The organism is Streptomyces sp. 142MFCol3.1 (genome assembly GCF_000424945.1).
GTDB classification, from domain to species: Bacteria; Actinomycetota; Actinomycetes; order Streptomycetales; family Streptomycetaceae; genus Streptomyces; species Streptomyces siamensis.
Genome location: NZ_AUKV01000049.1, coordinates 1 through 45,699 on the forward strand (window position 1 = coordinate 1; position 45,699 = coordinate 45,699).

General features: G+C 68.7%; 42 protein-coding genes and 6 pseudogenes. 26 read left to right on the forward strand and 22 right to left on the reverse strand.

The window, feature by feature from the left end:
- Positions 1 to 459: 459 nt before the first annotated feature.
- Complete coding sequence (locus H305_RS55905) at positions 460 to 1,134, forward strand: LPXTG cell wall anchor domain-containing protein (protein ID WP_158690661.1); 675 nt, start codon at positions 460 to 462, stop codon at positions 1,132 to 1,134.
- Between the two features lie 804 nt (positions 1,135 to 1,938).
- The gene (locus H305_RS56535; protein ID WP_107440200.1) at positions 1,939 to 2,181 is read left to right on the forward strand and encodes a glutaminyl-peptide cyclotransferase; all 243 of its coding nucleotides are present in this window, start codon (positions 1,939 to 1,941) and stop codon (positions 2,179 to 2,181) included.
- On the opposite strand, the pseudogene H305_RS51630 reads toward H305_RS56535, so the two are convergent.
- The 3 genes and pseudogenes from H305_RS51630 to H305_RS55430 form a co-directional block, all read right to left on the reverse strand.
- Positions 2,159 to 2,374: pseudogene (locus H305_RS51630) on the reverse strand (transposase family protein); the annotation flags it as partial. The gene H305_RS56535 and the pseudogene H305_RS51630 sit on opposite strands and share 23 nt — an antisense overlap.
- Positions 2,375 to 2,541: 167 nt before the next feature.
- Positions 2,542 to 4,827 (reverse strand): tetratricopeptide repeat protein, encoded by a 2,286-nt coding sequence (locus tag H305_RS56220; RefSeq protein ID WP_324608137.1) that lies wholly within the window; start codon positions 4,825 to 4,827, stop codon positions 2,542 to 2,544.
- 104 nt (positions 4,828 to 4,931) lie between these two features.
- Positions 4,932 to 5,097, reverse strand: a pseudogene (locus tag H305_RS55430) (IS701 family transposase); the annotation flags it as partial.
- A gap of 242 nt (positions 5,098 to 5,339) precedes the next feature.
- On the opposite strand from H305_RS55430, the gene H305_RS0140240 reads away from it, so the two are divergent.
- Positions 5,340 to 5,591 carry a DUF7660 family protein gene (locus H305_RS0140240; RefSeq protein ID WP_028805452.1) on the forward strand — a complete coding sequence of 84 codons (252 nt, stop codon included), beginning with the start codon at positions 5,340 to 5,342 and terminating at the stop codon, positions 5,589 to 5,591.
- Between the two features lie 18 nt (positions 5,592 to 5,609).
- On the opposite strand, the gene H305_RS0140245 is transcribed toward H305_RS0140240, so the two are convergent.
- Positions 5,610 to 6,824 (reverse strand): IS110 family transposase, encoded by a 1,215-nt coding sequence (locus H305_RS0140245; RefSeq protein ID WP_051371498.1) that lies wholly within the window; start codon positions 6,822 to 6,824, stop codon positions 5,610 to 5,612.
- 319 nt (positions 6,825 to 7,143) lie between these two features.
- Here H305_RS0140245 and H305_RS0140250 point away from each other — a divergent pair, with 319 nt between their 5' ends.
- From H305_RS0140250 to H305_RS0140280, 7 genes are all read left to right on the forward strand, one after another.
- Entirely contained in the window at positions 7,144 to 8,178 is a 1,035-nt protein-coding gene (locus H305_RS0140250) for an IS110 family transposase (protein ID WP_028805454.1), read from the forward strand.
- A 176-nt stretch (positions 8,179 to 8,354) separates the two neighbouring features.
- Positions 8,355 to 9,104, forward strand: coding sequence for a maleylpyruvate isomerase family mycothiol-dependent enzyme (locus tag H305_RS0140255; protein ID WP_028805455.1), 750 nt, complete (start codon positions 8,355 to 8,357; stop codon positions 9,102 to 9,104).
- A 185-nt stretch (positions 9,105 to 9,289) separates the two neighbouring features.
- On the forward strand, positions 9,290 to 9,844 hold the full coding sequence (locus tag H305_RS48460) for a DUF6431 domain-containing protein (protein WP_267880815.1): 555 nt from the start codon (positions 9,290 to 9,292) through the stop codon (positions 9,842 to 9,844).
- Positions 9,845 to 9,950: 106 nt separating this feature from the next.
- The gene (locus tag H305_RS48465; protein ID WP_037766898.1) at positions 9,951 to 11,306 is read left to right on the forward strand and encodes a DDE-type integrase/transposase/recombinase; all 1,356 of its coding nucleotides are present in this window, start codon (positions 9,951 to 9,953) and stop codon (positions 11,304 to 11,306) included.
- The gene (locus H305_RS0140270) at positions 11,303 to 11,581 is read left to right on the forward strand and encodes a hypothetical protein (RefSeq protein ID WP_028805456.1); all 279 of its coding nucleotides are present in this window, start codon (positions 11,303 to 11,305) and stop codon (positions 11,579 to 11,581) included. The genes H305_RS48465 and H305_RS0140270 overlap by 4 nt, the downstream gene beginning before the upstream one ends.
- Positions 11,578 to 12,393 (forward strand): ExeA family protein, encoded by an 816-nt coding sequence (locus tag H305_RS0140275; RefSeq protein WP_028805457.1) that lies wholly within the window; start codon positions 11,578 to 11,580, stop codon positions 12,391 to 12,393. Before H305_RS0140270 ends, H305_RS0140275 begins: the two co-directional genes overlap by 4 nt.
- A 94-nt stretch (positions 12,394 to 12,487) precedes the next feature.
- Positions 12,488 to 12,988, forward strand: a complete 501-nt coding sequence (locus tag H305_RS0140280) for a hypothetical protein (RefSeq protein WP_028805458.1) — start codon at positions 12,488 to 12,490, stop codon at positions 12,986 to 12,988.
- 1,032 nt (positions 12,989 to 14,020) lie between these two features.
- On the opposite strand, the gene H305_RS0140290 is transcribed toward H305_RS0140280, so the two are convergent.
- The 4 genes from H305_RS0140290 to H305_RS49640 form a co-directional block, all read right to left on the reverse strand.
- Positions 14,021 to 14,581 (reverse strand): GNAT family N-acetyltransferase, encoded by a 561-nt coding sequence (locus H305_RS0140290; RefSeq protein WP_028805460.1) that lies wholly within the window; start codon positions 14,579 to 14,581, stop codon positions 14,021 to 14,023.
- Positions 14,582 to 15,014: 433 nt separating this feature from the next.
- On the reverse strand, positions 15,015 to 15,383 hold the full coding sequence (locus tag H305_RS0140300; RefSeq protein ID WP_028805461.1) for a hypothetical protein: 369 nt from the start codon (positions 15,381 to 15,383) through the stop codon (positions 15,015 to 15,017).
- A gap of 223 nt (positions 15,384 to 15,606) precedes the next feature.
- Complete coding sequence (locus H305_RS51640; protein WP_234021406.1) at positions 15,607 to 16,044, reverse strand: transposase; 438 nt, start codon at positions 16,042 to 16,044, stop codon at positions 15,607 to 15,609.
- Positions 16,041 to 16,487 carry a hypothetical protein gene (locus H305_RS49640; RefSeq protein WP_028805462.1) on the reverse strand — a complete coding sequence of 149 codons (447 nt, stop codon included), beginning with the start codon at positions 16,485 to 16,487 and terminating at the stop codon, positions 16,041 to 16,043. Before H305_RS49640 ends, H305_RS51640 begins: the two co-directional genes overlap by 4 nt.
- A 578-nt stretch (positions 16,488 to 17,065) precedes the next feature.
- Here H305_RS49640 and H305_RS0140315 point away from each other — a divergent pair.
- Positions 17,066 to 18,244, forward strand: coding sequence for a N(5)-(carboxyethyl)ornithine synthase (locus H305_RS0140315; RefSeq protein ID WP_028805463.1), 1,179 nt, complete (start codon positions 17,066 to 17,068; stop codon positions 18,242 to 18,244).
- A 618-nt stretch (positions 18,245 to 18,862) separates the two neighbouring features.
- Here H305_RS0140315 and H305_RS56225 read toward each other — a convergent pair.
- Positions 18,863 to 19,024, reverse strand: a complete 162-nt coding sequence (locus H305_RS56225; RefSeq protein WP_324608138.1) for a DUF5994 family protein — start codon at positions 19,022 to 19,024, stop codon at positions 18,863 to 18,865.
- A 281-nt stretch (positions 19,025 to 19,305) separates the two neighbouring features.
- Between H305_RS56225 and H305_RS48480 the strand changes: the two genes are divergently transcribed.
- The 4 genes and pseudogenes from H305_RS48480 (at position 19,306) to H305_RS55440 (ending at position 21,745) form a co-directional block, all read left to right on the forward strand.
- Entirely contained in the window at positions 19,306 to 19,857 is a 552-nt protein-coding gene (locus H305_RS48480) for a DUF5994 family protein (protein WP_051371500.1), read from the forward strand.
- Positions 19,858 to 20,214: 357 nt separating this feature from the next.
- Positions 20,215 to 20,538, forward strand: a pseudogene (locus H305_RS48485) (hypothetical protein); the annotation flags it as partial.
- Between the two features lie 168 nt (positions 20,539 to 20,706).
- Positions 20,707 to 21,510, forward strand: a complete 804-nt coding sequence (locus tag H305_RS48490; RefSeq protein WP_234021402.1) for a transposase — start codon at positions 20,707 to 20,709, stop codon at positions 21,508 to 21,510.
- Complete coding sequence (locus H305_RS55440) at positions 21,476 to 21,745, forward strand: transposase (RefSeq protein WP_234021403.1); 270 nt, start codon at positions 21,476 to 21,478, stop codon at positions 21,743 to 21,745. The genes H305_RS48490 and H305_RS55440 overlap by 35 nt, the downstream gene beginning before the upstream one ends.
- Positions 21,746 to 21,780: 35 nt before the next feature.
- On the opposite strand, the gene H305_RS0140340 is transcribed toward H305_RS55440, so the two are convergent.
- Positions 21,781 to 22,581, reverse strand: coding sequence for an IclR family transcriptional regulator domain-containing protein (locus H305_RS0140340; RefSeq protein WP_107440201.1), 801 nt, complete (start codon positions 22,579 to 22,581; stop codon positions 21,781 to 21,783).
- A 238-nt stretch (positions 22,582 to 22,819) separates the two neighbouring features.
- Here H305_RS0140340 and H305_RS0140345 point away from each other — a divergent pair, with 238 nt between their 5' ends.
- The 7 genes from H305_RS0140345 to H305_RS56540 all read left to right on the forward strand — a co-directional run bounded on the left by H305_RS0140345 (position 22,820) and on the right by H305_RS56540 (position 29,128).
- Positions 22,820 to 23,998, forward strand: a complete 1,179-nt coding sequence (locus tag H305_RS0140345; RefSeq protein ID WP_028805466.1) for a CaiB/BaiF CoA transferase family protein — start codon at positions 22,820 to 22,822, stop codon at positions 23,996 to 23,998.
- Positions 23,995 to 24,822 (forward strand): citryl-CoA lyase, encoded by an 828-nt coding sequence (locus H305_RS0140350; RefSeq protein WP_028805467.1) that lies wholly within the window; start codon positions 23,995 to 23,997, stop codon positions 24,820 to 24,822. Before H305_RS0140345 ends, H305_RS0140350 begins: the two co-directional genes overlap by 4 nt.
- Positions 24,815 to 25,327 carry a DoxX family protein gene (locus H305_RS0140355; protein ID WP_028805468.1) on the forward strand — a complete coding sequence of 171 codons (513 nt, stop codon included), beginning with the start codon at positions 24,815 to 24,817 and terminating at the stop codon, positions 25,325 to 25,327. Before H305_RS0140350 ends, H305_RS0140355 begins: the two co-directional genes overlap by 8 nt.
- A 71-nt stretch (positions 25,328 to 25,398) precedes the next feature.
- Positions 25,399 to 26,298 (forward strand): extradiol ring-cleavage dioxygenase, encoded by a 900-nt coding sequence (locus H305_RS48495; protein WP_051371502.1) that lies wholly within the window; start codon positions 25,399 to 25,401, stop codon positions 26,296 to 26,298.
- On the forward strand, positions 26,295 to 26,657 hold the full coding sequence (locus tag H305_RS0140365) for a hypothetical protein (RefSeq protein ID WP_028805469.1): 363 nt from the start codon (positions 26,295 to 26,297) through the stop codon (positions 26,655 to 26,657). The genes H305_RS48495 and H305_RS0140365 overlap by 4 nt, the downstream gene beginning before the upstream one ends.
- Positions 26,658 to 26,727: 70 nt before the next feature.
- Positions 26,728 to 28,194: an amidohydrolase family protein gene (locus tag H305_RS0140370; protein WP_051371504.1), complete on the forward strand. Its 1,467-nt coding sequence runs from the start codon at positions 26,728 to 26,730 to the stop codon at positions 28,192 to 28,194.
- 13 nt (positions 28,195 to 28,207) lie between these two features.
- On the forward strand, positions 28,208 to 29,128 hold the full coding sequence (locus H305_RS56540; RefSeq protein WP_420708209.1) for an FAD-dependent monooxygenase: 921 nt from the start codon (positions 28,208 to 28,210) through the stop codon (positions 29,126 to 29,128).
- Here the strand turns inward: H305_RS56540 and H305_RS56545 are convergent.
- The 7 genes and pseudogenes from H305_RS56545 to H305_RS0140400 all read right to left on the reverse strand — a co-directional run.
- Positions 29,053 to 29,343: pseudogene (locus H305_RS56545) on the reverse strand (ATP-binding protein); the annotation flags it as partial. The gene H305_RS56540 and the pseudogene H305_RS56545 sit on opposite strands and share 76 nt — an antisense overlap.
- 775 nt (positions 29,344 to 30,118) lie before the next feature.
- Positions 30,119 to 30,343 (reverse strand): annotated as a pseudogene (locus H305_RS53010) (IS5/IS1182 family transposase); the annotation flags it as partial.
- A 72-nt stretch (positions 30,344 to 30,415) separates the two neighbouring features.
- On the reverse strand, positions 30,416 to 30,721 hold the full coding sequence (merB, locus tag H305_RS0140385) for an organomercurial lyase (RefSeq protein WP_158690663.1): 306 nt from the start codon (positions 30,719 to 30,721) through the stop codon (positions 30,416 to 30,418).
- A gap of 180 nt (positions 30,722 to 30,901) precedes the next feature.
- Positions 30,902 to 31,183: a transposase gene (locus H305_RS55910; protein WP_078629485.1), complete on the reverse strand. Its 282-nt coding sequence runs from the start codon at positions 31,181 to 31,183 to the stop codon at positions 30,902 to 30,904.
- A gap of 132 nt (positions 31,184 to 31,315) precedes the next feature.
- Complete coding sequence (locus tag H305_RS0140390) at positions 31,316 to 32,749, reverse strand: MFS transporter (RefSeq protein ID WP_028805473.1); 1,434 nt, start codon at positions 32,747 to 32,749, stop codon at positions 31,316 to 31,318.
- A 306-nt stretch (positions 32,750 to 33,055) separates the two neighbouring features.
- A complete protein-coding gene (locus tag H305_RS0140395; RefSeq protein WP_028805474.1) occupies positions 33,056 to 34,507 on the reverse strand; it encodes an aldehyde dehydrogenase in 1,452 nt (483 codons plus the stop codon).
- A gap of 286 nt (positions 34,508 to 34,793) precedes the next feature.
- Positions 34,794 to 35,633: an oxidoreductase gene (locus tag H305_RS0140400; RefSeq protein ID WP_028805475.1), complete on the reverse strand. Its 840-nt coding sequence runs from the start codon at positions 35,631 to 35,633 to the stop codon at positions 34,794 to 34,796.
- A gap of 190 nt (positions 35,634 to 35,823) precedes the next feature.
- Between H305_RS0140400 and H305_RS0140405 the strand changes: the two genes are divergently transcribed.
- Entirely contained in the window at positions 35,824 to 36,369 is a 546-nt protein-coding gene (locus H305_RS0140405) for a TetR/AcrR family transcriptional regulator (protein ID WP_028805476.1), read from the forward strand.
- Between the two features lie 578 nt (positions 36,370 to 36,947).
- On the opposite strand, the gene H305_RS48500 is transcribed toward H305_RS0140405, so the two are convergent.
- Both H305_RS48500 and H305_RS0140415 read right to left on the reverse strand, forming a co-directional pair.
- On the reverse strand, positions 36,948 to 39,365 hold the full coding sequence (locus H305_RS48500) for a tyrosine-type recombinase/integrase (RefSeq protein WP_037766903.1): 2,418 nt from the start codon (positions 39,363 to 39,365) through the stop codon (positions 36,948 to 36,950).
- On the reverse strand, positions 39,362 to 40,624 hold the full coding sequence (locus H305_RS0140415; RefSeq protein ID WP_199791530.1) for a tyrosine-type recombinase/integrase: 1,263 nt from the start codon (positions 40,622 to 40,624) through the stop codon (positions 39,362 to 39,364). Before H305_RS0140415 ends, H305_RS48500 begins: the two co-directional genes overlap by 4 nt.
- Before the next feature lie 717 nt (positions 40,625 to 41,341).
- Between H305_RS0140415 and H305_RS0140425 the strand changes: the two genes are divergently transcribed.
- Both H305_RS0140425 and H305_RS0140430 read left to right on the forward strand, forming a co-directional pair.
- Positions 41,342 to 41,746: a MerR family DNA-binding protein gene (locus H305_RS0140425; RefSeq protein WP_028805478.1), complete on the forward strand. Its 405-nt coding sequence runs from the start codon at positions 41,342 to 41,344 to the stop codon at positions 41,744 to 41,746.
- A gap of 49 nt (positions 41,747 to 41,795) precedes the next feature.
- A complete protein-coding gene (locus tag H305_RS0140430; RefSeq protein WP_107440202.1) occupies positions 41,796 to 42,692 on the forward strand; it encodes a ClpX C4-type zinc finger protein in 897 nt (298 codons plus the stop codon).
- A 21-nt stretch (positions 42,693 to 42,713) separates the two neighbouring features.
- Here the strand turns inward: H305_RS0140430 and H305_RS53715 are convergent, their stop codons facing one another.
- Entirely contained in the window at positions 42,714 to 43,082 is a 369-nt protein-coding gene (locus H305_RS53715) for a hypothetical protein (RefSeq protein WP_063611396.1), read from the reverse strand.
- Positions 43,083 to 43,264: 182 nt separating this feature from the next.
- Positions 43,265 to 43,663, reverse strand: a complete 399-nt coding sequence (locus H305_RS0140440; protein ID WP_028805480.1) for a VOC family protein — start codon at positions 43,661 to 43,663, stop codon at positions 43,265 to 43,267.
- 93 nt (positions 43,664 to 43,756) lie between these two features.
- Here H305_RS0140440 and H305_RS48510 point away from each other — a divergent pair.
- A pseudogene (locus H305_RS48510) lies at positions 43,757 to 44,753 on the forward strand (helix-turn-helix transcriptional regulator).
- 480 nt (positions 44,754 to 45,233) lie between these two features.
- On the opposite strand, the gene H305_RS0140455 reads toward H305_RS48510, so the two are convergent.
- On the reverse strand, positions 45,234 to 45,699 hold a 466-nt coding region (locus tag H305_RS0140455), incomplete at its 5' end, for a hypothetical protein (RefSeq protein WP_234021404.1).

Consider the following 45,699-nt stretch of genomic DNA (forward strand, 5'->3'; position numbering starts at 1 on the left):
GGCACGACCGCCAACCCGCACCCGGACCGCCCGCACCCCGCCCGCCCGGACACGGCCGCCATCCCGTCCCCCGGCCCGCAGCCGGCCGGTCCGGACACGGCCGCCACCCCGTACCCGGGCCGTCCGGGTGATCTGCGTACCCCGTCCCGGCGAACACCCCGTGCAGCGGTTTCAGAAGACCACGCCAGGGGCCAGGGATCACAGCGCGGAATTCTTTGCGAAACCTGACAGAGCAACCACCACCGGTGCCGGCGGAGGCAGTTGCCAGGACACAGCAGTGTCCGCCACAGCCCCTCCACACGAACCACAGGTGGCGAGCACCAACCGAGGCACCGGCACGCCCGACAGCCCGCCCGAGGCCACAACCCCAGGCCCCGGCAGGCACCCAGGACACCGGCTCCTCAAAAATGCACCAACGATCACCACTCGCCAAGCGTTCTATGAAGGAGCCTTCCCCCCATGACCAGACGCTCTGTACGACAACTCGCCGTGGCGGTGGTCTCTGCCGGGCTCGTCGCCACAGCTCCACTGATCACCGCACAACCGGCCTTCGCGCAATACCCCCCCACCTCCACCCTGACCATCCAGGACGCCGACCTCATCCTGCAACCAGGCCAGGTGGTCCCCTTCACCGCCACCGGCTTCCTGCCCAACGAAACAACCCGCGCACGCCTCGTCCGGATCGCCGCAGGCACCCTCGGCAGATCCGCAGCCATCCCCCACACCCCCACCACCGCCGGCCACCCACCCGCCACCACCCCCCAGACCGGCACCGGCGGAGACTCCGTGGCCCTGGGCAGATGGACCGCCGACGTCAACGGCATCGTCGACGCCACCGCCACCGTCCCCCGCAACATCCGCGAAGGCCTCTACAAATTCCAGATCACCGGCGAAAGATCCCACCTCGTCCTGAGCGTCCAGGTCAGCATCGAAAGCAACACCACCCCCGGACACCCCGGACACCCCGGCGGCCAAGGCAACCCCAACCACCACGGATCACCCTCCCTCGCCGACACCGGCCAATCAGACCGCACACTCACCCTGATCGGCGCCACCGGCACACTCCTCCTCCTCCTCGGAGGCAGCGGACTGGCCCTCGCACGACGCCGACGCAACACCACCCACACCAACTGAACCAACCCGGCACAAGACCCCCGGCCCGGCCCCCAAGCCGCAAACCCCACACCACCACAGCGGCAGACCCACCCCCCACCCGACGCCGGACCACAACACACACGCCGGACCACAACACACACCACCCGCCCCACACCACCCGACGACCCCCCACCAACCCCCCACCCATACCACCGGCCAACCAGCCCCCCACCAGCCCCCACCAGCCCCCACCGGCTCCTCGACGACGCCACCGGCCAACCGGCTCCGACGACGCCGCCGGCCAACCAGCCCCCACCGGCTCCGACGACGCCGCCGGCCACGGGGCCCCACCAGCTCCGACAACGACGCCGTCACAGGGCCCCACCAGCTCCGACGCCGCCGCCGGCCACGGGGCCCCACCAGCTCCGACGACGCCGCCGTCACAGGGCCCCACCAGCTCCGACGACGCCGCCGGCCACGGGGCCCCACCAGCTCCGACGACGACGACGCCGTCACAGGGCCTGCCGCGTCGCCCCGCCGACCACCCAACCCACCTCCGCCCGGCGGGGCGACGCACCGCGACCCGCCCAGCGCGCAACAGGGCCGAACACACCCCGACGACCAGTCCCCGCCCCCAGCAACGCACAACGCCAAACACCAGGGCGCCGAAACCACCACCAGGCCCTGCCCGCCCCCACCACGCCAGACCCCGCACCGGTCAACCGCACACCACACCCCACCGTCCCAGGCACCCCATCCCACCCTGCTGCAACAGAGCGAACCCCCCGGCACACCACCCGGCAAACCACCCACCACACCACCAGGCATGACAGCGTGTCAGCCATGCGCGCAGCTCTCACGGCCCCCGTGACACTCCTCGCCCTGAGCACCACAGCCCTGCTCCCCGCATGCACGACGCAAAGCCAAAGCAAAGAACCCGGCGCACACGCCCCGAGCCCGAGCAACGTCAAACACCTGACCATCGACATCGTCCGAACACTGCCGCACGACCCCACAGCCCTCACCCAAGGCCTGGAAATGGCCCACGGCACACTGAGCTTCTTCAGTGGTGCCGCTCCGGAGTGAGGATGACTTTGGCGATTGACGTCATGCGGTTCGGGCTGCAACGGGCGTGACGGAATATCTGCCAGGTCTTCAGGCGGGCGACACCGCGCTCGACAGGAGCGGGGGTGCGGGCCAACGCCCGGTTGGCGGTCTGCTCGGTGGGCGTGAGGTCTTGGCGGGGCCGGCGTTTGATGCCGGTGGTCACCCAGGGACCTGTTAGCCCGCCGCCTCACCGGCGAGATCACCATCTCCTGACACGACCCGACATCACATGATGAAGTCCGCTTTCCGGGATGAAACAACGGGAGAAAGTGACCTCCGAGGTTCGTCCGTGGAGCCACGTCTGTAGCCACCGACACTTCGCTTTGTCTCGGGCGGCGGTCACCAGTCGGGGGGCAGGTAGTAGTCGGTTGTTGAGCCCGGGCCTTCAACTGTCTGGCGGATGCATAGTTCGGCGAGTGGATGGCTGTCCGGCAGCACGGAGAGGAGCCTCGTGAAGGCGGCCTGTGCGGTCGCGGTATCTCCGGAGAGAGCGGTCCACAGGGCAAGCTGGTAGGCGGCACAGTGGGTGAGTTCGTGGTTCTGCCCCACGACGCGAGCGCAGTCGTCGCGGGCGGCCGTGGCTGTGGTCAGGGCCTCTTCAGTGCGGTCAGCGAGACCGAGCAAGGCGGCGAGCTGGATGGTGCGCGTCAGGGTACGCGGGTGGTCGGCACCGTAGAGGGCCGCGCAGCCCTCGATGACTTCTCTCTGCAGGCGAAGTCCGGTCTCTCGGTCACCGTTTCGGCTCACCCAGTCGGCCAGGTTCCAGCGGGCGTCGTTGGTGAGGGCGTGATGGTCACCGAGTAGACGGGTGGCATCGTTGTTGAGTTCGCGCCAGGCGCGCTCGGCGGCCTGCGGCCCGTCGGCCTCCGCCCAGCAGGCCACTTCGAATCGCAGACCCAACACTTGACGGTGCTCCGGCCCCCAGAGGGTCTGCCCGGTATCGAGGAGCTCCCTGGCCATCGCGAGGGCATCGGCAGTCGAGCCGGTGTGTCCGGTCCAGCGAATCAGGTTTCGTCTGGCTCGGATCGTGGCCGGGTGGATCCTTCCGTGGAGCTCCAGGAAACCTTCGTATGCTTCGGTGGCGAGGGAAACCGCCCGGTTGAGGTTCCCGGACTGCCCCGTCCACCAGGCCAGTTGAAGGGTGAGTTCGAAGAGGTCGTCAGGAGCGGTGTCCGGCGGCGCGGACCGCAGCACCGTTTGGAGGACGTCGACGGCCTCGGGATGCCGGTCTGCGTTGCCGGATATCTCCGCCAGGCCGATCGCGCCCATGAGGGCACCTCTGTCGACCGCCTTGCGGAAGGCGGATGTCGCGGCGTCCCATTGGGTCCGTTGCTGGGCGGCCCAGCCCAGGTCGACGCAGGTCGCCGCGTCGGCGTGAACGATGAGCGTGTCCCAGATCGGCTGGGCGATCCCGCTGTTCCCGCGTTCGGAGTCGATCGCTTCGGGGAGGTAGTCGAAAACCCGGTAGCCGGTGCAGTCGTGGTTGGGGAGCAGGAGGCTGCTGGTGGCGAAGATCGGTTTCGTCGCCCAGGCCAGAGCGGATTCCCACGGCTCAGGACGGGCACGGGCGCCCCCGAGGTCGAGCAGGTGGTGTTCATGGAGGTCGCGCAGGACCGGAACCGGGACATAAGTGGTCCAGCCCGCGCAGAAGGCGTCGGCTGCGGCGGCCACCAGCGCCGCCCCACGGGAGTGATTCCCTTCGGGGGAATGGGCGTCCCTCCAGGTCGCGAGGAGCCGCGGTCCGGCTGCCAGAAACTCGGCGATTCCGTAGGTGCCGGATGAATCGATCGCTCGGGCGATGCGCTCGTCCTCCGTGCGTTTGGATGCCCGGCGCAGCTCTGCGGCGCTCCACCGGCGGTCGAGCCGTATCTCGTGGGCGAGGCCGAACACCGCCGCCTCGGGAACGGGGGATGCCCCGATCCCACGAAAGCGGGCCCGCTCGTGGGTGCGGATCGTGGCCACCACCAGCACCCCCGGCCTCCCGACGATCACGTTCCTGATCAGGTTGGTGAGGGCGCTTCCCGAGATCAGGTAGCGTTCTAGATCGTCCAGCCAGATCACCGACGGCTGCACGGACTCGGCCGTCTCGAAGGCGGCCGCCAGGCTTTCCCCACTCTCCGGATCTGGGATGAGCAGGCGGTGACTCGGGCATTTCTCACGCAGCGCCTCGAACGCCGCACGTGACTTTCCCGCGGTCGAGTCCCCGACCAGCAGGACGAAACGATGTGAGGCCAGGGCCGATTCGATCTCGCCGCTTTTGTCCCTCGGGATGAACGCGGGGAACGCATCACCGCCCGCACCATGGACGCGTACGACTGACAGATCATTGATATCGCGGACGCGGGGAACCCTGCCGCGCGGAGCCACGACCAGCCCGCGCTCACGCTCCGTCGGTGCCTCCACCAGTCGGCTGCCGCGCCAGGACGCCACGCCGGCCGTGGCCCCCACCACAGCGACCAAGACTGCGCCCACCCCGGCGGGAAGCTCCGATTCGGCGAACGCCGCCACCGACGTCGCCACAGCCGCGCCGACGATCAGCCACCAGCCCTTGACGTATTCTCTCCGCCACACCATGACATGAGACCAAACCGCGTCGTCTCCGCGATAGGGCCGATCCACACCCATGCGAACATCACTGAGCTTCTTCAGCGTTGCCGCTCCAGGGTCAGGACGGCTTTGGCGATTGACGTCATGCGGTTTGGACTGCACGAGTACCGCTGGCAGCGAGATGCGCCGATGCAGCAGGTGCTGCAGACCGTGCGGGTTCACGTCCCCGGCATGCTCAGCGAGCGTCCAGCAGTTCCTGCGCGGCAGACCTGGCACCAGCCCGAACACGAACGCCCGTGCCCGGCGCCGGGGTTCCACCCGCACGAACCGTCCCGCGATGCGACCCATCAGTGCCTCGAACGCTTCCTGCCCACGGCCAGGATCTATGCCGTGACCTGCGGCCACCGTCTGATCTTCTGTCTTCACACACGGATGATCACCAGCGGCCGCACCCCTTTCCCGAGTCCGCCTCCAACGGCACGACCACAAAACGCCGTTGGAATACCGGATCGGTGGAAAGACGACGGGCTCTGATGCTCCTATTGATCGTCAAGCGCTCTGATGCACGAGGCGCAAGGTACTTTCACTTCATGCCACTGACTCCAGACGACGAAGTCCGCAGCCGCGGCGAACTGGTCTCCTTCGTTCGGGAACTGCGCCAGGACTACCTGCGTCGGGGACACGAATGGGAGAACCAGAGCCTCGACCGCTTCCTTGAGGCCCTTGCGGCATGGATGCATGACTCGCCGGGCTGGTACCAGAACGTCGGGAAGGAACCCCCGGAAGGTGGGGACTGGACCTTCCTGGCCAGAGCGCTTCAGGCCGCCACTGTCCATGAGTGAAATGTTCGCGTCGAACGGTCAGGCCGCATGGAGCCAGTCGCGGTAGGCGTGAGCGAGGGCGTCGTCTCGGCGGATCCCGCGTTCGAGGGTGGAGATGGTGGCCGGCCAGAGCCCGAAGTGACGGGCGGCCGCGGTGAGCATGATGTTCTTGGACTGGCGCAGAGACCGCAGATCGGCGATGCCGGGGACCGCGACGGTGGTGGTCAGGCAGCGGAACATCTCCCGGGCGATGGCCCGCTTCAGGAGCCGGATGATCTCCTTCTTCGTCCGGCCCGCGGCGGCCTGCCGGGCAACGTATTCGCGGGTGCGGGAGTCGCTGGACATACGGACCAGGGCGATGCGGTAGAGGGCGGCGTTGGCTGCCCGGTCACGGCCGCGTGAGAGGCGGTGCCGGTTGGTTCTGCCGCTGGAGGCGGGGACCGGTGCGGCTCCGCACAGGGCGGCGAAGGAAGCCTCGGTTCGCATGCGGTCGGGGTTGCCTCCAGCCGTGACCAGCAGCCGCGCGGCGGTGTCGGGGCCGACTCCGTAGGCGGCCCGCAGACCGGGGTTGTGGGCGGTGACCTCGCTGTCCAGGATCTTGGTCAGCTCTTCGTGCTCGGCGGTCAGCTCCTTGACGCGCCGGGCGAGACTCTTCAGTGCGGTGAGGACCGCGACGTTGACGGCGTCCCCGGTCGGTCGCAGCCGGGCCAGGGCGTCGGTGCGGTCCGCCCCTTTGAGCTGACCGTATTTGGCGCGGATGGTCTCGGGCGCGGTGAAGAGAAGGTGGGTGATCTGGTTCAGGGCGGCGGTGCGGGCCTTGACGGCGGAGCGGGCGGCGTTGTGCAGGGCGCGTATGCCGGCGACGGTGTCGTCCTTGGGGGCGCTGGAGGCCCGTCCGGACAGCGCGGCGCGGGCTGCGGCGTAGGCGTCGATGGAGTCGGACTTGCCGATGCGGCGGCGTTCGGCCCGGTCGGGCCGGTTGACCTCCACGACGTCAAGGCCCGCCGAGCGGGCGGCGCGGGTGAAGCCGGCGCCGTAGGAGGAGGTGCCTTCCACACCGATCGCGGTCACCTGGCCGTGGGCGTTCAGGAAGGCCAGGGCCGCGGCGTATCCGGCGACGGTGGTGGCGAACTCGGCGTCCGCGAGGTGGCCGCCGCTGTCGCTGATCACCGCGACGTGAATGGTGTCGGCATGGGAGTGGACCCCGCCGAACACGTCCTGGTCCACGGTGTCGCCCGCAACCTCTGATGTCATGCTGATGGTGCCTTCCCAACTGGAGGTGGGCACCGGCCGGGTGGCGCAGACAGGACATTGAGGGGGCTTCTGACCAAGCTCCTGACTTGTTGAATCGGACCCAGATGCTCGGTCTGCAGCCGTAGCGTCCAGGGTGTCGGTCGGCACGGGCCCGCAGTGCTCCTTGCCGCCTTCGGGCTGGCTCGCTGATAGCGTGCCGCCGCCGGCCGACACCCGCGCGGTGTGGCTCGACAGAGGCATGAAGGTGACGCAGTGACTTCAAGTCAGGGTGCCCACCGCACTTCCCTTCCTGTCTCATCGAGTGCGAGGGCAGCAGCCTGTGATCCTGATCGGTGTCGATCCCCACAAGTCGTCCCACACCGCCGTCGCGGTCGACACCGCAGGCCAGCAGGTGACTCAGCGTCGGTTCGTCGTCAACGCCGGAATCTTCCGCCAGTTGATGCGCTGGTGCGAGCAGTGGCCCGACCGTCGTTTCGCGGTCGAGGGCGCTGGCGGCCTGGGCCGCTCGCTCGCCCAGCAGCTGGCCGCCGCAGGCGAGAACGTGGTCGACGTGCCCTCCACCCTGTCGGCCCGGGCCCGTCTGCTGGCCACCGGCGGAGACCGCAAGACCGATGCCAAGGACGCTCTCCACGTCGCCCAGGCCGCTCTCTTCCGCCACGACCTGCGGCCGGTGGTCAAGGAAGACCAGACGACCATCCTGCGGCTGCTGACCGAGCGGCGCGATGGCCTGGTGCACGAGCGCACCCGCATCCTCAACCGGCTTCATGCCGTCCTGCGCGATCTTCTGCCCGGCGGAGCACCAGCCGGCTTGTCGGCCGATAAGGCTGCCACCTTGATGAAGGGCAGCCGGCCGGTCACGGCCACCGACAACTGCCGCCGGGACATGGCCCGTGACCTGCTGGCCGACCTGCGCCGCCTGGACCGGCAGGTTAAGGACAACGAAGCCCAGATGCGCGAGGCCATCGCCGCGACCCGCACCACGCTGACCACCCTGCCAGGGTTGGGGACCGTGCTGGCCGCAAAGGTCATCGGCCACATCGGGGACGTCAGCCGGTTTCCCACCGAACACCACTTCGCCAGCTACACCGGCAGCGCACCCCTGGACGCCTCCAGCGGCAACAACGTCCGCCACCGCCTCAACACCGGCGGCAACCGCGCGCTGAACTCGGTCCTGCACACCATCGCCGTCTGCCAGATCCGCGACGGCGGGCGCGGACAGGACTACTACCTCCGCAAGATCAGCGAGGGGAAGACACCTTCGGAAGCCCGCAGAGCCCTCAAGCGGCGGCTGTCCAACGTGGTTTACCGGATCATGAAACGCGACCAACGGGCCCACCTCGCTCAAGCCGCTTGACACACAGAGGCGCTATCAGGTCATGTTCCGCCCGACCGGAGCCATGAGAACAGGTCCCGGCGGCCGGGCAATACAGCCGGAAGACAGCCCAGCAGGGCGTCAGTCAGTGCCCGAGCCACGACCACCGCAACCTGAGTATCAGCATCAATGTCAGTGCCAGGTGATAGGAAGCCGGCATGCCCCAGACACCTGCCTTCGACGACCTGCTCTCCCTGGTCCAGGACCGCTCCGCCGCCCTGCGCAGCAGCGTCGCGAACTCGCTCGATCTGGACGTCCGCGTCCCCAGCTGCCCCGACTGGTCACTCCGCGAACTCGTCGAGCACGTTACCCAGGTCCACCAATTCTGGGCGGCGGCGGTCACGGCCGGCCCCAGCGAGAAGCCCCCGACCCTGGCATCGGTCGATGACACGCTGTCGACCGACCTGCTGACCCGTTCGGCCGCAGCCACCGAGGAGCTGATCGCTGCCCTGCAAGCCGCAGGCCCCGCGCAAGGATGCTGGACCTGGTGGGGCGACTCCGACATCCCCATGACGAGCGGTGCTGTAGCGCGTCACCAGGTTCAAGAGGCCGCTGTCCACACCTTCGACGCCCAACTCGCCACCGGAACACCCCAACCCGTCCCGGAGACTGTCGCATTCGACGGCATCGCCGAGTTCATCGGCGTCAGCCATGGCACCGCCGGCCCCTGGCCGCACGAACCAGTCCGGATCGGCCTGCATACCACCCAGGGCCCGTCATGGCTGATCGGCCTGACAGAGTCGGGCTCACACCTCATCGAAGGCCACCACCAAACGGACGCCAGCCTCCACGGATCAGCAAGCAACCTGCTGCTCACCCTGCACGGCCGTCTCCCCCTGGACAACCTGCAAAGCAAAGGTGACCGCACCACCCTGGAAAACCTCCTGAACTGGCCAAACCTGGACTGACCCCCGTCCAGAGAACCCCCTGTTGGGCGACTCTCTGCATGAGCACGTAGGCGGGGGTTGGCGACATTCGCGGTGGACATGAGTGCTGATCTTGGTGGGCAGCCTGATCTTGCTTCGTGCACGACGACACGGTGTGCACGAGGTGGAGGTGTGGGGTGCTCATCGTCGACACCGATGTCGTCTGCGTGGAACGCCAGTTGCGGGCGGGTGAGTTGGCCTGTCCGTCGTGTGGGGCGCCTCTCTCGCCGTGGGGGCACGGCCGGCCGCGGGAAGTACGTGGTGATCTCGGGGCTCGCTTCTTCGTACGTCCTCGCCGGTCGCGGTGTTCGGGCTGCCAGGTCACGCACGTGCTGCTGCCGGAGATGCTGTGGCCGCGGCGGTTGGATGCGGCCGAAGTCATCGGGGCCGGGCTGGAGATAGCGGCCCTGGGCATGGGGCACCGCCAGGTCGCCGCTCACCTGGGGCTGGCGGACGGCACGGTCCGCGGCTGGATCCGCCGCTTCCGCCGCCGGGCGGAGGATGTGCGCCGGTACTTCACCGTCGCCCTGGTCGCGCTCGCGGACGATCCGGTGATGCCGGAGCCGACGCGGACGCCTTTGTCGGATGCCGTCTCGGTCGTCGCGGCCGCCCATCGGGCGGCCGCGACGAAGTGGCCGCAGATGAACACGGTGTCGCGATGGGTTTTCGCCGGCAGGGCGATAGACGGCCGGGTGCTGACCTGCACTCCTTCAGCTAGTTGATCAACACGGGTCGCCCCTGGGCGGTGATCGGAGGAGCCGGAAGTCTTGATCGTGTCCGCCCCAAAGAGGAGGCGGACGCTGATCGAGATGCGAGGAGAGTCCGCGCATGGCATTGAGCGAGGACGAGGACCGCCGCCGGGCGGAGAAGGCCCGGCAGGTCGGTCTGTTCCGCTATTCCCTGATCCAGGACCTGCTGGACAACAGCCTGACGACCCGCGAACGAGGCCGTCTGGCACGGGAGTTGGCGGAGAAGGAACACACCGATCCGTTCGGCCGGCAGGTGAAGGTGTCCAGGGGCACGATCGACCGGTGGACGCGGGACTACCGCGGCGGCGGGTTCGCCGCGCTGGTTCCCGAGCCGCGCAAGGCCGTTCCCCGGACGCCGCCGGAGGTGCTGGAGCTGGCGGCCGCGCTCAAGCGGGAGAACCCTGGCCGGACAGCCGCGCAGATCCAGCGGATCCTGCGGACCACGCAGGGCTGGTCGCCGACCGAGCGCACGCTCCAGCGGCACTTCGTGAACGCCGGCCTGACCGGCGCCGGCGGCGACAGGAGTGTCTTCGGCCGGTTCGAGGCCACCCGCGGCAACGAGTTGTGGACGGGGGATGCCCTGCACGGGCCGAAGATCGGCGGGCGCAAGACGTACTTGTTCGCGTTCATCGACGACCACTCCAGGGCCATCGTGGGACACCGGTTCGGGTTCGCCGAGGACACCGTCCGCCTCGCCGCCGCTCTGCGGCCGGCCCTGTCGGCCCGCGGGGTCCCCGAATCGATCTACGTCGACAACGGGAGTGCCTTCGTGGACACGTGGCTCTTGCGGGCCTGCGCGTCGCTGGCGATCCGGCTGACCCACTCCAAGCCGGGACGGCCGCAGGGACGCGGGAAAATCGAACGCTTCTTCCGCACCGTCAGGGATCAGTTCCTGGTTGAACTCGACGAGGAACGCGTCGGCCAGATCGAGCATCTCACCGAGCTGAACAGGCTGTTCACCGCCTGGGTGGAGACGGTCTATCACCGCACGGTGCACTCGGAGACCGGGCAGCCGCCGATCGAACGCTGGCTTTCTTCGATTCCCAGGCCGCTGCCGCTGCCCTCCACGGCGGACCTGCGGGAGGCGTTCTTGTGGTCGGAGTTCCGCACCGTGACCAAGACCGCGACGTTGTCGCTGCACGGCAACTCCTACGGAGTCGACCCGGCATTGGCCGGAGCGAGGATCGAGCTGGTCTTTGATCCGTTCGACCTGACCGACATCGAGGTGAGGGCTTCCGGCAAGACGGTGGGCAAGGCCCTCCCGCACCACGTCGGCCGTCATGCCCACCCCAAGGCGAGCCCGGAGACTCCGGCCGAGCCGGCGCCGCCGACCGGGATCGACTACCTCAAGATCCTCGACGAGGCGCACACCGCGAACACCGCCAAGGGCATCAACTACTCGTCCCTGATGAACGATTCACGGGCCGAGCGGTGAAGCCGACCCGAGCCGCAGAGCTGTACTTCGACCCCGAGCCCGACCTGTTCATGCTCACGCCCCGCGAGATGGCCGTCCGGGCCCTGGCCCTGGCAGAGGTCTGCTGCCGCCGGGCCGAACAGGGCGCCGGCGCTCTTGACACGCCCGCTGTCCGCACCGCTTTGCGCGCGGTCCGTCTCGCCGTCCGGCTCGGACAGCGGGCTGCGGCCGACGAGTCGGCCGAACTGGCCGCCGCCCAGGCGGTGTTCTGCCCCTGCCCCAGGAGGATTCCTTGATCGACCGCGTCCAGGGCTACTACGGATTCACCCGCGTCCCCTTCGGCCGGGACCTGGCCCCTTCAATGCTCCACCAGCACAATTCCCACAGGGAGGCGGCGGCCCGCATCGCGTGGTGCATCAACAACAAGGCGATCGGCGTGGTCACCGGCGAGGTCGGTGCGGGCAAGACCGTCGCTCTCAAGGGCGCCGTCGCCTCGCTGGATCCGGCCCGCTTCACGGTGATCTACCAGCCCAACCCCGAGGTCGGCATGCGCGGCCTCTACGACCGCATCGTCACCAGCCTGGGCGGCACCCCGAAGTACCAGTCCGCCGCTCTCGCAGCTCAGGCGTCCGCCGCGCTGGCCGCGGAGGTCGACGAGCGCGGACGCACCCCCGCGGTCGTCATCGACGAGTCGCACCTCCTGGATCACCAGGAGCTGGACGCGATCCGCATGCTCACCAACTACGACATGGACTCCACGACGCCGTTCGCGGTGTTGCTGATCGGCCAGCCCACGTTGCGGAAACGGATGAAGCACGGCGTCCTGGCGGCTCTGGACCAGCGGATCTCGATCAGCTACCAGATGCCGACCATGACGAAGGAGGAGACCGCCAGCTACATCAAGCACCACCTGACGATCGCCGGCCGGTCGGACCCGCTGTTCTCCGACGACGCCGTCGACCTGATCCACCTCACCAGCCGCGGCCTGCCCCGCTCGGTCAACAACATCGCCCTGCAGTCCCTCATCGCCGCGTTCGCCGACGAGAAGAGCATCGTCGACGAGTCCTCCACCCGCCTCGCCATCACCGAGACACACGCGAGCGAGTGACCTCGGGCCGCTGCCGGACTCCGTGGCCGCAGCGGCCTGACCTCGCACGAAGCAGTTGGACAGCCCATTACCGCAGGTGACAGGCTCCACCCTCATGGAGATAGTCGACGTCCTGACAGAACTCGCCCGGTCGGGGCAGGTGGGCCCGGTCGCGAACGGCGCGGACTGGGACACGGTCATCGAAGCGCTCGGCGAGCCCTTTGAAGTGGTCGTCGGGAAGCGTCGGTCATGGCCGCGTCTGTTCACCTACGGCGACCTTGAGCTGAGCGTCTGCCGCTGCCAGAAGGTCGTCCTGATCTGCCTCCAGACCTGGCGTGATGTCATCGAACTCCCGGCCGCCCTGGCCGACAGGCAGACGTTCCCTGGCCATCCGAAGTACGCCGACCTGATCGCCGCTCTCGACCGCGCTGGTTGCGCTTGGCGGCCCTACTCGCCCCTGACCTTCGACAACCAGTGCGCCATCGAGGTCACCTCTTCCGGCGTCCTCTTCGTCTTCGAAATCCCGGAAGGGGAAGACCCCATCCTCAATATCGCAGGACCCCAGGCCCACCACCACGACTGTCCTGCCGCCACCAAAACGCACGCGACGCCGTGACCACGAGACCGACACCGTGTTCACCACAACCCCGGCGGCCTGGCGGCCGCCGGGGTTGTTTTACGCTGCCTTATCGACAGCGACCACGTCGCCTCCCTGCACATCTTCAACGTCGCGCAACAACCCCCCAGCCACACGGGGTACCGGGATGCCCCCGCTCCCTGCAACCTCAGCCGGCAAAACCGCGACCTACAACTGGAGCACCAGTGACTTGAGTCGGAGATTCGTCGGCAGCAGGCGGCGACGGTGTCGAGAACCTCGTCGGCGATCTTCGTCCAGATGAACGCTCTGGGGTGTCCGTTCCAGTCGTCAAGCCAGGACCAGATGCCGCGCTCAAAGGCCCGGACAAAGCAGTGAACGCCGCGCTTGCCTTCGATAAAGCAGCGCCGGCAGGTACGGACCATACCCACAATCACCCCCAGCCGGCGTGACACCTCCATAATCGAGTGCCCCTCGGCACACTCCAGCACGATCCCCGACCGCAAGGCCAGCGCCTGAGCCGTCAAGCGCCGCCGCACCCGCACTACCGACACCTGGCCAAGACCGGCGACGACCTGGCCATCCGGAGAGTCTGGCAGCAGGCCATCACGAACTCGCTGATGGACCCACGCACGGTGCGCTACTGCTTGCGCGGCGCACTCGCGTCTTCCCGCAGCATGTCGTCGATCCACGGCTTGGCCGGATCGAGGACTGTGGCCCGCGCTGTTGGCTTCTTCCGGGGCGGCGGGACAGCAGACAGAAGGGCACCGCACCGTCCGACGATGCACTCCGCACTTCTCTGCCAGAGCCCGCTGCGACAACTCCGGATCGAGACACTTGTCCCTCCGGACCGCAGCGAACAGCTCCGTCCGCGACAAACCCATCCCGGCCTCCCGGCACGATCATGATCAAGCAACACGGCCTCCGACATGACCGTGATCGACGGGAGACACCCTGCATCCGCCTTGCGGACGGCCCAACTCATCCACTCCAACCTGGGCTCGTCGCCGAGCGGGTTGAAGCAACCTCACTCCGCTGCGGTGGCCCCGGCATTCACGCAAATTCGCGCATCGAGTGCAGTCGCGCGAACTCGTCAGCGAGTACGCCCATCACGACCAGATCATGGTGTCGGCCGGCGAAGAACACGTGATCGCGTAGACGCCCCTCCTCGGCGAAACCGAGACGGCGATGCAATGCCAGCGATGCCTCGTTGTGCCCGAAGATCCGCGCCTCACACTTGTGGTACCGCCGCTCCGCGAACATGAATCGCAGCAGCATGACCACGGCTTCTGCCGCGTAGCCCTTACGTCGGTGCCCCGCATCCATCGTGATGCCGTACTCGAACCGCCCCGCATGCGGATCTGCCTGGTGCGGGCCGACAGCCCCGACGATCTGCCCCGTGTCCAAGGCTTCGATAGCCAAGCTGAAACAGTCGCCGTCGGACTTGGCAACGGCCTGTTCCTTCGTCCAGGCGCGGAACCCCTCGGCAGACCGAGGCGGATGCAGCAGGTCTCCCAACCGCTCCTCGTCGACGGCGAAGCCCATGAACGCCGTCCAGTCCTCAGGCTCGATACCGCGCAGACGTACCCGCTTACCAGTCCAGAACGAAGTCATCCCCTATTCGATCACGAGCAGGACGCGCTGCACAGACCAGCCGGAACCCCGCCTGAACTGTCTTGTCATACCGGTGGAACCAGATCAACTTGGTACCCAGTGGAGCCACGAAACGCCGGTGCACTGGCGCCCAAAGAAGTGCGTACAAACAATATGGTCGCCAGTACGGGCATCTGCGGGCCGGTCTTCCGGCCCAGGGGGAAATTTTGACGCCGGGACGGGTGATCGGCGCTAGCAGGAGCCGTCAGAGGCCTGAGCGGCCTGGTTCTGGCTGGCACCGACGCAGGGCGGCGTCGTTCAGAGGATCTGTCCGGGTTGATACTGGTTCAGATAGCCGGTGTGGTTGTTGAGTTCGTCGACCAGGATCGAACGGAGGCAGCCGCCGGCTCCGGTGAGCCATGGCACGGTAGTTGACACAAAGGCAGGATTGTTGTCACTCGGGGGTGTCGGCCGACTCCATGGTGGTGGGTCGGCGCCCGCCGCAGCAGGCCACCACAATTGTCGCTGTGGAGTTCAGGAAGATCAGGAACCAGGACGACCTGTCCACCGCGTCGATGGATCCGGTACGAAGCGGCTCTTCCCCGGCTCGCAGAAGGATGTCGACGCTGTCGGCCAGGCCATCGATTGTGTGTCCACGCTTCAAAGAGTGGTGCATTCGACGCCGGAAGACGCCCGCGTGCCGGTTGGCCGGCACCAGGCCGTCCCAGACGACGAAGTCAGCCCCCGCGATCAAGGCGCTACGTGCAGGTCCGCATGCCGGGGTCTGTTCGCGGAGCATGGCGATGAGGTCGTCGCGAGTCACACTGCGCCCCGGTGACAGGAAGACCAGTGATCGGCTATGTGTGACAACTCCAGCGCCTCTCCGGTGACAGTCCGGCTGCTTCGACCTGGTTTCTGCGCAGCCTATGCGGTGCCGTCGGTGACAACTACCGAGCTTCGGCACATCCAGGTGATCACGAGGTGTCGAGTCCCTGAGCACCGCGGCGATACTGATGCCGCTGGCTTTGTTCCCGATGTGCGGTTCCCTACAGGGACATGCCGCAGTACAGGCGTCGTCGCGGCCCGGCGTCGCGGGCGAGTTCGCCGAGGCGTTCCAGGAAGTCGGCCAAGAGCCCTGGGTCCTGCCCGCCACCGTCCTCCGTGTGGGTCCATGCGGTGGCGGTTTCCAGCAGGCGCTCCGGCGTGGCCGCTGCGAGGCGCCTTGCGCAGGATCTCGTGCTCCTCCTCCAAATCGCGACCTTCTTGCGCAGGGCCGCATTCTCCGCCTCCAGCGGCATGGGCGGCTCGGCGGGCACCTCCGCCAGGCGTCCCCGCGGCCGGCTCGCTCCGGCCGCCCGCACCCCGTTCCACAACGTCTCCGGGTTCCCCCCCGGAACAGCGGCGACCGACCTGATCGTCGCTTCCGGCCGCGACTCGTACAACGCGACCACGTCCGCCTTGAACTCCGGCGGATAGTGCTTCATGACCACGGGACAACCGTCCTCCTGGACTCAAGATCCAAGTACCTAGGGTGTCCAAGATCCGGGGTCAAGCCCCGACAGTCGCTGTGGCACTTGCGCCAAGCCTCGAGCAGATTACGCGGCAGCCTGATCCAGCAGTAACCGACGCCCTGGGCATTGGGGAATGTCTTGAAGGACGGCACGAGTTCGCGCACCAGGCTGACGCACCACGGGGCGCCGATGCAGCGGGCCACTTGGAGGGCTTGCAGGGCAGCCGCGGCCGCGCGTTCAGGTTCTCGCAGTTCGAGGTGACTCCGGGCCTGGTAAGTGAGGAAGACGCCGCGCGTCTTGTCACGGCTGGGCGGCAGCAGGTCTTGGCCCTCGCGGATGAGCTGGCGGGCCTGGCGGGTGTCTCCCAGGTCGAGAAGGGCCTGTCCCGAGTCGACTGCCAGGTCAGCGGTGGACATCCAGGCGCACCACGAAGGCGCGGGGTCCCCCGACGATGCGTCCAGGAGATGTTCGGATGCGGTGAGAGCCCGAAGCGTTCAATGCCGATCGCCTTGCGCCGCCAGCGCTCGCGCGAGACGGAGCTGGAGCAGGGAGCGGGCAACCGGATGCCGCGTCCCAGGCAGAGAGCTCGGCGAGCTCTGGAATGCGGCCGAGATCGACGGTGACGTAGGCGGCGAGCAAGGACGGCGTACGTCCGGCTTTCCACAAGCCTTTGCCCTGCTGAAACGTGTACGGCTTCATGGCGAGTCAACGTGCCGAGGCGATCTCCAAGTCCGGGGGTGAAAAGCGATTTCGTTCCGGTATTTCCTCGGGCCGCAGCGTCTTCAGGCCCGCGCGAGCGTCGACCGAGGCCGCATCCGACAGAGCTGACCAGCACCGGGCGACCCGATCGCCGCAGAGACCGATGCCGCCGCCCGGAAGGGCACAGGGCCAGGCGTATGTCGCCCGGACCCGGCTCCCGCCCCTGGCCCCGCCGGTCACGACCGGCCGCGGGACTGCCCCGGTGTGCTAAACAGGGAGCAACCAAAGGGGCATTTTGCAACAGCTCACGCTCGGAATCATGTCGCAGACCCGCAAGGAAAACGAGCATCGTCTGCCCGTTCACCCCGCTCATTTCGACCGCATCGACGCCGGTCTCCGCAAGCGCATCTACCTCCAGGAAAACTACGGAGAGCATTTCGGCGTCCCAGACAGCCAGCTCGCCCCGCTCGTCGCGGGCTTCCGCCCACGCGAGGAACTCATCGCCGGCTGCGATGTCATCCTGCTGGCCAAACCGCTCCACGAAGACCTGGCGGAACTGCGCGAGGGTCAGGTCTTGTGGGGCTGGCCGCACTGTGTCCAGGACGAGAGGCTCACCCAGACCGCCATCGACCGGCGGCTGACTTTGATCGCCTTCGAAGCGATGAACCACTGGACCCGCAGCGGCGCCTTCAACCTGCACGTCTTCCACAAGAACAACGAGCTGGCCGGGTACTCCTCGGTCCTGCACGCCATGCAGCTGACCGGCGTGACAGGCGACTACGGGCGGCGCCAGCGCGCCGTCGTCATCGGCTTCGGCGCGACCGCCCGCGGCGCAGTGACCGCACTCAGCGCCCTGGGCGTGCACGACGTCGACGTGCTCACCGCGCGTGGCGTCACCGCCGTCAGCTCCCCCATCCACTCCGCGCGGATCGTCCACTTCGACCACGACAAAGCCGACGACACCCTCGACCCGCGACGCAGTGTCGCCCTCACCGAGGACGGCCCGCTGCCGCTGGCCGAATTCCTCGCCGGGCACGACATCATCGTCAACTGCGTGCTGCAGGACACCGACGCGCCGCTGATGTTCCTGATAGACGAGGACCTGCCCAAGCTGGCCCACGGCACCCTGGTCATCGACGTCTCCTGCGACGAGGGCATGGGCTTCGACTGGGCCCGACCCACCACCTTCACCAATCCGATGTTCACCGTCGGCGACCACGTCAGGTACTACGGGGTGGACCACAGCCCCTCCTACCTGTGGAACTCCGCGACCTGGGAGAACAGCGAGGCCCTCCTGCCGTACCTGGACGTCGTACTCCAGGGCCCCGACGGCTGGGACACCGACGACACGATCCGGCACGCCATCGAGATCCGCCGCGGCGTCGTCCAAAACCCCAAGGTGCTCGCCTTCCAGCACCGCACCGCGAAGTACCCGCACGCCCGCGAGGAGACCCAGGCGGCGTCGCGGCCATAGCGGCGGGGCATCCGGTGTTCGTCCTGCAACCGCGATGGGCTCACCCCGCTCCCTGACGGGTGCGGCGCTGGGTGCGGAGCCGCCCGCGTCGCCGGTGCTGCTCGTCCTCATCCGGCCGTGCGTCCTGCGGGGAACCGACAGAGCCGGTCCCGGGGCAGGCATTCCGAAGCGGCCGTGGTGGAAGGCTGCGACGCGATCGTTGTGCGGGGAGTTGAGCAGGTGGATGAGGAGCACCCCGAGCGCGATCATCGCCAGGATCCGGACCACGGTCACGAACGTCTCCACGGTTCTGACCTCCCCGTCGGCTGATGCGGCAGCGGGGCGGTGACGGCCGGGATCCGTGGGCTTGCCGGCCGACTCGCGGGCTTCGTGTCCTCCTTCGGAGTCCCAGACCGCTTCCACGGCCCGGTCGGTCTCGGACCCCATCCGCAGGCGCGCCGCCTCCTCCATCAACAACTCGCGGTCGACGCACCCAGTGGGGCGCTCGCGGCGGCCATCAGCCAGGCGGCTGTGACGGGAGTGGCTGCGGCGGGGCCGCCAAGAGGTTCTAGCGGCCCATGCGGTAGGAGAGCGGCAGCAGTTCGTGCGGGTCCCGCTCGGACAAGAACCAGCCCACGTTCACCGAGTGCCCAGCGACGGGTACCTTGCGCGGGACGACCGGCCCGGGGGGGGATTGATCGTGTCGGTCAGGGAGGGGAATTCCGCCCCGAGATCACGGCAGCGGGGCCACCTGGCGCCGTCCAGCAGGGCCGGTGCGGAACCGACGGGTGCCAGCGACAGACGGGGCGAGGACGAGGAGGACCGGTCAACGGCTTCGAGCGTCGGCGACGACTAGCGCGGCAGAACCGGCGCGGTCCTGGCTGGAGACCAGCCGCTCGTCGGGCAAAGACGGTCGCCGGAAGTGAGGGTATCTCCGAGAGCGGTCCGTTCGGCCGCTTCGGGGAGTAGCCTCAACTCATCGGGAGCACTTCGCGCACCGGCCCCGATACCGGTGTCGCTCCTGGTGAGCAACGGCACCGGGCAACTGTTCACGCGCAGGGGTTCGGAGACGGGTTCGCACGATGTCCGCGATCACCGACCATCCCTCGCCGCGCGCCGTGCCCTTCAGGGCCCCGACCGCACGCCTCGCCCTCAAAACCGTGAGCCCCTCCCCGGAACAGGTCGAGCTGGACGGCGCCTGGTGGCCCCGCTCCCGTGACCTGAGCCACGAACTCCCCGGGCTGGCCGACGTACTGGACCCGCTGTGGGGACGGATCACCCGTATCGCCGTCAACCCCCGCTACTGGCCGATCATCCCGCAACGAATTTTCGTCAACGGCCATCTGGTGAAGGTCGGTTGGTTCACCTCGGAGCTGGACCCGCACAAGATCCTGCTGCTGTCCGGAACGTCGGGCCGCTGGGACCTCCTGGTGATTCCCCCGGAGACCAGCGCCCCTTCGGCCGCCCGGCTGATGGCCGCCGCGAGCGCGAGCACCGCCCCGCAGTCGACCGCGACCGCTCTCATGACGGCGGAACAGGTCGACGCCCCCTTCACATCGCACGACGGCGACACCGGACGGCCCGACCGGCCGACGGCGAGGATGCAGCCATATGCGCCACCGCCCCGGCCGTAACGAGGCGGGCCGGATCGCGTGGCCACCGCGTTGACACGGACCGTCGCCGGACGCGGAAAGGCCGCACGGTGCCGGACCATGCAATTCCGGAACACACGGCGAAGCACTCCGCCATTCCGCCTCCCAGTGCCCGCGAGAACCCACCCACCGGACAACAGCTAGGCCGACCATGATCGTTGCACGGAGCATCAGGAACCAAGCGCAGACGATGAAGGGCAGGATCACGGAAGAGCTCGGCCGGGTCACCCGCAACAGGCGACTGCAACGCCGAGGCAGGAACGACCGCGTCTCCAGAAGCCTGAAACAGGCCGTCGAGAAGACCAAGGACGCCTTCAGGCGGAACGGAAGCGGCCCCCGGTGATGTACGACCAGACACGCGCCCGGCAGTCCGCCGGCCAGACTCCGGGCCTGGCCGGACGCCGCAGCCCGACCCCGGAGCCGCTGCTCCCGTCGGACGAACAGGACAAGATCGTCCAGCGCCTCCGGCACGCCCTCAACACCTTCGCCGACACCCCACTCGAGGCGCTGGAAGAGGCCGAGAGCGCCTATGACGAAGCCACCGCACAGCTCGTGAACGCCCTCGCGGAACGACGGCGTCTCCTTCGCGCCGGCTGGCAGGACCAGAACTCCGATGCACAGTCCGACGAACTTCGGCACGCACTGAGGCAGTACCGGGAGATCAGAGACTGCTCCACATCTAGCTTGACTCTGTCGGGGATCTTGGAGTTTCGCGGTGCGGCAGCATGGTCAACGGGCGTGCTCGGGTAGTTCCGTTGACCGATGCAGTAGTTGTCGAGGTGCCTGTTGTCCCTCCGCCCGCGTTCCGGTGAGCAGGTCCCGCCTCTGACTGTGCAGGACGCGCGGGCGAGCAACCCGGGCGGCACGACGGCGATATGGGTGCGCGACCGGCTGGATGGGCTGTGGTGCGACGAGGACTTCGCCAACGGGTACCCGCGGGACGGGCGTCCGGGTCTTTCGCCTGCTCAACTGGCCACCGTCTGTGTGCTGCAGTTCCTGCTCGGCCTGTCTGACCGGCAGGCCGCCGAGGCGGTTTGCTGTCGCATCGACTTCAAGTACGCGATGGCCATGGAGCTGGACGACCCCGGCTTCCATCACAGTGTGCTGGCCGACTTCCGCGACCGTCTCGCCGAGGGGGACCGTGCTGACCGCCTCCTCGACCTCGCACTGGCTCGCCTCAAGGAGGCCGGCCTGGTGCGCGAGCGCACCACGCAGCGCACCGACTCCACCCATGTCCTGGCCGCGGTGCGTGACCTGACCCCTCTGGAGCTGATCACAGAGGCGGTCCGCGCCGCACTGGAAGAGGTCGTCGGCACTTTCCCTCACCTGCTGGACGAGCTGGTCGATGAGGACTGGGGGCGCCGCTACGGCCGAGTGGTCCGGCTGGGCAAGAACCCCACCAAGCCCAAGACCAGGATCCTTGCCACCGGAAACGACGCCTTCCGGCTCCTGGAACGCCTCTACCGGCACGGGACAGACCGCACGTCCGGTCCCCGTATCCAGGCCCTGCACCAGATCATGATCGGCCTCAGTCACCGGGCGCGAGGAGGCCGGTCGGCGGTTCGCCGCCGCGGTGGGGGCGGCTGCCCACCACGAGGTGGTGGGCAGGGCGATCGCGGCGCGCTCCGGAGTTGAGGGAACCGTCATCGAGTTCGCCCACGGACACGGCATGCGACGCTGCCGCTACCGAGGACAGAAAAAGGCCCACATCCGGCACGTCCTGACCGCCATCGCCGTCAACATCGAGCGCCTCAGCGGACGGACGCCGGCCGAGGAAACACTCACGCCCCGCCAGTCGACTGCCTTCCAGAACTACCTCGACCAGCGCGAGATCCCCCGGCCGAAGTCCTGGCGAACCCTGGGCAGTTGACCTCGGCAATTCCAAGATCCCCGACAGAGTCAAGCTCAGGCGATGTCCGACTCCGGGACCGCCTCGCGAACTGCGAAGTCGGCGCTGATCGCCTTCGCGGTCGCGAGCAGATGCGGCAGGTGACGGCCCCTCAGCACGTCGAGGGAGGTCTCGGCAGCGTGTGCGTTCACGTTCAGCGCGGCGATGACGGCCCCGCTGGCGTCGCGGAGCGGCGCGGCAACGGACCGGATACCGGCCGCCAGGTCCTGGTCCGTGATGGCCCAGCCCTGGGCCCGGATCTGCTCCAGCTCGGCCAGAAGATCCGGCAGCGGCGGGGTCCGCCGCGCCACGACACCGGCGCGAGAGGGCTCGGCGAGCAACGACTCCACCTCGGCGGGCGGGAGGTATGCGAGGAGGACCTTCCCCAGGGAGGTCGCCGCGGCCGGGAATCGGGTTCCGATGACGACGCGGAGCGCCACGATCTTGGGGACGGCCACACGGGACACATACATGATGTCGGACCCGTCGAGCTGCGCGATCGAGGACGACTCCCCCGTCTTGGCGACCAGCTCCTCCATGTGGGGCCTGGCGATCTCCCAGAGCCCCATGGAGTGCACGTATGACATGCCGAGTTCGACCACGCGGGGCGTCAGCGAGAAGCCCTGCCCACGAGACCGGATGTAGCCCAGCTCCTCAAGGGTGAGCAGGATCCGGCGTACGGTCGGCCGGGCCAGACCGGTGGACGCGGCCAGCTCTGACATCGACATCACCGGTGCCGACGCGTCGAACGCCTTGATCACGTTCAGTCCGCGGGCCAGCGCCTCGATGAAGTCGGGACCACGCCCGCGTTCTTTCAACAACTGCCTCCTCATTGCCCGGCTGACGTCCAGGCACCACTCTACGGTGCCGATCGGATGCCTCATCACGGACCGCACACTCCATGACCGCCGACCGTGGAGGTCCAGCGTACGCACGCCGGAAAGTGCTCCGATCACACGATTACCCGGATGGAACCTCTTGACGAGCGCTGGGAGCCGCATCCACATTGATCGCTGTACGGACACTTGACCGGCATACGGACAGGACCTCTCCGATATGAGCGACACCCCATCCGGCCCGCTGAGCGGCCTCCTGGTCGCCGACTTCTCCCGCATTCTGGCCGGGCCCTACGCGACGATGCTGATGGCCGACCTCGGAGCGGACGTCGTCAAGGTCGAAGCGCCCGGCGGCGACGACACCCGCACCTGGGTGCCACCGACCCGTGACGGCGTCTCGACGTACTACCTGTCCATCAACCGCAACAAGCGCTCGGTCGCGCTGGACCTCAAGGACGACGGCGATCTCGAACTCGCCCGCGCCATCGCACGGCGCGCCGACGTGATGATCGAGAACTTCCGGCCCGGCGGACTGGCGAAGTACGCCCTCGACTACGACAGTGTCGCCGCCGACAACACCGGCGTCGTATATGCCTCGATCAGCGGTTTCGGCGCCGCGGGCGGCGCGCACCTGCCCGGCTACGATCTGCTTGTCCAGGCGATGTCGGGATTGATGAGCCTGACCGGGGCGTCCGACGGGCCGCCGTATCGCGCCGGCATCTCGGTCTTCGACGTCATGACCGGCATGCACGCCCTCATCGGCGTCCTTGCCGCGCTGCGCGAGCGGGAGAACTCCGGTCGGGGCCAGCACATCGAGGTCAACCTGCTGTCCTCCGCGCTGTCCGGACTGGTCAACCAGACCGGGGCGTACGCCGCGGGTGGCGTCGTTCCCCGCCGGATGGGCAACGCCCACCCGAGCCTGTTCCCCTACGAGCCGCTGCCCACCGCCGACGGCGACATCATCGTCATCGCCGGCAACGACCGCCAGTTCGGTGCACTGTGCACGGCGCTGGGGGCTCCCGCGCTCGCTGACGACCCGCGATTTCGCACAGTCGCCGACCGCACCGCGAACCGCGAGACGCTCCGCCCGCTCCTTGAGAAGCAACTCGCCCAGCGCACCAAGGCCGAGTGGTTCGACATCCTCGTCGCGGCCGGAGTGCCCGCGGGGCCGATCAACTCCATAGCCGAGGGTGTCGAGTTCGCGACCAGCCTCGGGCTTGAGCCGCTGGTCGAAGTGGGCACCGACAGCGCGCAGGGTGCGGGCGCCATACCGCTGGTGCGCAACCCGATCCGGTTCTCCCGCTCCGGGCATCGCTACGACCTGGCACCCCCGGCCATCGGCGAGCAGAGCGACGAGATCAAGACCGAGGTCCGCGCGTGGCTGGGGGAAACTCGATGAGCACCCCCACCGGCGGGCGCGAGCCCCGCTTCCCCACCTCGCTCGGTATGTCCACGACCTCGACGATCACACTGCTCGGCGAGGACCTCGCGAACGACCTGATGGGCTCGGTCAGCCTGACCGAGCTGGCCTACCGCATGGTCACACTGCGCACACCGACGGCGGGCCAGGTACGCATGCTCGACGCCTGCCTCCTCGCACTGGCCGACCACGGCTTCACCCCGACCGCGATCGCGGCGCGCCTGACCTATCTCTCCGCTCCCGACTCGGTTCAGGGCGCAATGGCCGCCGGGCTGCTGGGCGGCGGCTCCCGCTTCCTCGGTGTGACCGAGGACTCCGGACAGTTCCTGCACGCTGTGGTCGAGGGGATCGGCACCGCCCCCCGGACTCCCGGGGAGTGGGACGAGGTCGCCCGGCACGTCGTCCGCGGGGCACGAGCGGAGAAGCGGATCATTCCCGGTCTGGGCCACCCGGTACACAAGCAGCTGGACCCGCGCACTCCCGCGCTGGTCAGGATCGCGACCGAGGAGCACTGCTACGGCCCGCACCTGGCGCTCTTCGAGGCGATCGGCCGGGTCCACCCGGAGTTCCTCGGCCGCACCCTCGTGCTCAACGGCGCCGGTGTCGTGGGCGCCGGGCTCGCCGACCTGGGGCTGCCGGTGAAGCTGCTGCGGGGTTTCGCGCTGATCGCCCGTGCCGTCGGGCTTCTGGGCCAGCTCGCCGAGGAGGAACGGATGCCGGTCGGGATGGACACCTATCTCTTGCTGGAGCACCACGCCGAGTTCGTGGACCCGGCGACCCTGGTGGCGAACGACGATGACTGAGACGGACCTCGGCCTGCTCCTCCTCCGGCTCGGCCTCGCGGCGCTCCTCGCCGGCCACGGATTCCAGAAGAGCCTCGGCTGGTTTCGCGGCATGGGCCTGGCCAGGACCGCGGAGGTGTTCGAGAGCTGGGGCTTTCGGCCTGGCCGCCCGCTGGTCCTGCTCGCCGCGGGCTGTGAACTCCTGGGCGCGCTGCTGCTGGCCACCGGACTGCTGACCCGCGTCGCGAGCGCGGTCGTGATCGGCACGATGCTCGTCGCCGCGGCGCCCAACGCCGTGAACGGGCTCTGGGCCCACCTCGGCGGCTGCGAGGTCACCGTGGTGTACGCCTACCTCGCCGCCTGTCTCGCCGTCACCGGCCCCGGTCACCTCTCGCTCGACAACGCCGCCGGACTGCCGGACGGCGGTGGCTGGGGTGCGGCCCTCGCCATCGTGGTCGGAGCGCTCGCCGCCGTGCCCCCGTTGCTCCGCCGCCGAAGTGCGTTGCGCGCCCGCCCCACTTCCTGAGAGAGCAGCCCGAAGAGCGATTCCAAGAGGAATTCGAAGAGGAATTCCTGGGAGAAAGGGGAAGGCCGACGATGGCCAAGCTCGTCGCGATCCTCGCGACCACACACCATCCATTCTACTACCGGACCAGCCAGCTCCCCCCGGACCAGGCGCCGCCGTTCGCGGCGGAGTGGGTCCGTAAGGTCGAGGCGTACCGGGAGACGCTGACCAGATCACGCCCCGACGTGCTCGTGATGGTCGGCTCCGACCACTTCCATCAGCTCTGGCTCGACAACATGCCGCAGTTCCTGGTCGGCAAGGCGCCCTACTACGACGCCAACTGGGAGAACGAGCAGCGCGAGTTCGGGCTGCCGAAGATGCTGCTCAAAGGCGACGAGGCGCTCTCGGCGTACATGCTCCGCGAGGGCCTGGACCGCGGATTCGACCTGGCGTTCTCCAACGAGCTGCGGATCGACCACTCCATCACCTGCCCGATCATCACCGTCCGCCCCGAGGCGGACCTGCCGATCGTGCCCATCTACACCAACATCTTCGCGCCGCCGCTCCCCCGGCCTGAACGGTTCGTCCAACTCGGCAGGACCATCCGCGCGATCATCGACGCCTGGCCCAGCCACCTTCGCGTCGCCGTCATCGGTACCGGCCACCTCTCGCTCGAACTCGGCGGTCCACGCCAGTTCGGCCCCACCGGGCCCGACCCGGAGTTCGACGCCCGGGCCGTCGAGTGGATCGCCAAGGGCGACATCGACGGCTGCCTGGCCAACGTCACACTCGACAGCCTCCACGCCCCGGGCAACGCGACCCACGGATTCATGGACTTCATGCTGATGATGGGGGTCGCGGGAAACCGGCCGGCCGACTACACCGACCACCTCAGCCTCTTCCACACGATGGAGGCGTACTTCACCTGGTATCCCGACCCCGGTCTGCTCGACAGCGGGGCTGCCGCCGACCGGCAGGAGTCCCGCGCATGAGCAAGTACCTGGTCAACAAGTTCCTCTACACCGTCGACCGCGAGCACGGGCTCACCGAGCGCTACCGGGAGGACCCCGAGGGGACGGTCGCCTGGTGGCTGCGGGAGCGGGCCAACCGCATCCTCAACGCCATCGCCGCCGAGGACACCACCTGGCTCTCCTTCACCGAGGAGGAGCACCGGGCGCTGGCCGCCCACGACCATGTGGCCCTCTTCGAGTTGGGCGCGCACCCGTTCCTCACGCTCACGTTGTGGATCGCCATGTTCGAGCGTGACTTCGACGAGCCGCTCGGTATGCAACTCGACTACGCCCGCAGGCTCGACCATGTGGCACTGCCCTACCCGGACATCAGCACCTGACACCCCGCGCCGCGCTCGGCGGCGCCCTACCGGGCCCCACCCGTTCACGTAACCAGTGAAAGAGAACCCCATGGCATCCACACCTGGCACACCCGCAGCGAGCGACGTCACCGCCGCCCCGGCAGTGGTCTTCCGGCACGGCCACGTCCTGACGATGGACGACCGGCGCACCGCCCTGAACGACGGGGATGTCCTCGTCGTCGGCGACACGATCGAGGCCGTGGGCCCGAACCTGGAGACGCCCGAGGGCACGGTCGAGATCGACGCCAGCGGCGGCATCCTCATGCCGGGCATGGTAGACACCCACCGCCACATGTGGCAGACCGCCATGCGCGGGTACGGAGCCGACTGGACCCTCACGCAGTACTTCGTCTGGAACTACCTTGAGCACGGCAAACGTTTCCGTCCCCAGGACGTGTACGCCGGGAACCTCCTCAGCGCGATCGAGGCGATCGACGCCGGGGTCACCACCACCGTCGACTGGTCGCACGGGCTCGTGACGGTCGATCACGCCGAAGCCGCGGTCGACGCCCTCGAGGAGGTGCCCGGGCGCTTCGTGTTCGCCTACGGGAACATCCACGCCGGACCCTGGGAGTGGACCAACTCGCCCGAGTTCCGGCGCTTCGTGGAGCGGAGGATGCCGCGCTCGGAGATGCTCGGCTTCCAGGTCGCGTTCGACGTCACGGGCGACCCCGCCTTCCCCGAGAAGGCGGCCTTCGAGGCGGCACGCGAGTTGGGCGTGCCCGTCACCACGCACGCCGGTGTCTGGGGCGCCACGAACGACAACGGGATCCGGCTCATGCACGAGCACGGCTTCATGACGCCCCAGAACGTCTACGTCCATGCAGCGACGCTGAGCGAGGACTCCTACCAGCGCATCGCCGCCACCGGTGGATCCGCGTCGGTGTCGGCCGAGAGCGAGGCAAGCTGCGGCCAGGGATACCCGTCGAGTTGGGCGTTGCGCCGCCACTCCATCCCGATCTCGCTCTCGGTCGACACCAGCATGTGGTGGAGCGCCGACGCGTTCGCCGCGATGCGCTCGACGCTCTCGTCCGACCGGGCACGCGAGCACCACGAGGCCCACGCCTCCGGCGACACGGTCACCCACGTGGCACTGCGTGCCCAGGAGGTCGTGGAGTGGGCTACCCGCGGTGGCGCCCGCGCCCTGGGGATGGACCACCTGGTCGGCAGCATCGAGCCCGGCAAGCGCGCCGACCTGGTCCTGCTCAAGAACGACGAGTCGCCGGCGATGTTCCCGATCCTCAACCCCTATGGCCATGTCGTGTTCCAGGCACAGCGAGGTGACGTCCACACCGTCCTCGTCAACGGCCGCCCGGTGAAGTACGACCACCACCTCGTCGACACCGACCTCGCCAAGGCCCGCCGGGCGGTGGAGCAGACCGTCGAGTTCATCCGCGCCGAACTCGGCGAGGAGGAGTGGGCCGGCGGCATGAGCCCGCAGATCCCGGAGTCGAAGGTACTCGACAACCCGTACACCTACACCGAGTACGCCGATGCCTCCACGCACCAAGGCTGAGAAGGGACTGTCCATGGACCCGGTCGTCATCGTCGGCGGTGGCCCCGTCGGCCTCACGACATCCTTGCTGCTGAGCGACCTCGGCGTGCCGAACGTTCCGTTCGAACGCCACCAGGGCACGTCGATCCACCCCAAGGCCATCGGCCTGAACCAGCGCACCATCGAGATCTTCCGCCGCCTCGGTCTGCAGAAGCCGATAGACGCGGCCGCCGCGCCCCCGTCATCGGTCAGCAGGACCGGCTGGTACACCTCGCTCGCGGGCCCCTCCGACCTGCACGGACGCCAGATCACCAATCGCGACGCATGGGGTGGCGGCGGTTATGCCGAGGAGTACGCGGCGGCGAGTCCCGCCCCGTACACGATGCTTCCGCAGATCAGACTCGCGCCCATCCTCCGGGCGGCAGCGGAGGGTCGGCCGAACGACACGGTGCGGTTCAACGCGGTGGCCGCGATCGAGCAGGAACGAGACCGGTGTCACGGTCACCCTCGAAGGCGGCGACCGCGTCCGCGGCTCCTACGTGGCCGGTGCCGATGGCGGCAAGATGGTTCTCCTGCCCGTCGATCACAACCCGGAACTCGAACACCGCCCACCCCCGTCGCCATCACCACGTCGGGTCACGCGATTCAACGGCCGAACTCCGGGACAATCTCTTCACCGCTCGATGAGCGCGCCGGACACACTGAAGTTGCGCCACGGCCGGCTCGCGGACTTCGGTATGAGGGGTCACGGCTGCGTCTTCGTGGGTGGCTGCCCAGTCCACCGCTGTCCACGGGAGCGTGCCGGTTCGGCAGGTCGATGCAGGCCCATACAGCAGTGCCCGTCCCGCACCGACGGACCGCGCACCGGCCGGCTACGCCGTGGACGAGCAGCAGGCCGCGGCCGTGCTCGTCCGGATCGACGTCGCGCTGCGGCTCGGTGAGTCTGGCCGCGTGACCGTGGTCGACGACGACCAGCCACACGCTGCGTGCGGTGAGTAGGACGGCCACGCTCATGGTCTCCCCCTGGGCATGGACGATTGCGTTGGTCGTGAGCTCGGAGACAGTGAGCTCGATGTCGCTGATGATGCGGCGCGGGACGCGCCATTTGCGGCAGGTGCCGGCAACCCGGTCGCGTGCCTCGCCGGGCGTGCGTTCGGACCGGCCCGGCAGCTACCACACCTCCCGGAGATAGACCTCCCTGCGTCTGCGCGGGGACGATGCAGCTGGTCTGCTCAAGGCCAGCCGCGAAGTCGCGAGGTTGTCTTCCGCGAGGGCGTGCAGGGGCACACTGTCAGGTGCGGTCATCGTGCTGATCTCCTTCGAGGCTTCGACACTTCGAAGATCAGCCGGTGGCCGTTCGTCTATGCGGGCACCACCCCGACGCCGGAGCAAACCCCCGGATCAGGTCGAACCCGTACACCACCTCCCTGGACGCAACCCAGTGTCCGGCGGATCTTGGACGCTTGAGCACAGACGGCAGTAGAGAGGCCCCGGAGACTGCCGAGTACTGGCATTGTCAGGCGCCGCCGCGCCAGCAACAATGTGGGCATCTTCAGACCGGGCGGTGCTCGCGTTCTGGACCCTCACCTGATCGGAGTGAAGCGACCTCATGGCATGGGTTGTTGGAACGGGCGGATTCTTGGGTCTGTTGGCGATCGGGTTGGGATTCGTGACGCTCCGGACAGGGTGGATCGTGCCCACGGCGCGCCGCCGCGTCACCAGGCCCCAACTGCATGGTCTCGGCGCCTTACTCACAGGCGCGTCCCTGCTTCTCCAGGGCCTCTTCTACTTTCGAATCTTGCCGAGCGTTTCCTGGGAGGTCCGCTTCTTCGGCGGAAATGCCCTCCTGTTTGCTGGGCTCCTCCTCATTGGCCTCAGCCAGATGCTGCCGCTCCGCAGAGACCCGGATCACGGCCACCTCTCAGGCATCTGAAGGATCAGCGGATCACGGCCGGAGCCAAAGGCGGATCGCGGCGACCGCGACGGTGCCATGGAAGACGTAGGTCCTTTTGTCATATCTGGTAGTGACGGCGCGGGAGTTCTTGAGCGCCAAGAGGGTCCGCTCGACTTCGTTCCTCCTTTTGTAGATCGCCGTGTCGAATCCGGTCGGCCGACCGCCCTTGCTGTTTCGGCTCTGACGGTTTGCCCGCTGGTTCTCCGGTTCGGGATGGTGTGGGCGGCGCGGCTGGGCAGGTGAGCCCGGGCAGGTCGACTGCGTCGATGCGGATCCGCATACCGTCCATCATTCCTGCTCCCGGCCTGTCAGTAGGGCGCCGAAGACAGACCTTCCCAGGGCCTGGGCGCGGTCCTGACCGACTTCTGTGCCGGTGTAGTCGGTGCGGTGTTCGGCCCAACCTCGGCCGGCACGGGGGCTGGTGACGAAGCTCAGGGCGCCGCAGGCGACGTCGGTAGCCGGGCCGATGCAGGAGCGTTGACCGACGTAGACCACCACGCCGGACGGCTCCCAGGTCCCGCGTGCGCCACGGGAAGTGATGGTGTCGCCGGCGACCGGGTCGGCAGAAGTGATCACGGCGTCGGCGGCGAGCACGCCGGCGCCGCTGGCCAGGCGGACACCGTGAGGCGTGGGGACGACACAGAAAGGGCAGGCCACACTTTTCCGAACTAAGCACCGCGCTGCGCGGTCCCGCATCGGTCGTCAGCCAAGAGATCCACGAGCCGTCCCCGCAGGTGGGTACCGGCCTCTCCCCACTGGAGCCCGGGCTCGCCCTCAGACCGTGCGGACAACTCGGCGAAATTGTCCTTCAGTGCGTACCCGATCGCACTCGCGCAGCCCGGTCAACATGCGCTCCCACACGGCATCTTGCCGCCACTGCCGCCAGTAGTGGTACACGGTCTGCCAGAGCGGTAGGTCGTGCGGCAGCAGTCTCCATGCGCAGCGGGCCCGCAGCCAGTAAGCGCGCGCGTTCACGCAGATCCGTCGTGTAACGGGTACGCAGCCCGCGCACTCCAGCCCCCGACAGCGCGCAACCACCCTGCTACCAGCCCACATGCCCGCTGACCGGCTTTTCAGACACCCTCTAGCCCGCCACAGCCATGCTCTGCTGTGCCTAGACGGGGCGTTCTTCGAGCTGAACGGTCGCGGTGTGCCGTTGCTGTCGTGATTGTTCGGTTGTTCCGTTGATCAGGCCCGGCTGACCGCATCCGGCTGCGGGTCAGGGCTGTCGGTCGCTCGGCCCGGCGTGTGGGCGGCGTGTCGAGCGGGCGCGAGGGCCGCGGCGAGTGCGGCGCCGACGAGGAACAGGGTCAGCACCGAGAAGCCGTGGGTGTAGCCGGAGACGTAGGGCAGGCCGGTATGCGCGAGGTGGCTGGTGACGAGCAGGCTCATGATGGCGGTTCCGATGGCACCGCCGATGGAGCGGAGGTTGGCGTTCATGCCGGTCGCGGCGCCGGCCTGCTCGGCGGGCACGCTGCTGACGATGAGGTTGGCCATGAACGCGAAAGCCAGGCCGACGCCGAGGCCGAAGACTCCCGCTGCGACGGCGATCTGCCACTGCTCGTCATGCAACAGGGCGAGGATGGCGCATGCGAGTGCGGCGAGGCCCGAACCGGCGATCAGCAGGTGCTTGGCGCCGAGCCGTGGCTCCAGGCGGCCGCTGAGGACCCCGGCGACGAACATGGCGATCAGCATGGGCAGCATGAGCAGCCCGGATGCGGTGACGCTCGCACCGAAGCCGTATCCGGCCGAACTCGGCGTCTGCACGAAGCCCGGCAGGAAGGCCCAGACCGAGGAGAGGCCGGCACCGAACAGCAGAGCGGCCGTGTTCGTGGTCCACACCGGCCGCGTGCGCAGAACGCGCAGATCGATCAGCGGGCTCGGACTGCGTGACTCGGCGCGCAGCCACAGGCCGAAGAGGACGACGGCCGCGGCGAACAGCGAGATCACGGAGGCGGAGTTCCAGCCCCACCGGCTGCCCCGGCTGACCGGCAGGAGCAGTGCCACCAGCCAGCCGGACAGCAGCAGCGCGCCGAGCCAGTTGACGTGTCCCTGCGCACGGTGAGGCGATTCGGGGATGCGGCGCGCGGCTATGAGGGCGGTGACGGCAACGATGGCGACGGGGATCCAGAACAGCCAGCGGTAGTCGAGCGCGGCCACGATGGGCCCGGCGGCGACGATGCCGACGCCGCCGCCCGCGGCGATGACGGCGGACAGGTTGCTGATGCTGCCGCTGACCTGGCCGGCCTCGAACTGGTCGCGGATGATGCCGAACGAGAGCGGGAACACCGCTCCGCCGATGCCCTGGACGACACGGGCGACGATCAGGACGCCGATGGTGGGTGCCAGCGCCGCGAGCAGGCACCCTACGAGCACTGCCACCAGGACGGCAACGAGCGTGCGCGTCTTGCCGAGCAGATCGCCGACGCGGCCGAGAATCGGGGTGAACACCGAGGCGGACAGCAGATAAGCCGTCATCACCCACGTGGTGGTGGACTGAGAGGTGTGCAGGGCGTGCTGGATCGTCGGCAACGCCGGCGCGATGAGCGACTGCAGCATCGAGAACACGCCCGCACCACTGGCGAGGACCGCGAAGGTGAGGCGGGGCGACTTGCTGGGCATGGAATGACTCTCCGGGGAACGGAAGGATGGCGAAGGGCGCCGGGAGCAGTCGCACGCCGTGATTCGGACGGCCACGGCTCGAGGGGCTTGGCCGGGATTCGTGCGGGCCGGCATCTCATGGGCGGGACCGAAGGTCTACCGCCGGTGTGCGACGCAGCCGGCCGGATGGGGGCCCGACGGGCCGGGCCGTGCCGCGGGTGGGCCCGTGTCGTTGGTGGGCCGTTTCGCGGGCGGGCCCGTCCGGCGCGCGGGGGCGCTGGCCGCAGGGGCTGTGGCTGCGCTGTGCTTGTGTCGCAGGGTGTGCGACTACCGGTCGCGGGTGATCGTCTTGTGCTCGACGTAGCCGGTCAGGCCGACCTTGCCGTATTCACGGCCGATGCCGCTCGCCTTGTAGCCGCCGAACGGACCGTCGAAGCTCATGGGGGAGCCGTTCAGGGTGACCGTGCCGGTGCGCAGTCGGCGGGCGACGGCAAGGGCCCGCTCAGGGTCGATGGTCCAGATGCCGCCGGACAGGCCGTAGGCGGAGTCGTTGGCGATGCGGACGGCGTCGTCCTCGTCGTCGTAGGCGATGACGGACAGGACCGGGCCGAAGATCTCCTCCTGCGCGATGCGCATGGAGTTGTCGACGTCGGCGAAGACGGTCGGGGTGACGTAGTTGCCCTTCTCCAGGCCTTCGGGGATCTGCGGGCCGCCGGTTACCAGCCGGGCGCCCTCCGCTATGCCGACGTGGATGTAGTCGATGACGCGCTGCTGCTGGTCGGGGCGGATCATCGGGCCGATGAAGGTGTCCGGAGCGGACGGGTCGCCGACCTTCAGCGATTCGACCATGGCCTTGATCGCGGCGACGACCTCCTCGTAGCGGCTGCGCGGGGCCAGGATGCGGGTCTGGAGGATGCAGGCCTCGCCGTTGTTCGCCAAGGAGCCGAATCGCAGGCCCTGGACGGCGGCGTCCAGGTCGGCATCGTCGAGGATGAGGGCGGCGGACTTGCCGCCCAGCTCTAGGCTGACCCGCTTGAGGTGCTCGCCCGCGATGGAGGCGATGCGCCGGCCGGCGCGGGTGGAGCCGGTGAAGGCGATCTTGTCGACGTCGGGGTGAGAGACGAGGTACTCGCTGGTCTCGCGGTCGGCGGGAAGGATGCTGAGCACGCCCGCGGGAAGCCCGGCCTCGTGCCACAGGTCCGCCAGCAGCATCATGCTGAGAGAGTTCTCCGGGGAGACCTTCAGGACAACGGTGTTTCCGGCCAGTAGGGCCGGGACCAGCTTGGCGGTGGCTGCGGAGAACGGCGAGTTCCACGGGATGACGGCGGCGACCACGCCGATCGCCTCCCGTCGGACGATGGTGTCGAAGGACACCGACGGGTCGGACGGCTCGATGATCTCCTCCCAGCCGAACTCCTCGGCCGCCTTCAGGTACGCCTTCACCTGGCGGGTCAGGAAGGGCTGGCCGGCCTTGGTGAACCAGCCGGCCGAGCCGTTCTCGACGGAGATGGCCCGAGCGACCTCGTCGGCGTGGGCAGCGCGCAGGGCGTCGTAGCGCCGGACGATCTCCTGTCGCTCCTCGGGGCTGGTGCGCGGCCAGAGCCCGTCGTCGAAGGCCGCGCGGGCCGCGGCGACGGCGGCGTCGACGTCGGCGGGCGCGGCCTGCGCGGCGCTGCCCAGCAGGGACTGGTCGTGCGGGGAAAGGATGTCGATCCGCAGATTCGGGTCGCTGGGGGCGACCCATGCGCCGCCGATGTAGAGCTTGTCGCGAACAGTCATGTCTTCACGGTTCCTTTGTGCGAAAGAGGCGAGAGGGTGGTGGGGAGGAGGGAGTGGGGGCGCGTCGGCAAGCCGACGGGTGCGGGCGGTGCCACCTCGCGTGCGGGGATCTGGGCGAAGCCGCTCTGCGGTCATGTCGGAAGGACAGGTAGGCGCTCCGACCGGGCTGGCTGAGCTGGCCTTCGGTGGTTGCGTCGGCCTCCGGTGGTCGGGCAGCCGCGCTCCGGTGGTTGTGCCGCGCTCCGGTGGTGCCCGAGCGTGCGGGCGCATCACCGGAACGAAGTGGTCAGGCGGTGGGGTAGTCCGTGGAGCGGCTGACCTCGGCCCACTCGCGGGCCTCGGCGAGGCGCGCCTCCTCGGCGCTGATGGCGATCTCCAGGGCATCGCTGCCGAGGAGCAGCCGACGCGGGGGTTTCGCCGCCTCCACCGCGCCGACGACCGCGCGGGCCATGCGGTCGGGGTCACCCGGCTCGTTGCCGGCGTACTCGGCGAACCTCGCGAGCCACGCGCCGACCGTCTCCTCGTAGTCGGAGGCGACGGGACCGGACGGCTCCGCCGCGCCCGCGGCCCAGCCGGTGCGGATGCCGCCGGGCTCGACGATGGTGACCTTGACGCCGAACGGGGCCACCTCATTCGCCAGCACCTCGGAGAACCCTTCGACGGCGAATTTCGCGGTCTGATAGGCACTGAGGCCGGGCGTGCCGCCCACGCGTCCGCCGATGGACGATATCTGCACGATGTGCCCGGACCGCCGGCCCCGCATCACTGGCAGCACCGCCCGGGTCAGGTTGACCACGCCGTACAGATTCGCCTCGACCTGCGCGCGGAACTCGTCCTCTGGAAAGTCCTCGATCGAGCCGCTGGTGGCGTAACCGGCGTTGTTCACGAGCACATCGATCGAACCGAACTGCTCCACCGCCGTCGCCACCACGTCCCGGGCGTCGGACGGGGAGGTGACGTCCAGCGCCACCACCATCAGTCGCTCAGGGTGCTCGGCCCGCAAGGAGGTCAGCGTCTCCGGCCTTCGAGAAGTCACCACGACCCTGTCGCCGGCGCTCAGCGCCGCGAGAACCAGAGCCTTGCCCAGCCCCTGCGAGCCGCCGGTGATCAGCCAAGTCCGTGACATAGCGCATCCCTCTTCTCGTGCGTCGTCTCGTCGTTTCGTCGTTCTCCCAGCGCTCCAGCGCGGGCTTGCCACTCCATAGTAGAGGAATTTCCCATTACTGCAACATGAAAGTGGTAGTTTCTATTGGTGTTGCGACTCACGCGTTGGAAATTGTGCCGAAAGTGACCACTGGACGTAGAATCTCCAGATCATGAGAGCTGACGCCGCACGCAACCTCACCGCTGTGCTCCAGGCCGGGGCCCAGTTGCTGGCCGAGGACCCGGGCACCTCGATGGCGGCCATCGCCGCCGCCGCGGGAGTAGACCGCACCACCGTCCACCGCCGCTTCGCCAGCCGCGAGGCGCTGCTCAGTGCCGTCTTCCAGGCCAAACTCGACTCCGCCGAACAGGTCCTGGACGAGGCACGCATCACCGAGGCCCCTGTTCCGGTCGCCCTCCACCGCTACCTGGAAGGGATCATCCCCGTCAGCCGTCAATGGCCTGTCGACACGCGCCGCATGATGCAGAAGGACCCCGAGGCCGGCATCCGTCGCCAGGAGCAGAGCGCCCGACTCGACGCCTTCGTCCGCCGCACCATCGACGAGGGCTACCTGCGCGCCGGCACCGACGCGGCCTGGGCGCGGGCGGTCCTCGACGGACTCGTCGACACGGCCGCCCACAAGTTCCCCGCCATGGATCCCCCGCAAGCCGCCGACCTCGTCGCCAGCACTTTCCTCAGCGGCCTCGGCGCCACCTGACGACCGACCGGCCCGGCCGCGGTGGCCCAAGGGACTTCTGACAACTCGCCCATCGACGGTTGGAACTCTCGTCAGCCGTGCGGATTGCCCTGCGGATGCAACAACTCGCTTGGGTGCGTACGAACGCCCCGGACCGTGATCGGTCCGGGGCGCGTCTGCACATCCGGATCTGCGAGCTACCTGTCGGGGTCGAACCGACGGCCCTCGCCCTACATCGGGCATGGGGACGTTTGTGCCAAGCAGTTGATCCAGTGCGACCGCGTCTTGGGCCGTGGGCACTTACTGCCGTTTTTGTGATGCGCTGTCTGCGGGCGTCGCCGCGTCCGTCTTAGATGGCGCGTGCAGCGGCGAGGTTGGTGTGGCCGGGGATTTGGATCAGGGATTGCAACCGGTCGAGTGCGGTGGGGGATGCGGTCACAGCCTGTATGGCCGGGGACGGGGTCCAGGACAGATCGAGGTGACCGATGGCGTGGCAGCGGCGTCCGGTGCTGCGGATCGGGAACCCTGGCCAGTGTGGTCAGTTGGTGGTGGCTGACGCCGCGTTCGTGATTCAGTTCCGGCATGGGCCGCCGCGGAGATCATTGTCTTCCTTCCGAGATTACGGGCATGCCCAAGGTGACCGGAGTGCGTTTGCGGGTCCGGGTGAGTCGGTCGAGTGAGGCGAGTTTGTTTCGCGCGGCTTCGAGGCTGATCTGGAGTCCTTGGACCTCGCCGAGCCAGCCGTTGACGCGGGCCTCCTCGATGCGGACGCCGAGGTTGCGGATGATCTCTTCCAGGCGTCGCCGCTGCTGCGGGTCGACACGGAGCATCGGGCACCGGACGCAGGCATGCTCGTGTGCGCAGGGGGTGCCGTAGGGGCGCCCGCAGGTGCCCAGTTCGACTTTCCGCAACTCGAAGTGCTTCTGGAACTCGTCCCACTCCTGCTCGGTGGGTTCGCGGTATTCCGCGGCGGGGCGGTCAGCGCGCCGGGTGTCGAGGAACGCCCGGTAGGACCTGATCAGCTCCTCCTGGAAGACCGCGAGGTATGCCTGGGTGGTGTTCAGGCTGTGGTGGCCGAGGATCTTCGCGGCAATGTGGACGGGAAGGCCGCCGGTGACGGCGTCCGTGATGAACATCCTGCGGAAGTCGTGCGGTGTGTAGCGCAGCGGCTGGCCGGCTCGGTCCGTGAGCCCGGACCGCTCCAGCGTGTCGCTGAGGAGCCGGTAGACGACTCGGGTGCTGATAATCTCCCTGCGCCATCCGATCTTGCGCTGGAACAGGTGCGGCAGCATCGTGCCGGTCACGCGTTCGTGCGGGTCGTAGCGGGCCGCCAGAGGAACGCGGCCGTCATCTCCTCTGATCCTGCAGACCACGGTGGCCAGCACGCTGGCGAGTTCCGGGGTGACCAGGAGCAGTCGCTCCTCGTTGCTCTTGGACGGGACGATCTGCAGCAGGGGGACGACCTCACCGCTGTCGGGCAGGCGGTAGGAGACCAACGCCAGGTGGGTCAGTTCCAGCAGTTCTTCGACGCGGACACCAGTGTGCCTCAGCGTCTCGATGATCGCCCAAGCCCAGAACGCGTCCTCTTCCCTGCGAAGCAACTCGATGCGCTCGCCGGTTTCTTCGTCGGTGACGAGCACTGCGTCCGGGCCGTGCTGGGTCGCGCTGCGGGTGTCCCACCGGTATCGGGTCCGGTGGTAGGTCCTGCCGGCGTGCTCGAAGGTCTCGCGGATGGGTGTCTGGCGGGCGGCCGCGAGCAGGGCGGCCTGGTCGTCGCGGTGCTTTTCTGCCGTGTCGACCAGCACGGGCAGGTGGGGCAGGCGCTCGCGGATGCGCTGGTGCACTTCCGCCGTCCGCGCGCGGTTGCGCTTGGAGACGCCTTCGAGTTCGCTGCGGCGGATCGGGCAGCGGACCGCCCACGGTGCCCAGGAGGGGTCTTCGTGCGCCCACTCCTGGATGTCGAGGTAGAGCGTCCGGACCCGGCCAAGGACCTCCAGGCGTCCCTTCCGGGGCCTCTTCGGTCCTCGTTTTCCCGAGGTGAAGGCGAGCCGGGCTTTCCAGGCATCGGCGACTTCCGACGGCAGGTCGAGGCTGTCGATGCCGGGGTGGTGCTGCTCGATGTCGGCCCAGAACGTGCCGGCCAGGGTGCTGCTGAGCTGGCGGAAGCTGCTGAAGTCCATGCCGGGGCGCCGCTCGTTGAGGTAGCGAACCAGCATGTCGCGGACCGGCGCGGACTGGATCTGGTGCTGGGCGACCAGTTCCTCGGTCGTGAGCTGGCCCAGCCGGATGGCGGCGCGCAGACTCTGGTCCGTGTCGAGGACGCCGATGTCGCGCAGCACGTCCCAGGCGCCGTGCAGGCCGCTCTTGTGCCGGTGGTAGCGGCTGATGTTCCAGGCGTGGAACTCCAGCACATCGTCCGTGGTGACCTGATGGAGTTCCCTGCCGGTGTGGAGCACGATCTTGGACAGGGCGGTGAGGACTTCGGAGACCTGACGTCCGGCCATGCCCCGGACTCGAGCGGCTCCCTCTGCGCGGGCGAAGGTCTCGACGGACAGCTCCGTGCGCACGTCGGTGAACAGACGGACCGCTCCGTAGCCGACCAGGAAGTCGTAGCTGGGCAGCACCAGACGACACAGCAGGAGGCCGGCCAGGCCGCTGGTGACCTCGCTGCGGTAGTTCTTCTCTGATCGCCCTTCGGCCGCAGCGACGCTGGCGACCCAGCTCAGCGGCCCCGGGTCGGCTTCGCAGGACTCCCATCGCTCCTGCCACCCGTCACCGGGCCGATGCATCAGCCACTCCAGCATGCGTTCGGCAGCGCGCAGTCGCGCACGTACCTCAGCTCCGGGAAGATCGGCCCAGGTGCCCAGCTGGGACAGCTTGCGCAGTACCTCGCGGCTGGACAGGGTGTCGATCGGCCCGACGCGGCGGCGAGCCGGACCTGTTTGCTGGGTTCCGATGAATGCCGGGAAGGGCTTCACCTGCGAGGACTGGGCAGGCGTACCGGTCGTGGTGGTCATCGCGGTACTTCTCCGAAGAGCACGGCCAGGTCCGCGGCGTCGTAGCCGCGGGCCGGGGACGGGACGGGCTTGAGGGCAGGCTGTTGTTCGGTTTGCTTGAGGTCCAACAGGTGCTGGTGCACCCGGCGGATGACCTCCTCCGGCTCCTCTTCGAGGTAGAGCTGAGTGGTCGACAGGTGCGCGTGACCGAGGATGACCTGGATGTCGCGCAGCGAGAGGTTGCGGTCGCGGAGCATCCTGCGGGCGCAGGTGTGCCGAAGGTCGTGCATCGTCCAGTTCGTGCCGAGGGCCTCGTTGACCCGGCGTAGGACGGCTCGGAGGGCGTCGTAGTTCAGCGGCTGGCGGGCCGGTGGGCCTTCGCCGCGGCGCCGTCGCCGCAGGGTCCACCAGACCGGGTCGCTCGGCGCGAGCGGGCCGATGCTGTCGAGGTAGAGCCGCAACCACACGAAGGCGTCGTTGCTGGCCGGCAGCCACTGTTCGGCTCCGGTTCCCTTGCGCCGGACCCGGACGACCTGGTCGCCCCAGTCAAGGTCGCCGCAGCGGATGCCGAGGACTTCACCGGCGCGGCTGGCGTTGCTGATGACCAGCGAGGCCAGGGCCCGGTCACGGTCCGAGCGCAGGGCCGTGAACAAGGCGTCCCACTGCTCATCGGGCATCGCTCGCGGACGGCGTTTGGGCAAGGGCGGGTTGTAGCGCAGTCGGCCTTCGGGCCGGAACGGCTCCAGCGGATTGTGGTGCGCGTTCGGCCGCCGTCCACCGCGGCGTTCCTGCGGCACCGGATTGACCAGCGGACCGGCCCCCCGCTCGATCCAGAACTCGTAGAAACTGCGGATCACCGCGTTGCTGTGACGGATCGTGCGGACGGCGTACTGATCTCCTGGGTGCTGCTTGCGCGTGATCGGGTTGATGGTGCCGGCGGTGGCGGCCGACTTCTTCCTGGGGGTAGGACGCGGTTTCGAGGTGCGTTGCAGCCACAGCACGAACTCCCGCACCTCTGCCGACGTCACCTTGTCCCACTCAACCTCGACGACCAGAAGCCACCGCCACCACCGCAACAGGTCGTAGGCGTAGCTCCGTACGCTTCCGACACGGCGTCCCTGGGCGACGAAGTCACGCAGGTACCGGCGTACGGGCTCGATCGGCTGTCCGTCGGCGTCCTGTACCTCGTAGGGCACGACGCCGCCCGTCTCAACCACTCGTCCCCACCGTGGCAGCCGGATCGCATCGACATCGCGCTCCACATCGTTCGGTAGTGCCACGCGCATCCCTCCATTCGGGTCGCATGACTTCCTACCGATGCAGCACGACGGACCGTGCACGACACACGCGTGTCGCTCCCGCTAGTCCGGTCAACATGTCGGATCTGACCGTGATCGTAGAAGGTGAGGAAGTCCTCGGCCGCCAGGCCCGCCAGGACCTCGACGCTTCGACGGCCAAATGCGGCAGCAACGGCCTCCAGATCACCCGCCATGGGAGCCTCTCCCGAGGCGCGAAGTGGCGCAGTACAGCCTGCTGGACGGCGCCCAGCCCGCCAGCCTGCGAACCCACGCGGCCGGCCGCATCCATCAGCGGGCACCCGCAGTCCGCCGGCATATCCGCCCCCTCCAGAGACGCTGGAGTTCGGCGAGGCTCGGCACCCCCCTCCGCAGCACCGCCCGGACCCCGGTAAAGGCGACAGGAGACCGAGGCCGCGGCGCCCGGTGTCGCGAAGGGGTCAGCGCCGTCGATCAGGCCGGTGGGCGAGCCGGGCATCCCCAGCCGCGCCGCCTGTTCCTGGCTGTCCACCTCGACCAACCCCACCTGCGCGCTGCGGCCCTCCAGTGCGCGAGTGATCCGCTCATGGACCACGGGCGCGTTGGGGCAGTCGGGCACGGTCAGCACGGTGATGCGCATGGTGCCGTCCTCCCAGGTCAGTGCCTCTGCACCCGACGGTAGACCTTCCAATGTGATGGAAGGTCAAGGCGTAGCGTGGAGGCATGCGGATCAGCGAGCTGGCCGCCGCCGGCGGCGCGACGGCCAAGACGATCCGCTTCTACGAGCAGGTCGGCCTCATGCTGCCGCCGCCCCGCACCGCGAGCGGCTACCGCGCCTACCCGCCCGAGGCGCAGACCCGGCTGGCTTCAATCCGGGATGCCCAGGCCGCCGGGCTCGGCCTGGCTGAGATCCGTTCCATCCTCCGGGTGCGGGACTCCGGGCAGGCCCCATGTGGTCACGTCAGTGAACTTGTTCAGCAGCATCTCGCCGACATCGAGCAGCGGATGGCCGAGCTGCGCAACACCCGCACGGCGCTGCGCGGTCTCGCTGAACGGGCCGCCAGTACGGATCCGAGCAGCTGCACCGAGGCAGATATCTGCACCGTCATGGGCCGCCAGGCTCCGTAGCGACAACAGGGGATGTCACTTGGATGGGCGGCAATCTACCGTTGTCAGTATGAGCGGAGAGCCCACCTTGGAGCAGCTCATCGCTGCGGCCCGCGCCCGTGCCGGAGACGGCGACGAACTCGCCCTGCTGGACGCCGTCATCGCAGTCACCCAGAACTCATCGGCCCGCGCGGACGCGGCCGTCGACCAGGTCGTACGCATGGTCCGTCGGGCCGGGCACTCCTGGACCGTGATCGGCGAACGCCTGGGCATCTCCCGCCAGGCTGCCCGCCAGCGATACGCCGACCGCGTCGAGGAGACACCGCCCACGGTCGGCCTGATCCGCGGCCGGGACCTGGACAGTGCGCTCGCCGCCACGCTGGAGGCGGCCGAGGCCGACGGCCTGTCGGAGGCGGGCACCGAGCATCTGCTGCTGGGCCTGCTCACCGACGGCGTGGCCGCCGCCACCCTGGAACAGCTCGGCGTCACCCGCGACAAGATCCGCGAGACGAGCCACCGCCTGTTCGACTACCGCGTCGGCGCGTCGGCGCAGGCACCGGACACGGCGTTCTCCGCCGAGGCCCAGGCCGCCCTGCACGCTGCCGAGCAGCTGGCGACCGAACGCACCCCGACCTGCGCCCCCATCGTCGCGACCACCCCGCAACTGCTCGCAGTCATCGCCACCAATCCCGGCTCGCGAGGCCGCCGCGTACTGAACGACCTCGGGGTGGACCTCGCGGACATCAAGCGCCTGCTGCACTGCTACATCAACGTCCCCCGCACCGCCCTCGGCCGCCGCCCCCGCCGCGGGGGCAAACGGCAGCAGGCCCGCTGCTCCTTCTGCGGGCATCCCCGCAGCGAGGAGCGCCCTCTGGTGGCCGGACCCGACGTGTGGATCTGCGCCGACTGCGTCGCCCTGTGCGCCGACATCCTGCGCCAGCGCGCCGGTACCACCCCGCGCGCCTGACCGCACCCGCCGGGGGCCGGGTCAGTGCCCCCACGGCGGCAGCTGGTCCGGAGTGAGGTCCTCACGCATCCCGCGGAGCTGCACGGGGTGGCGGTAGCGGCCTGCGTCGACGGCGGTGTCGGCGACGAACTCCGCCACCAACTCGGGGCGTACGGGGTGGTACTCCAGCTCGCCTCGGGTGCCCCAGCCCGCGCTGAAGCGGCCCCCGCGCCAGGGGCGTTCGGCGTCGGCCGGGGTGAGTCGGTGGCCGAGTTCGGTGCGGACCGTGGTGGTGCGGGCGATAGGCGCAGGTCTCCGCCCTGGTCGCAGCGGCCCAGGAGCAACGTGAGCGGCGTCCTGAGCGAACCGGTGACTCCGCAGATCACAGCCTCCGCGGTGATGCGGGCTCACTGGTGCGGTATCGGTATTCGAGAGCTGCAGTATTCGCCCGCAGGGCGAGCAGCGCCGCACCCGACCGGGTCACGTCAGCGGTGCGTTCGGATGTCCTCTGCTCGTGGTGCTCCTGGACGCGGCGGCCGCGTTCACGGGGAGCCCTGGGATCTCGGGGCTCCCGCGTGAGCGGCTGCGTGGCGTCAGCGTGCGAACTTTTCGATGGCCTCCGGGGTGACGGGGGTGAAGAAGTTGACGAGGTTGCCGTCGGGGTCGCGGAACAGCAGCGCCCGGTTGCCCCAGGGCATCGTGGTGGGCTCGTTGACGAAGTCGGTGACGAAGCCGGTCAGGTTCTGGTGAACGCGGTCCACGTCGTCGACGAGGAACTCGGTGATCACGCTGTGGTTGTCGGCTGGGCGGGCAGAGCCCGGGGCGAACAGCGGGACGGTGCGGGTGCTGGCGATCGCGAGGGTTGCGCCCGCGGTCTTGAGTTCGGCGAAGTCCTCGGTGGCCCGTATCGCCTGCATCCCTGTGGCTCGCTCGTAGAACTCGACGAGGCGTGCGACGTCGCTGGTGATGATGCGGATCGAGACGAAGTCCATGGGAATCTCCTTGGCTGTGCTGGAGGCGTGCACGTCGCAGGCTAGGAGAAATAGTGGACAGAATCGGTCCTGTATTCGGGTTAGACTGCGAACATGTCACGCCCCACCGGCCGGGTGCTGAGACTCCTGGAGCTGCTGCAGTCGGGCGGCACCCGGACTGTGGCCGAGCTGGCCGACCGTCTCGGCGTCGAGGGGCGCACTGTGCGGCGGTATGTGGACCAACTGATCGACCTGGACGTGCCCGTGGAGTCGGTGCGCGGCCGCTACGGCGGCTACCGGCTCGCCCCCGGGTACCGCTTGCCTCCGCTCATGCTCAGCAACGACGAGGCGCTGGCCGTGCTGCTCGGCCTGGTCGCCGGCCGCCGGCCGCCGGGCAGAGCTGACGACGACGCAGCGCACGGCAAACGAGACGGCGTCAGCAAAGATCCGGCGGGTGCTGCCCAAGCACATCGCCCGCCGGCTCGACGCACTCCTGGAAGCTCTTGCCTTCACGGATCAGCCCGGCGAGTTGGACCACCCGGACGCCGGGCTCCTGCTCACCATCGCCGATGCGGTGCGCCACCGCCGACCGGTCTCGATCCGCTACACCGACCGCGACGGACGGCGCAGCGAACGCACATTGCACGCGTACGGGATCGTCGCCCATTCGGGCCGGTGGTACGTCACGGGCAAGGACGCCCAGATCGGCGAGGACCGAACCTTCCGGCTCGATCGCATCGCAGACGCGCGGACCCTGCCCGGCTCATTCGAAGCGCCCGTGGGTCCCGGTCCGGCACAGCGCGTGTTGTCGGGATTCGCCACGCCCGAGTACAGGCATCAGGTCACCTTGCGGATCCACGGGACCGTTGAGCAGATCCGCGCCCACCTCCCCGCCAGCGTCGCCAGCCTGGAGGAGCACGAGCCCGCGGCCGACCAGGACCCGGCGTCCGAGCACTGGCTGCGCGTCGAGCTACGGGCGGAGCGGCTCGACTGGTTGCCTCCGGTACTCGCCTCACTCGACCGGCCGTTCGTCATCGAGCGCCCCGATGAACTCCGCGACCTCGTCATCGCGCTCGCCGACCGCCTCACGTCGTACGCCCGCCAAGCCTGACCGCGAGGAACCAATGTCATCGGATGGCACACCTAGCCCTGCGGGGCGTCCCGTCGCGCCGCCAAATATTCGGACCAGATCCCGCCACCGTCCTCGTCCTGGGCTTCGACTCCGGCACCGCCGGCATGAACGACCGCCTCGAACCGCCCTGGACCTGGCCTGGGCCCACAGGGGGCTCGGCGAGGCACCGACGGGCGAACATGACGCAAAAGCCGACGCGGCCGTCAGCGCATGGCGCTCGGCGGTCCTTCGCATGCCCTACCGGCGTGACGGTCTGACCCGCATGGGCACAGTCGTCGACACCTTCGAGACCGCCGCCACCTGGGAGGCGGACCCCGTACGCACCGAGGTCGGCGCCACCGCCCCGCACTGACGCTGCGAGCCGCCCCAGAACAGCCTCGACCCGCACCACATCCCAACCCGGGTGTCGTGCTCGGCTGACAGGCCGGCGCGCGGAAAGCGAGCGCCCCGACGCCCTGATCAGGCGGAGGCGAAAGCCTCCTGGGGGACATCGTCGAGGACGAATCCGTTGTCGAGCCGGACGCGGACCGTGACGTGGAGCATCCGTCGCTGGTAGGCGACCCACTGCTCTTCCAAGGCCCCCACCTGCTCCTCCAGCTGCTTCCTGCTCGCCGGCGGCATCTGGTGGCCGAAGTCGTCGAGGAGCGACTTGAGGCGCAGGTACTCACGGACCTCGTGGCTCTGCTGCCGGTGATGCTCGTCCACACGCTCGACGGTGCCCTCGATGCCTGCTGCCAGGGCCACGGAGGCGGCGAAGGCACCCGTCGCCTGCGGAGGTTCACCGGCTGGGGTCACCGACCCGGCCAACCGGAGATCCGCCGCCAGCCGCACCCGTTGGCCCACGTTCAGCGTCATCGATCCTTCGTCTTTCTCGTCGGCCACCGGCGATCCGGTCCACGTGGCGTCGCCAGGCGTACCGGACAGG

Coding starts and splice junctions, on each gene's coding strand:
- H305_RS55905 (WP_158690661.1), top strand. CDS start 460: ATGACCAGACGCTCTGTACGACAACTCGCCGTGGCGGTGGTCTCTGCC.
- H305_RS56535 (WP_107440200.1), top strand. CDS start 1,939: ATGCGCGCAGCTCTCACGGCCCCCGTGACACTCCTCGCCCTGAGCACC.
- H305_RS56220 (WP_324608137.1), bottom strand. CDS start 4,827: ATGGGTGTGGATCGGCCCTATCGCGGAGACGACGCGGTTTGGTCTCAT.
- H305_RS0140240 (WP_028805452.1), top strand. CDS start 5,340: ATGCCACTGACTCCAGACGACGAAGTCCGCAGCCGCGGCGAACTGGTC.
- H305_RS0140245 (WP_051371498.1), bottom strand. CDS start 6,824: ATGACATCAGAGGTTGCGGGCGACACCGTGGACCAGGACGTGTTCGGC.
- H305_RS0140255 (WP_028805455.1), top strand. CDS start 8,355: ATGCCCCAGACACCTGCCTTCGACGACCTGCTCTCCCTGGTCCAGGAC.
- H305_RS48465 (WP_037766898.1), top strand. CDS start 9,951: ATGGCATTGAGCGAGGACGAGGACCGCCGCCGGGCGGAGAAGGCCCGG.
- H305_RS0140280 (WP_028805458.1), top strand. CDS start 12,488: ATGGAGATAGTCGACGTCCTGACAGAACTCGCCCGGTCGGGGCAGGTG.
- H305_RS0140290 (WP_028805460.1), bottom strand. CDS start 14,581: ATGACTTCGTTCTGGACTGGTAAGCGGGTACGTCTGCGCGGTATCGAG.
- H305_RS51640 (WP_234021406.1), bottom strand. CDS start 16,044: ATGAAGCACTATCCGCCGGAGTTCAAGGCGGACGTGGTCGCGTTGTAC.
- H305_RS49640 (WP_028805462.1), bottom strand. CDS start 16,487: ATGTCCACCGCTGACCTGGCAGTCGACTCGGGACAGGCCCTTCTCGAC.
- H305_RS48480 (WP_051371500.1), top strand. CDS start 19,306: ATGTCCGCGATCACCGACCATCCCTCGCCGCGCGCCGTGCCCTTCAGG.
- H305_RS0140345 (WP_028805466.1), top strand. CDS start 22,820: ATGAGCGACACCCCATCCGGCCCGCTGAGCGGCCTCCTGGTCGCCGAC.
- H305_RS0140350 (WP_028805467.1), top strand. CDS start 23,995: ATGAGCACCCCCACCGGCGGGCGCGAGCCCCGCTTCCCCACCTCGCTC.
- H305_RS0140355 (WP_028805468.1), top strand. CDS start 24,815: ATGACTGAGACGGACCTCGGCCTGCTCCTCCTCCGGCTCGGCCTCGCG.
- H305_RS48495 (WP_051371502.1), top strand. CDS start 25,399: ATGGCCAAGCTCGTCGCGATCCTCGCGACCACACACCATCCATTCTAC.
- H305_RS0140365 (WP_028805469.1), top strand. CDS start 26,295: ATGAGCAAGTACCTGGTCAACAAGTTCCTCTACACCGTCGACCGCGAG.
- H305_RS0140370 (WP_051371504.1), top strand. CDS start 26,728: ATGGCATCCACACCTGGCACACCCGCAGCGAGCGACGTCACCGCCGCC.
- H305_RS56540 (WP_420708209.1), top strand. CDS start 28,208: ATGGACCCGGTCGTCATCGTCGGCGGTGGCCCCGTCGGCCTCACGACA.
- H305_RS55910 (WP_078629485.1), bottom strand. CDS start 31,183: ATGTGGGCTGGTAGCAGGGTGGTTGCGCGCTGTCGGGGGCTGGAGTGC.
- H305_RS0140390 (WP_028805473.1), bottom strand. CDS start 32,749: ATGCCCAGCAAGTCGCCCCGCCTCACCTTCGCGGTCCTCGCCAGTGGT.
- H305_RS0140395 (WP_028805474.1), bottom strand. CDS start 34,507: ATGACTGTTCGCGACAAGCTCTACATCGGCGGCGCATGGGTCGCCCCC.
- H305_RS0140400 (WP_028805475.1), bottom strand. CDS start 35,633: ATGTCACGGACTTGGCTGATCACCGGCGGCTCGCAGGGGCTGGGCAAG.
- H305_RS0140405 (WP_028805476.1), top strand. CDS start 35,824: ATGAGAGCTGACGCCGCACGCAACCTCACCGCTGTGCTCCAGGCCGGG.
- H305_RS48500 (WP_037766903.1), bottom strand. CDS start 39,365: ATGACCACCACGACCGGTACGCCTGCCCAGTCCTCGCAGGTGAAGCCC.
- H305_RS0140425 (WP_028805478.1), top strand. CDS start 41,342: ATGCGGATCAGCGAGCTGGCCGCCGCCGGCGGCGCGACGGCCAAGACG.
- H305_RS0140430 (WP_107440202.1), top strand. CDS start 41,796: ATGAGCGGAGAGCCCACCTTGGAGCAGCTCATCGCTGCGGCCCGCGCC.
- H305_RS0140440 (WP_028805480.1), bottom strand. CDS start 43,663: ATGGACTTCGTCTCGATCCGCATCATCACCAGCGACGTCGCACGCCTC.